The sequence below is a fragment of the Geodermatophilus sp. SYSU D00663 genome, assembly GCF_054050655.1.
In genome coordinates, this window is record NZ_JBJGZT010000019.1 from 1 (window position 1) to 56,502 (window position 56,502).

The following is a 56,502-nucleotide window of genomic DNA, read 5'->3' on the forward strand; positions in this document are numbered from 1 at the left end:
AGCCGGGGAGCGGGCCGTCGTGCGTTCTGTCAGCGGGCGGTGCCGACCGCCTCGTCCTCGGCGAGCGCGGGGCGGGACTCGCGGGCCAGCCGCTCCTCGCCGCTCTCGGTGCGCAGGGCCACCTCGCGGATGAGCAGGATGGCCGCGACGGCGACCACCGCGATGACCGCGGAGACGAGGAAGACCCGGCCGGTCGCGTCGCCGTAGGAGACCCGGATGAGCTCCTGGATGGCCGGCGGCGCGTCCGCGAGGCTCGCCAGGCCGACGCCGCCCGAGCCGCCGCCGGCCGCGGCCGCCTCCGGCGGCAGGCCCGCGGTGATCAGGTCGGTCACCCGGTTGCTGAGCACCGCGCCGAGCACGGAGACGCCGACGGTGCCGCCGAGGCTGCGGAAGAACGCCACCGCCGACGACGCCGCGCCGAGGTCGCTCGCGGCCACGGTGTTCTGCACCGCGAGGACCAGGTTCTGCATGGTCATGCCGATGCCGACGCCGAGGACGAACAGGAAGACGCCGAGCAGGACCATGTCCGTCTCGTGGTCGACGGTCGCCAGCAGGCCGAACCCGGCGACGACGAGCAGCGACCCGGCCACCAGGAACCGCTTCCACCGGCCGTGTCGGGTGATGAGGATGCCCGAGACGGTGGAGGAGACGAGCAGGCCGCCGACCATGGGGATCGTCAGCAGGCCGGCCGCCGTCGGCGAGTAGCCGCGGGAGATCTGCAGGTACTGGCCGAGGAAGACGGTGGACCCGAACATCGCCACACCGATCGCGACGCTGGCCACGATGGCGAGGGTCGTGGTCCGGTCGCGGAACAGCCGCAGCGGGACGATCGGCTCGGCCGCCCGCAGCTCGGTCACGACGAAGGCGACGACGGCGAGCGCGCTGCCGCCCAGGAACAGCGCCGTCTCGACCGAGGCCCACGCGAACCGGTCGCCGGCGAGGGTGACCCAGATGAGCATCGCGGAGACGCCCGCGGTGAGGAACGCGGCGCCGAGGTAGTCGATGCGGACCCGGCGCCTGGTCACCGGCAGGTGCAGCGTGCGCTGCAGCAGCACCAGCGCCACGGCGGCGAAGGGCACGCCGACGTAGAAGCACCAGCGCCAGCCGAGCCAGCTGGTGTCGACCAGCAGGCCGCCGAGCAGCGGGCCGCCGACGGTGGCCACGGCCATGACCGCGCCGAGCAGGCCCGAGTACCGGCCGCGCTCGCGGGGGCTGATCATCGCGGCCATCGCGATCTGCACCAGCGCCTGCAGGCCGCCGAGACCCAGGCCCTGGAGCACGCGCCAGCCGATGAGCGTGCCCACCGACTGGGACAGGCCGGCGAGCATCGAGCCGACGATGAAGACGACGATCGACAGCTGGATCAGCAGCTTCTTGCTGAACAGGTCGGCGAGCTTGCCCCAGATCGGCGTGGACGCCGTCGAGGCGAGCAGGGTGGCGGTGACGACCCAGGTGTACTGGCTCTGGCTGCCCCGCAGGTCGGTGATGATCGTGGGCAGGGCGTTGGAGACGACGGTCGAGGACAGGAACGCCACGAACATCGCCAGCAACATCCCCGAGAGGGCCTCGAGGATCTGCCGGTGCGTCATGCGGCCCTGCTGCTCGGCGGGCGCCTCCGCCGCCGGGGCGGCGACGGCGGGCTCGCGGGTGGTGGTCACGGTGCTCCTGGTCGGTGCGGGATCGGGTGCGGACGGCGGCCCGGACGGTCGGGCGGTGGTCACGAGGCGGCCCCGACGGCGTGCGGGGAGCCGGCGTGCGGCGAGCGGGCGGGCGGCGGCGCGGCGCGGTCGAGGTCGTCGGCCAGCCGCTCGAGCAGCTCGGTGAGCCGGTGGGCGTCGGCCTCGTCCCAGTCGGCCAGGGCCCGGGTGGCCCACTCCGAGCGCAGCGCGCGGGTCTGGGCCAGGGCGGTGACGCCCGCGGCGGAGACCCGGATGAGGCTGGCGCGGCCGTCGTGCGGGTCGGGCCGGCGCTCGACGAGGCCGGCCCTCTCGAGGGCGGCGACCTGGCGGCTGGCGACCGAGACGTCGACGCCGGCCTGCGCGGCCAGCGCGCTGCAGCGCTGCTCGCCGTCGCGCTCGAGCGGGACGAGCAGCGCCCAGCCGAAGGAGGGCAGCTCCCCGTAGACGGAGTCCGCGGCCCGGCCGGACACGTGCCGGCCGGCCCGGACGAGGCGCGCGATGCCGGCGGTGAGCCGCTCGCGCGTCCGGGAGGTGATGGGCATGGCGACCTCGTGGACAAGGTGATTGCAGACCACAACCATACATCCGGTTGGTTGCTGTCTACAACCTCCTACCCGCCCGGCGTGTTCCCCGACACGACGACGGCGCCCGGACCGCGGGGGTCCGGGCGCCGTCGTGGCGTGGTGCGGGAGGGTCGGGGTCAGGACGCGGGGACCGCGGCGTCCCCCGCCTCGCGGGCCTCGCCGAGCCGGTTGAACCGGGCCAGCAGCTCACCGAGCTGGGCGACGTCCTCGGCCGGCCAGCCGGACAGGTCGGCCTCCCAGCGCGCCCGGCGGGCGTCGCGGATGCGGGCGAGCCGGGCCGCGCCCTCGGGGGACGGGGTGAGCACCTGCGCCCGCCCGTCGGCGGGGTCGGGCTCGCGGTCGACCATGCCGAGTGCCACGAGGGAGGCCACCTGGCGGCTGACCGTGCTCTTGTCGAGGCCGAGCCGGGCGACCAGGTCGCTGGCGCGCAGCGGGCCGGCGTCGGCCAGCAGCGCGAGCAGGCCGTAGGCCGCGCCGTCGAGGTCGGGGTGCAGCTCGCGGGCGAGCCGGGCCGAGATGGCCCGCGACCGGCGCAGGAGCAGGCCGATCTCGCGCTCCAGCCGCACGAAGGACTCGTGCTGCTGCTCCCGGCGCGCGCTCGTCACGTCTCCCTGGACGACGACGGCGCCGCCGGGGTTCCCGCTCACCGCTGCGCCTCCCTCGGGCGCCAGACGACCAGCGCGGACGTGTGCTGCCGCCGCACCGGCACGAGGTCGGTGCCGACCAGGTCGCGGCCGTAGCCGCTGCGCATCGCCGTCTCCGCGGCGATCCGCCGGTGCTCGGACTCCTCGAGCTCGGCGACCAGCTCGTGCACGCGCTGCTGCAGCGCCTCGACCTGGGACTCCAGGTCGATGATCCGCTTGATGCCGGCCAGGTTGACGCCGTCCTCCTGGGACAGCCGCTGGACCTCGCGCAGCAGCGCGACGTCGCGCGGGCTGTAGCGCCGCCCGCCGCCCGCCGTGCGGCCCGGGGTGACCAGGCCGAGCCGGTCGTACTGGCGCAGCGTCTGGGCGTGCATGCCGGCCAGCTGCGCGGCCACGGAGATCACGAAGACCGGCGCGTCGTCGGCGACGGCGCGGCTCGCGTCGGCGCGCTCCCGGCCCTCGGTCCCCGCGGCGCTCACCGGGTGCTCCCGCGCTCGGCGTTGCGCTGGGTGGCCGCGGTGATCTGCGGGCGCGGGTCGCCCAGTTCGGCGTCGAGGGTCTTCACCGCCCGCTCGGCCTCGGCCGAGAGCCGCTGCGGGACGGCGACCTCCACGGTCACCAGCAGGTCGCCGTTGCGGCCGCGGCCGGGCACGCCCCGGCCCCGGACCCGCAGCGTGCGGCCGCTCGCCGTGCCGGCGGGCACCTTGAGCGTGACGTTGCCGTCCAGGGTCGGCACGGTCAGCGTCGTGCCGAGGACCGCCTCGGGGAAGGTGACCGGCACGGTGAGGGTGATGTCGTCGCCCTTGCGGCCGAACAGCTCGTGGTCGCTGACGTGCACGACCACGAACAGGTCGCCGGCGGGGCCGCCCCGCCGTCCCGGCGCGCCCTTGCCGGCCAGCCGGATCCGCTGCCCGTCCTTGACGCCGGCCGGGATCCGCACGGTGATCGTGCGGGTCTGGGTGGTGACGCCGTCGCCCTGGCAGGTCGGGCACGGGTCGTCGACCACCTGGCCGGTGCCGCGGCAGTTGCGGCACGGCTCGGAGAAGGCGAACGCGCCCTGGCTGCGGCTGGTGACCCCGGCGCCGCCGCACACCTCGCAGGTGTGCGGCGAGGTGCCCGGGCGGGCGCCGCTGCCGGAGCAGGTCGGGCAGGTGCCCGGGCTCTGCATCCGCAGCGGCACGGTGACACCGAGGACGGCCTCCTCGAAGGAGAGGGTGGCCTCGGTCTCGACGTCCTGCCCGCGGGCCGGCCCGGACGCCGCCTGGGAGCGGGCCCGGGCCGAGCCCGGTGCGGCACCGCCGAAGAGGTTGCCGAACAGGTCGCCGAGCCCGCCGCCCCCGCCGCGCGTCCCGGCGCCCCCGGCTCCGCCGAAGAGGTCGCCCAGGTCGAACGGCTGGCCGCCGCCGGTCCCGCCGGGGAAGCCCCCGGGGAACCCGGCACGCGCCCCGGCGCCGCCGGAGCCGAACAGCCGGCGGGCGTCGTCGTACTCGGCCCGCCGCTTGGGGTCGGACAGCACGTCGTAGGCCTCGGAGACCTCCTTGAAGCGCGCCTCGGCCTGCGTGTTGCCCGGGTTCTTGTCCGGGTGCAGGTCGCGGGCGAGCTGGCGGTAGGCCTTCTTGATCTCCGCGGCGTCAGCGCCCTGGGAGACGCCCAGCGCGGCGTAGTAGTCCTTCTCGATGAAGTCCCGGGTGCTCATCGGACGCCTCCTCTCTGCGTCTGGTGGCGGCCGGTCAGCCGGCGGCCGGGGTCTCCCCCGGCACGCCGCCGCCGGTCGCCTCCTGCTCGGGGGCGTCCGCGGCGCCGCCCGCGGGCTCGGTCACGGACACCATGGCCGTGCGCAGCACGCGGTCGCCCCGGCGGAAACCCTGCCGCAGGACCGTCGTCGCGGTGGGCACCGTGACGTGGTCGGACGTGTCGTGCAGGACGGCCTCGTGCAGCGACGGGTCGAACGGGTCCCCCGCGACGCCGAAGGCCTCCACGCCCAGGCCGTCGAGCAGCCCGAGCACGCGGTCGGCGACCACCTTGAAGGCGCCGGTCAGGTCGCCGTGGTCCCGGGCCCGCTCGATGTCGTCGACGATCGGGAACAGCTGGGCGGCGAAGCGCTCGGCCGCCTGGTCGACGACCAGCTGCCGGTCCCGGTCGACCCGCCGCCGGTAGTTGGCGTACTCGGCGGTGACCCGCTGCAGGTCCTCGGTGCGCTCGGTCAGCTGGCGCGACAGGTCGCCGTCCGCGGCGCTGTCGACGACCGGCGCCGCCGGGGCCTCCGGGGCGGCGGTCTGGTTCTCGGTCATCTGCTCCCCTGGCGATGAGTGGGCCGGTGTCTGTGCCGGAGCCGGGCGGGGCGGGACGCCGGCCGGCTGCTCGCCGGCCGGCGTCCGCACCTCACCGCTGACGGGGTCGATCCGCCGCTTGTCCCGGATCACGACCCGCGGCTGCTCGTCCCCCTGGCTCATCGGCGGTCGGTGTCCTCGTCGACGATCTCGGCGTCGACGACGTCGTCGTCGCCGGACGGGGCCGACGCGCCGAACCCGTCACCCGAGGCGCCCGCGGCACCGGCACCGGCGCCGGCGCCGTCACCCGCCTGGGCCTGCTGGGCGTAGAGCGCGCCGCCGACCTCCTGCGAGACGCGGGCGACCTTCTCCTGCGCCGACTTGATCGCGGCGATGTCCGAGCCGCCGAGGGCGGAGCGCAGCTCGGTCAGGGCCTCGCCGAGCTCCTCCTTCTTGTCGGCCGGGATGCGCTCACCGTTCTCCGCGAGGAACTTCTCGGTCTGGTACTGCAGCGACTCCGCCAGGTTGCGGGTCTCGGCCTCCTCGCGGCGGCGCTTGTCCTCCTCGGCGTGGGCCTCGGCGTCGCGCATCATCCGCTCGATGTCCTCCTTGGGGAGGGCCGAGCCGCCGGTGATGGTCATCGACTGCTCCTTGCCCGTGCCCAGGTCCTTGGCGGACACGTGCACGATGCCGTTGGCGTCGATGTCGAAGGCGACCTCGATCTGCGGGACGCCGCGCGGCGCCGGCGGCAGACCGGTCAGCTCGAACATGCCGAGCTTCTTGTTGTACATCGCCATCTCGCGCTCGCCCTGGAACACCTGGATCTGCACGGACGGCTGGTTGTCGTCGGCCGTCGTGAAGATCTCGGAGCGCTTGGTCGGGATCGTGGTGTTGCGCTCGATGAGCTTGGTCATGATCCCGCCCTTGGTCTCGATGCCGAGGGACAGCGGGGTGACGTCGAGCAGCAGGACGTCCTTGACCTCGCCCTTGAGGACGCCGGCCTGCAGGGCGGCGCCGATGGCGACGACCTCGTCCGGGTTGACGCCCTTGTTGGGCTCCTTGCCGCCGGTCAGCTCGCGGACCAGGTCGGTGACGGCCGGCATGCGGGTCGAGCCACCCACCAGGACGACGTGGTCGATCTCGCCGACGGAGATGCCGGCGTCGCGGATCGCCTGGTTGAACGGCGCGCGGGTGCGGTCGAGCAGGTCCTGGGTGAGCCGCTGGAACTCGGCGCGGGTCATCGTGACGTCGAGGTGCAGCGGGCCCTCGGCGCCGGCGGTGATGTAGGGCAGGTTGACGTTGGTCGACTGCGCGCCGGACAGCTCGATCTTGGCCTTCTCGGCGGCCTCGCGGAGGCGCTGCATGGCCAGCTTGTCCTTGGACAGGTCGATGCCGTTCTGGGCGTTGAACGTCTGCACCAGGTGCTTGACGATCCGCTCGTCCCAGTCGTCACCGCCGAGGTGGTTGTCACCGGCGGTGGCCTTCACCTCGATGACGCCCTCGCCGATCTCGAGCAGCGAGACGTCGAACGTGCCGCCACCGAGGTCGAAGACGAGGATCGTCTGCTCGGTCTCGCCCTTGTCCAGGCCGTAGGCCAGCGCGGCCGCGGTCGGCTCGTTGACGATGCGCAGGACGTTGAGGCCCGCGATCTCACCGGCCTCCTTGGTGGCCTGGCGCTGCGCGTCCTCGAAGTAGGCGGGGACGGTGATGACGGCGTCGGTGACCGTCTCGCCCAGGTAGGTCTCGGCGTCCCGCTTGAGCTTCTGCAGGATGCGGGCGCTGATCTCCTGCGGCGTGTAGCGCTTGCCGTCGATCTCGCCGGTCTGCCAGTTGGTGCCCATGTGGCGCTTCACCGACCGGATGGTCCGGTCGACGTTGGTGACCGCCTGGTTCTTGGCCGACTGGCCCACCAGGACCTCGCCGTTCTTGGCGAACGCGACGACCGAGGGCGTGGTGCGCGAGCCCTCGCTGTTGGCGATGACCGTCGGCTCGCCGCCCTCCAGGACGGTGACGACGGAGTTGGTGGTGCCGAGGTCGATGCCGACCGCTCGTGCCATGGAGCTGGCTCCTCTTCCGTGTGCTCGGGTGGTGCTGGGTGTCGTGGGGGTCGGTCGAGGGACCTCCCGCCTTGCGCGGGGTCCGCTCAACTTTCCTGCCCACCGTAACGGCAGACCGCCCGGCGGTGTTCCCGAGGGGTCGAGCTGCGCACGATCAGGCGGCCTGATCGTGCTGCGTCCTGACTCAGCGTCGGCGGTGAGCCAGGACGCACGACGGCGAGCTAGGTCGACGACGCCGCGATCGGCCCGGTCCCCCTGGTGGGCTCGACGGTGCGGACGACGCGATACCGGCGTGGCCCGACCGCCGGGGCCGCCAGGAGCCCACCCACCCGGGCCTCGAGTTCGCGCCGCCGTCCGGGCACGAGGTCCTCGTGTGCCAGGCGCACGACCCGGATGCCCAGCGCGCGCAGGAGGTCCTCGCGCCGCTTCTCCCGCCAGAGCACCTCCCCGGGATGCCGGCCGTCGAGGGGGTCGAGGTACTTCACCCGCCCGTCGAACTCGATGGCGACTCCGGCGTCGTCGTACCAGGCGTCGACCCGCGCGACGAAGCCTCGCGGACCGTGCACCTCGACCTGCAACTCCGGACGGGGCAGTCCGGCCTCGATCAACGCGAGCCGACCACGGGACTCGAGCGGGGACTCCGCGCGGCCGTCCGCGAGCCCGAGGGCCCGCGCCGCGTCGCCGATGCCGACCCAGTGCACCGCACGGAGGACGGCAGCCTGCAGGTCTTCCCGTCCGGCGAGCCGGTCGTGCAGTGCGGCGTCCATCGCCACCACCGAGTCCACGAGGTCCCACTCCCGGGCGCAGTCGACGAGCGTCCGCGCCGGCGCGGTCACGCCGAATCCGGCGAGTCGCCCGAGGTCACCGTCCGGGAGCGAAGCCCGGGCGACGACGTAACCCCGACCGCGCCGCCACTGGCCCGGGTGGGTCAGCCGCACGGCCCCGTCGACGTCCTCGGGGAGGACGAGGCGGTGGACCCGGGCGGCGGAGGTGTGGCTCAGGACCGGACCGGGAGCCAGGGCGAGCAGGACCGCGACGCAGTCGAGGAGGTGCCGGAGCCGGACGTCCGACTCGGCGGCAGCTAGGTCTCGGGCGCGGACGTAGACGCCTCGCCGCAACCAGCGCCAGTGGCCGGCGCTCAGCTCGGAGCGGATCTCGTCGGGTCGGTAGCCGACGCGCACGGCCTCTCGCGCGGTGAAGACGCCGAGCCGGGCGGCCGCGAGGCGGGCGAGTTCCGGGTGCACGTCGACAGTCTTCGATCTTGCGGCGACCGCGCCGAGGTCCCCACGGAACCTGTGGACGACGTCGCGACACCGTCCTGGCTCACCACGACGCCTCCTGGCTCACCGTCGGCGCTGCACCAGGACGCGGCACGATCAGGCGGCCTGATCATGCGACGGCCGGGACGCGGTGACCGGGGCGCGACCCGGGGGCGTGAGCCCGGTCACTCCCCACCCCGACGGCGCCTGCGCGGAAACACGCCCCCGTCGTGTTCCAGCCGGATCCCCAGGTCGCGAAACCGCACGTCAGGACGCCGGTCGGTGGGCGGGGAGCACCGTCGGACCGCCTCGGATCGGGGCGCCGCGCCTCTGGTTACTGCCGAGTAACCTGAACGCACCCCGGCTATCGTGCTGGGCTGCGTGGGCACCGCAGCCCGCGCGTGATCCGCCCCCGGTCCTCAGGGCCGGAGACGGCGGCGGGACCCTTCTCGTCGTCCGGTGCGGACGGAGTCAACCGACGCCGCAGAGGCGTGGGGAGAGGGAATCATGACGGGCCCCCTGCAGATCGTGCTCGGCACGATCAGCGTGCTGTTCCTCATCGTGTCGGTCGTCCTCGCCTACAAGGCCGTCCGGGCGATGGTCCGGATCATCCGCACCGGCCAGGCCGACAGCAGCCGGTTCGGGCCGTTCGGCCCGCGGATGAAGACCCTGCTGGTCGAGTCGCTCGGCCACACCCGGATGCTCAAGTGGTCGGCCATCGGCGCGGCCCACTGGTTCGTCTTCGTCGGCTTCTACGGCCTGTTCCTCACCCTGGTCGAGGCCTTCGGCGAGGTCTGGAACCCGGCCTTCCACCTGCCGCTGCTCGGCGAGTGGAGCCTGTGGAACCTCTTCGCCGACGTCATCGGCACCGGGACGATCCTCGGCATCCTGTACCTGATCTACCGGCGCCAGAAGGACCACCCGCGCCGCCAGGGCCGCGCGAGCCGCTTCGCCGGGTCCAACGAGGGGCGCGGCTACTTCGTCGAGGCCGTCGTCCTGACCGTCGGCATCTGCATCCTGCTGATCCGCGCGCTCAAGATCTCCTCGGACCTCACCGAGGCGCCGGCCTGGTCGCACCCGGTCTCGGGCCTGCTGGCCACCGTGCTGCCCGACAGCCCGGACCTGCTCAGCGTCGTCGCGTTCGTGAAGATCGTCGTCTCGCTGGTCTGGCTGGTCGTCCTCAGCCGCACGCTCAACATGGGCGTCGCCTGGCACCGGTTCAGCGCCTTCCCGAACATCTACTTCAAGCGCGAGGGCACCAGCGGCGCCCCGGCCCTCGGCCCGCTGCAGCCCATGACCTCGAACGGCAAGCCGATCGACTTCGAGGACCCGGGCGAGGACGACGTCTTCGGTCGCGGCAAGATCGAGGACTTCACCTGGAAGGGGATGCTCGACTTCACCACCTGCACCGAGTGCGGGCGGTGCCAGAGCCAGTGCCCTGCCTGGAACACCGGCAAGCCGCTGTCTCCCAAGATGGTGATCATGGACCTGCGGGACCACCTGTACGCCAAGGCCCCGTACCTCCTGGGTGAGAAGACCGCCGCCGAGACCGCCCCGGACTTCGACGTCCTCAAGCCCAGCGACGAGCAGGTCTGGGCCTCCGGCTACGCGCGCATCGAGGGCACCAACGACGCGCAGGCGCACCGCCCGCTGGTCGGCACCCTCGAGGAGGGCGGGGTCATCGACCCCGACGTCCTGTGGAGCTGCACCAACTGCGGCGCCTGCGTCGAGCAGTGCCCGGTCGACATCGAGCACATCGACCACATCGACGACATGCGCCGCTACCAGGTGCTCATCGAGTCGAACTTCCCGTCCGAGGCCGGCGTGATGCTGCGCAACCTCGAGAACCGCGGCAACCCCTGGGGCGTCAGCCCGAGCACCCGCGAGGACTGGATCAAGGAGGTCGACTTCGAGGTCCGCATGGCCGACGGCCCGCTGCCCTACGACGTCGAGTACCTGTTCTGGGTCGGCTGCGCCGGCGCCATCGACGACCGCGCCAAGAAGGTCACCAAGGCCGTCGCCGAGCTGCTGCACACCGCCGGCGTCGAGTTCGCCGTCCTGGGCTCCGGGGAGACCTGCTCGGGCGACCCCGCCCGCCGCATGGGCAACGAGTTCGTCTTCCAGATGATGGCCCAGGAGAACGTCGAGACCCTGAACGGCGTCTTCGAGGGCCGCGTGCCGGGCACCCGCAAGATCGTCACGACCTGCCCGCACTGCTTCAACTCGCTCGGCCGGGAGTACCCGCAGGTCGGCGGCGAGTACGAGGTCGTCCACCACACGCAGCTGCTCAGCCAGCTGGTGGAGGAGGGCCGGCTCACCCCGGTGACGCCGGTGGACCGCAAGGTCACCTACCACGACCCGTGCTTCCTGGGCCGGCACAACAAGGTCTACACGCCGCCGCGGGAGATCCTCGACAGCGTGCAGGGCCTCTCCACCCAGGAGATGCACCGCTGCAAGGACCGCGGCTTCTGCTGCGGCGCCGGCGGCGCGCGCATGTGGATGGAGGAGAAGATCGGCAAGCGGATCAACGTGGAGCGCACCGAGGAGGCCCTCGGCCTCGACCCGGACGTCATCTCCACGGCCTGCCCGTTCTGCATCACGATGCTGTCGGACGCCCTGACGGCGAAGAAGCAGAACGGCGAGGCCGCCGAGCACGTCGAGGTCCTCGACGTCAGCCAGATCCTGCTGCGCTCGATGGCGCCGGTCGGCACCCCGGGCACCGAGCACGGCGCCGAGGTCGGCACCGCGGACGACGACGTCGCGGGCACCGGCTCCGCCGCCACCGGCCACGGCCAGGCCTGAGCGAGGACCCGCACCATCCTGACGGACGCCGTCGGCAGGGCAGCTCCTCGCCGGCGGCGTCCGCCGTCTCGGGGGCCGGTCCTCCGGTAGAACACCGCGCGTGCTGCTGCAGCTGCGGGTGACCGTCCCGCCCCACCGGACCGACGCCGTCCGCGACCTGTTCACCCGCTGCCCCGGGACCGCCCACCTCGCCGTGCTGCCCGGCGCCTCGGTCGAGCCGCCCGGCGACCTGCTCCTCGCCGACGTCACCCGCGAGTCCGCCGACGCCCTCGTCGGGGCGCTGCGCGAGCTGCACGTCGACCGCGACGGCGGCATCGCGATCGAGGCCGTGGACACGGCCGTCTCCGCCGTCGCCGAGCGGGCGGAGGAGGCCGCGCCGGGCGACGGCTCGGACGCCGTCGTCTGGGAGCAGGTGGTGCGGACGACGGCCGCGGACTCGTCGCTGTCGGTCTCCTACCTGTCGTTCCTGACCATCGCGACGCTGCTGGCCGGCATCGCGATCGTCAACGACTCGGCGGTCCTGGTCATCGGCGCCATGGTGCTCGGCCCGGAGTTCGCCCCGCTGGCGGGGCTCGCCGTCGCGCTCGTGCACCGGCGGCGCGGGGTCGCCCGGGCGGCGGCCCGCGCGCTGCTCGCCGGCTTCGCCCTGGCGATCGCGGTCACCGCGCTGGCCGCGCTCGCCGCCCGCGGGCTGGGCTGGGTCGACCCCGGGGTGCTCGCCACGGACCGCCCGCAGACCGGGTTCATCACCGCGCCGGACCACTGGTCGGTGGTGGTGGCGGTGCTGGCCGGCATCGCCGGCGTGCTGTCGCTGACGTCGGCGAAGAGCGGGGCGCTGGTCGGCGTCTTCATCTCCGTGACGACGGTGCCCGCCGCCGCGGACATGGCCGTGTCGCTGGCCCTGGGCGGCGGCGCCGAGTTCTGGCGCGCGGCCCTGCAGCTGGGGATCAACCTCGCCGGCATCCTGCTGGCCGCCGTGGTCACGCTGCTCCTGCAGCGGGTGCTGTGGCGGCGGGTCCCCCAGGTGCTGCCCCGCTTCGAGGCCACGCCGCGCACGGGGCTGCGCACCTAGACGGTTGGCCCGTGCACCCGCCTCCGGGCGGGCCGGACGTGCGGGGGACCATCGACGGGTGACCCGCACGGCCGACGACGCTCCCCCGATCCCGACGGCCGGCGAGCGACGGCGCGGACTCGCGCTCGTCGCGGTCGCCATCGTGCTGACCGCCGCGAACCTGCGGACGGCGGTGAGCACCGTCGGCCCGGTGCTCGAGGAGCTCGAGCGCGGGCTGGGCGTCTCCAGCGCCGCGGCCGGCGTGGTGACGACGCTGCCGGTGCTGTGCTTCGCCGCCATCGGCTTCGCCGGGCCGCCGCTGGCCGCCCGGTTCCGGGACGCGCACGTGCTGGCCGGCGCGCTGCTCACCATGGCCGCCGGGCTGGTGCTGCGGGCGGTCGTCGACTCGTTCCCGCTGTTCGTCGCCGGCACGGTGCTGGCGATGGTCGGCGGCGCGCTGGGCAACGTGCTGCTGCCCGGCCTGGTGAAGCGCTGGTTCCCCGCGCGCACCGGCCTGCTGGTGGGCGCCTACAGCGCGTCCATGGCCATCGGCGGGGCCGTCGCGGCGATCTCCACCGCGCCGATCGCCGCCGCCGTCGGCCCGGGCGGCTGGCGGTGGGCCATCGGCGTGTGGGCGCTGCTCGCGCTGGTCGCCGCGGTGCCGTGGTTCCTCGCCCCGCGCTCCCCCGGTGCGAGCCGGGGCACCCACCGCGCGGTGCGGATGGCGCCGCTGGCGCGCAGCCCGCTGGCGCTCACCCTGGCGGCGTTCTTCGGCCTGCAGGCGACGCAGGCCTACGTCGTCATGGGCTGGTCGGCGCAGTACCTGCGCGACTCCGGCCTGAGCGCGGCCACCGCCGGGCTGCTGCTCGGGATCAACTCGGTCGTCGTCATCCCGGTCAACGCGGTCACCCCGTCGCTCACCGTCCGCCAGCGGTGGCAGCGGCCGCTGCTGCTGGGCTTCATGGCCTGCTACGTCGTCGGCTGGAGCGGCCTGTGGCTGGCCCCGCGCACGCTGCCGTGGCTGTGGATGAGCGTGCTCGCCGTCGGCATGGGCACCTTCAGCATGGTGCTGGCGCTGATCGGGCTGCGCGCCCGGACGCCGGAGACGACGGCCGCGCTGTCCACGGTCACGCAGGGCTGGGGGTACGTCCTCGCCGGCGCCGGGCCGCTGCTGGTCGGCGTGCTGCGCGGCGCGACCGGCGGCTACACCGGCATGTTCGTGCTCGTCGCCGTCGCCACCGTCGGGCTCACGGTCACCGGGTGGCTGGTCACCCGGGACCGGTTCGTCGACGACGAGGTGCCCGGCTGGTCGCCGGCGGCGGTCAGCCCTGCGCCCGCCGGGTCTCCGCGCGGGTGAAGTTCCGGAACGAGCGAGACGGCGTCGGCCCGCGCTGGTCCTGGTAGCGGGAGCCGTACACCGCCGAGCCGTACGGGTGCTCGGCCGGGCCGGTGAGCCGGAACAGGCACAGCTGGCCGATCTTCATGCCCGGCCACAGCGTGATCGGCAGGTTGGCCACGTTCGACAGCTCCAGCGTGATGTGGCCGGAGAAGCCGGGGTCGACGAAGCCCGCCGTCGAGTGGGTGAGCAGCCCCAGGCGCCCGAGCGAGCTCTTGCCCTCCAGCCGGGCGGCGAGGTCGTCGGGGATGGTGACGACCTCGAGGGTGGAGCCGAGGACGAACTCGCCGGGGTGCAGGACGAACGGCTCGTCGCCGTCGGGCTCGACCAGGGTGGTCAGGTCGTCCTGCTGCTGGGCGGGGTCGATGTGGGTGTAGCGGGCGTTGTTGAACACCCGGAAGTAGCGGTCGAGCCGGACGTCGATGCTCGAGGGCTGCACCAGCCCCGCGTCGTGCGGCTCGATGCCGAGACGCCCCTCGGCGATCGCGGCGCGGATGTCGCGGTCGGACAGCAGCATGGCGCGGAGTCTAGGGAGGCCGCCGGGCGCCCCCTCCGCTTCCCGCGGGACGGAGGTCCCGGACCCCCCGGTTCGGGTCGTGTCCGGACCGTTCCTGCCGATACCTGCCGGGACGACCCGCCGGACGCAGGAGGACACCGCGTGCTGGACACCCGCCCCCGGACCGCACCGCGCGCCGGCCGCCTCGCCGTGCGGCCGACGGGTGAGGAGCGGACGTTCGCGGCCGAGGAGCTCATCGTCTCCAAGACCGACCTGCGCGGGGTGATCACGTACGCGAACGACGTGTTCCTGCGGGTGGGCGCCTACACCCTCGACGAGGTCATCGGGCAGCCGCACAACCTCATCCGGCACCCCGACATGCCGCGCGCGGTGTTCACGCTGCTGTGGGACACCCTCGCCGCCCGGCAGGAGCTGTTCGCCTACATCGACAACCTGGCCGCCGACGGCGCGCACTACTGGGTGCTGGCGCACGTGACGCCGTCCTACGGCGCCGACGGGTCGGTCGTGGGCTACCACTCCAACCGCCGCCGGCCCTCCCGCCGGGCGGTCGACCGCGTCCGCCCGATCTACGAGCGCCTCCTGGCCGAGGAGCGGCGGCACCCGAACGCCCGCGCGGCCGTCGCGGCGTCGTCCGAGCTGTTCGACCGGCTGATCGGCGAGCACGCGGCGTCCTACGCGGACTTCGTGTGGTCGGTCATCGCCGAGGAGGAGGACTGAGATGGCACGCTCCCGCACCCGCTCCGACGCCGCGGAGCTCGAGGTCCACCGCGCGTTCGTGCGCCGGCTGACCGAGACCTGCGAGGCGGCCGCGCGCGGGGACCTGGAGGCGCGGGCCGTGCCGGTCGACGGCTCGGACGCCGTGCCGGAACTGGCCGCGCTGCGGCACGGCGTCAACCGCGCGCTCGACGTCAGCGACGCCTTCGTGCGCGAGTCCCGGGCGGCGCTGGCCGCCGCCGCCGAGGGCCGCTTCCACCGCAGCGTCCTGCGCACCGGGCTGCACGGCGCCTACCGGCACGCGGCCACCGACATCAACACCGCCCGCGACGCCATGCGGGCGACCGCCGGGCGGGTCACCGAGGCGCAGACCTCGCGGCTGCGGCTGGCCGACGCGTTCGAGTCGGTGGTGCTGGCGATGAGCGAGCAGGTCGCGACGGCGGCCACGGAGATGAGCGCGTCCGCCGCCGGGCTGACCAGCGCGGCGGCGGCGGCGTCGGCCGAGGTGGGCAACGCGACCGGCACGCTCGGCTCCCTGACCCGCACCTCGGCCGAGATCCGCGAGGTCATCGCCCTCATCGAGTCCGTGGCCGCGCAGACCCGCCTGCTGGCGCTCAACGCCACGATCGAGGCCGCCCGCGCCGGGGAGGCCGGCAAGGGTTTCGCCGTCGTCGCCTCCGAGGTCAAGGACCTCGCCGACCAGACCGCGCAGGCCACCGAGCGGGTGACCGCGCAGGTCGAGGCGATCCGCGCGGCCTGCGACGACGTCACCGCCGTCATCGGCTCGGTCGGCACCACGGTCACCGACATGAACGGCCTGGTCGACGGGATCGCCGCGGCCGTCGACGGCACGGCGTCGCTGGGTACCGCGGACACCGACGTCACCGGCCTGTCCCAGATGGCCGAGCGGCTGCGCTCGGAGGCCACCGGGTTCCTGGCCGAGATGCGGCGCTGACCCCGGCACGGCCGGTGGGGTCCCGGGTCACGGATGTACCGTTCGAGCAGCGGGGAGCAGCTCGGCTCCCGAGGTCCTGACGCGCCGGCGGCGGTCCCGCCCGCGTCCGCACGGCTGTGCCGGGAGGTGTGCGTGGCGCCGGATCCCGTCGCGTCCGGCGGGGTCCGCGGCGTCGCGCCGGGCCCCGGGACCGAGGACGTCTTCGCCGGCGGCAGCGAGAACGGCCGGCTGATGGCCGCCTTCGACTGGGCGACGACGCCGGTCGGGCCGGTGGAGAGCTGGCCGGCGAGCCTGCGCTACGCCGTCCGCACCGTGCTGGCCTCGCGGTTCCCCATGATCCTGACCTGGGGCCCGGAGTACACGCAGTTCTACAACGACGCCTACGCCACGCTGATCGGCGCGAAGCACCCCGGCGCCATCGGCGACGACCTGCGGATCACCCTCGCCGAGGGCTGGGCCGCGCTGCAGGAGCCGGTCGAGCGGGCGATGGCCACCCGCGAGGCCTCGTGGATCCCGCAGCTCCTGCTGCTGCTCGAGCGCGCCGGCTACCGCGAGGAGACCTACTTCACCGTCTCGCACGCCCCCGCCTTCGGGGACGACGGCGAGGTGGCCGGGATGCACGCGGTGTGCACCGAGGTGACCCGCCAGGTGGTGGCCGAGCGGCGGCAGCGGCTGCTGCACGAGGTGGCCACCGCGGCCGGCCGGCGCGAGGACGAGCGCGACCTGGCCGTCCGGGTGTGCGGGGCGCTGGGGGCCGACCCGCTCGACGTCCCGTTCGCCGCGGTCTACCTGGGCGACGGCGAGGGCCGGCTGCACCGGGTGGCCACCGCGGGCGTCGGCGCCGCGGCGCTGCCGGCGGCGGTGGGCGCGGCGGCCGAGCTCGGCGCGGTCGACGTCGCTGGCCTGCACGTGCCCGGCGGGCCGTTCGGTGACGAGGTGGAGCGGGCGGTCGCGCTGCCGCTGTCGGGCGGGGCGGGGCGCGAGACGGTGGGCGCCCTGCTGGTCGGCGTCAGCCCCAACCGGGCGCTGGACGAGGAGTACCGCACCTTCCACCAGCTGCTGGCCGCGCAGGTCGCCGGCGCGGTCACCGACGCGCGCGCCTACGCCGCCGAGCGCGCCCGGGCGGAGGCGCTGGCCGAGCTGGACCGGGCCAAGACGACGTTCTTCTCCGACGTCAGCCACGAGCTGCGCACGCCGCTGACCCTGCTGCTGGCCCCGATCGCCGACGCGCTCGCCGACTCGGGCGGGGAGCTGCCGGAGCCGGTGCGCGAGCGGCTCACCCTCGCCCTGCGCAACGGCCAGCGGCTCAAGCGCCTGGTCGACGACCTGCTGGAGTTCGTGAGCATCGAGGCCGGGCGCACGGCCGCGGTGCGGGTGGCCACGGACCTCGCCGCCTGCACCGGCGAGCTGGCCGGCGTGCTGCGCGCCGCGGCCGAGCGGGCCGGCCTGACCCTCGACGTCGACTGCCCGCCGCTGCCCCGCCCCGCCGCGGTGGACCCGCGGATGTGGGAGAAGGTCGTCCTCAACCTGGTCGCCAACGCGGTCAAGTACACCTTCGTCGGCGGCATCACCGTCTCCCTGCGCGCCCAGGGCGACGAGGTGGTCCTGCAGGTGGCCGACACCGGCGTGGGCATCCCCGCCGCCGAGCTGCCGGCGCTGTTCGAGCGGTTCCACCGGGTGACCGGCTCCCCCGCGCGCAGCCGGGAGGGCACCGGCCTGGGCCTGGCGATGGTCCGGGAGCTGGTCGCGCTGCACGGCGGCACCGTGGAGGTGGAGAGCGAGCCCGGCGCCGGGAGCACCTTCACCGTGCGGCTGCCCTTCGGCGAGCCGGACACCGACACCCCGCCGCCCGCGTCGGCAGCCGCGGTCCGCGCGGCCGCGCTCACCCCGTGGGACGACGACCTGTGCCGGCCCGCCCCGTCGCCCGACCCGCTGGGCACCGTGCTCGTCGTCGACGACAACGCCGACATGCGCGCCTACCTCGCCCGGCTGCTGTCGCCGTCGTGGACGGTGCGGACGGCGGCCGACGGCGAGGCGGCCCTGCGCGACGTCGCGCGGGTGCGTCCCGACGTCGTCCTGAGCGACGTGATGATGCCGGGCCTGGACGGGTTCGGGCTGCTGCGCGCGCTGCGGGCCGACCCCGCGACGCGCGCCGTCCCGGTGGTCATGCTCACCGCGCGGGCCGGGCAGGAGGCCGCGGTCGAGGGCTTCGACGCCGGCGTCGACGACTACCTGCCCAAGCCGTTCGAGTCCGCGGAGCTGCTCGGCCGGCTGCGCGCGGTCCTCGAGCGCTCCCGGGGCCGGCGGGAGCCGGCGCCCCCGGCTGCCCCGTCGCCGTCCGCCCCGGCCGTCCCCGCTCCCGCGCCGCCGCGTCCCCGCGCCGCCGACGCCGTCCCGGCCGCCCCCGCGGCGCCGGCCCCGGCGCACCTCCCGGGTGCGACGACGACGACCTGGCGGTTCCCCTCGAGCGCGGCGGCGATCCCGCCGCTGCGCCGCCGGCTGCGGGCGCTGCTCACCGACGCCGGCCTGGACGAGGACCGCGTCCACGACCTCGTGCTGGCCGCCTGCGAGGCAGCCACCAACGCGGTGGAGCACGCGCAGGACCCGCGCGAGCCGTACGTGGACGTCCGGGTGGCCGTCGACGGCGGCGCGGTGGAGATCGCGGTGCGCGACCACGGGCAGTGGAAGGAGCGGACGTCGAGCATGGACCGCGGCCGCGGCTCGATGCTCATGAGCGCGTTCGCCGACGTCACCGCGGTTCCGGGGCCGGAGGGGACCACGGTGACCATCCGCAGCCCCCGGCCCGCCGGCTGACCCCGGCCTGCCGACCGATGCCGCCGCCCTTGCTACGCTGGCGTCCGGCCGTCAGGCCGTCGCGGGTGTAGTTCAATGGCAGAACATCAGCTTCCCAAGCTGACAGTGCGGGTTCGATTCCCGTCACCCGCTCTCCTCCGCTCCACCCGGCAACCCGGTGGCCTCCCCGCCCCCCGCGTGGGACCGTCCGCCCGTGCCGCTCCCGCCCGTCCTCCGCGCGGTGGTGCTCGTCGAGGGGGTCAGCGACCGCGAGGCCGTGCTGGCGGCCGCGCGGGGCCTGGGCCGGGACCTGGCCGCCGAGGGCGTGGACGTGGTCGCGATGGGCGGTGCACACGCCGTCCGCCGCCACCTGGCCGCGATCGGTCCCGGCGTCCGCGTGGCCGGCCTCTACGACCTCGCCGAGCGGGACGTCGTCCGCCGGGCGCTCGGGGTGCCCGACCCGGCGACGGCCGGGTTCTCCGCCTGCGTCGCCGACCTCGAGGACGAGCTCGTCCGGGCGGTGGGGACGGCCGGGGTCGAGGCGGCCGTCGCCGAGCACCGCGAGGCCCACGCCCTGACCACCTTCCGGCGGCAGCCGGCGCAGCGCGGGCGCCCGGCCGACGCGCAGCTGCGCCGCTTCCTCGGCACCACCAGCGGGCGCAAGGCCCGCTACGCGCGCGCCCTCGTCGAGCGGCTGGAGCCCGCGGCGTACCCGCCGCCGCTGAGGTCGCTGCTCGCCCGCGTCTGACCTCCCGGGGTCAGGCCCCCAGCAGGACCGGCGTCCGCGCCTCACCGGGCAGGTACTCGCCCCGCTCGTCGACGCGGTAGCGGGCGCTCTCCTCCGGCGTCGCCGCGACGGTGCGCAGCGCCGCCCCGAGCGCCGCGACGTCGTCCAGGGTCGTCCCGCGGTTGGCGCTGGCGCGCACGGCGCCGGGCAGCCGGACCTCGCCGGCCCGGGCCGCGTCGTGGAAGGCGCGGACCTGCTCCTCGCTCAGTTCCAGCAGGCGGGCCATGTACGGGTGGGCGCAGAAGCAGCCGCTGCGCACGCCGATCCCGAACTCCGCGGACAGCCGGGCGGCCACCAGACCGTGCGGGAGGTCGTCGAGGAGGAAGGCCGCCACGGGCAGCCGGTCCCCCGTCACCGGGCCGAGGCGGCGCAGCCCCGGGACCGTCGCGAGCTCGGCGTCCAGCGCCGCGGTGAGGGCGCGCTCGTGGGCGAGCAGGCCGGGCCAGTCCTCGGCCAGCTCCTCGGCCGCGGCGGCCAGCGCGACCGCGCCGACGACGTTCGGCGAACCGGCCTCGTCCCGGTCGGGGGCACCGGCCCACACGACGTCGTCGAAGGAGACCGCCCGGACCGCGCCGCCGCCGACCAGCAGGGGCTCGCCGCGGCCGAGCAGGCTCCGCGGGGCGACGAGCGCGCCGGCGCCGAAGGGCGCGTACGCCTTGTGCCCCGACAGGGCGAGGGCGTCGACGCCGAGGGCGGTCACGTCGATCGGCCGGTGCGGCGCCAGCTGGGCGGCGTCCACCACCACGAACACGCCGCGCTCCCGGGCGGCGGCGGTGATGGCGGCCAGGTCGGGCAGCCAGCCGGTGACGTTGGAGGCGCCGGTGAGGGCCAGGACTCGCGGGGTCGGGCGCTGGTCGAGCGCGGCGACGACGTCCTCGGCCGTGAAGGTCCCCCCGGCGCCGACCTCGACCACCCGCAGCCGCGCGGCGCGGCGCCACGGCAGCAGGTTGGCGTGGTGCTCGACCGCGGTGGTGAGCACCACGTCGTCCGGCTCGAGCCCGAGCCGGAACGCCAGCGCGTTCAGCGCCTCGGTGGTGTTGCGGACGAAGACGGTCTCGTGCGTGGCGGGGTCCGCCCCGACGAAGGCGAGCACGGTCTCGCGGGCGGCCTCGTAGCGGGCGCTGGTGTACCGGGACTTCGCGCCGGCACCGCGGTGCACGCTCGAGTAGCGGGGCAGGAACTCCTGCACCGCCCGGGCCACCCGGACCGACGACGAGCTGGTAGCCGCGGCGTCGAGGTCGACGTAGCGGGTGAGCCCCCCGCCGGCCGTCGGGACGCGGACGTCCTCGCCGACGAGCCGGCCCGGGGAGGTGTCGGGAACCAGTCGCATGGGATCCCCATCGGCACGTCCCGGCCGAAATCGAGCCCGGCGCCGCGCCTCCCGCCCGGGTCCACCCCCTGAGGGTGATCTCCGGTCACCGGCCTCAAAGCGCCCGGGCACGGTGACGACGTCCCTGGGCATGAGTGCCTTGCAGCTCCGGGTCGACGGCGACCGGCGACGGCCCCGGGGTTTCCGTCTCACCTCGCGGGTGTTCTGGGACCTCGCGGTGTGGATGGTCGGCCTCGGCATCGCGGTCGGGCTGGTCTTCCCGCCGTTCGCCACGGGCCTCGGGGTCCCCGCCCAGTACGCCGACCGCCCGGTGTTCCGGGCGGCCTGTCTCGTCGCCGGCTTCCTGGTCGGCGGGCTGAGCTACACGCTGTGCCGGTGCCTGGTCGGTGGGCGGCTGGCCGTCCTCAGCACCCACCTGCACTCGGTGGCGCAGACCATCTCGCACGCCAGCCGGACCGGGGACTGGTCGCAGTCGACGTCGCAGCGGATCACCGTGGACTCCGACGACCAGCTCGGCGAGACCGCCCGCGCCTTCAACAGCCTGCTCGACGCCCTGGAGGCGGGGGAGCACTTCCGGTCGCTGGTCCGCAACGCCTCGGACGTCATCACCGTCGTCGACACCGCGGGCACCGTGACGTACCAGACCCCGTCGGTGGGCTGGGTCCTCGGCTACCCGCCGGGGACGCTGATCGGCACCGACGTCCACGACCTGGTCCACCCCGAGGACGTGCGGGGCTTCCGCGAGCACCTCGGCCGCGTGGCCGCCGGGGAGCCGCCGGCGACCTGGCCGGCCGCCCGCATGCGGCACCGCAACGGCTCCTGGCGCTGGACCGACACCGCCGCCCGCAACCTGCTCGACGACCCGGCCGTCAGCGGCATCGTGCTCACCACGCGCGACACCAGCGACCGCAAGGAGCTCGAGGACCAGCTGCGCGTGCAGGCCTTCCACGACCCCCTGACCGGCCTGCCCAACCGGGCGCTGTTCATGGAGCGCCTGCGCGCGGCGGAGGAACGCGAGCGGGTCACCGGCACCCCGTCGGCGGTGCTGTTCCTGGACCTGGACAACCTCAAGACCGTCAACGACAACCTCGGCCACGACGGCGGCGACGCCCTGCTGCGGGTGGTCGCCCAGCGGGTCGGCGGCTGCCTGCGCCCCGAGGACACCCTCGCCCGCCTGGCCGGCGACGAGTTCGCCGTGCTGATGAGCGGCGCGCGCAGCGGAGAGCTGGCGCCCCTGGTCGCCGAGCGCGTGCTGGCCGCCCTCGCCCAGCCGGTCCACGTCGCCGACCGCGCCGTCCGCGCCAGCGTGAGCATGGGCATCGCCACCTCGGCGACGTGCGCCGCCAGCGGCCTGGGCCTGCTGCGCGCGGCGGACATCGCCATGTACGTGGCCAAGTCCAGCGGCAAGGGGCGCTACGAGACCTTCCAGCCCAGCCACCACGCCGCGCACCTCGAGCGCGAGCGCCTGCTCGCCGACCTCTACCAGGCGCTGGACCGGCAGGAGCTCGTCCTCCACTACCAGCCGATCGTCGACCTGGCGTCGGCCACGACCAGCGGCTACGAGGCCCTGGTGCGCTGGCAGCACCCCACGCACGGGCTGGTGCCGCCGGCGCGGTTCATCGCGCTGGCCGAGGACAGCGGCCTGATCGTCCCGATCGGCCGCTGGGTGCTCCGGGAGGCCACCCGCCAGGCCGCCGCGTGGCAGCGACCGGACGGCAGCGGCCCGCGGATGAGCGTCAACGTGTCGGTGCGCCAGTTCCAGCACCCCAGCCTCGTCGGCGACGTCGCCGAGGCGCTGGACCGCTCCGGCCTGGACCCGCGGCGGCTGACCCTCGAGATCACCGAGTCGCTGCTCGTGCAGGACGCCGCCGCCACCACCGGCAAGCTGGAGGAGGTCAAGGACCTCGGCGTCCGGTTGGCCCTCGACGACTTCGGCACCGGCTACTCGTCACTGGGCTACCTGCGCCGGTTCCCCATCGACGTCCTCAAGATCGACAAGTCCTTCGTCGACGGCGTGGCCACGAGCCCGGAGGACCACGCGGTCATCGGCGCGATCGTGCAGCTGGGCCAGACGCTCGGCCTGGACCTCGTGGCCGAGGGCATCGAGACCGCCGACGAGCTGGCCGCGCTCCGCGGGCTCGGCGTCGGGTACGGGCAGGGCTACCACCTCGGTCGTCCCCTGCCCGCCGCGGCGCACGAGGAGGCGGTGCACCAGAAGGCGGTGCACGAGGAGGCGGTGGCCACCGGGGCCGAGCGCCGCCGGCCGCACTCCCCCGGCGCCGCCCTGCGGGCCGCCCCGGTGCCCCGCACCACCGGGCAGGACGTCCCGGCCGCGTCCCCGCACTGACGCCCGGCCGGGCCGCGGACCGGCGGCCGTGCCAGGGTCTGTCCGTGGACCCGTCCCGCGGAGGCCGGGGATGAGCCCGGGGCTCTCCGCCGCGGCCACCGACGCCCTCGTCGCGCGGCTGCGCGCCGCCGGCTGCGTCTTCGCCGAGGACGAGGCCCGCCTGCTGACCGCCGCCGCGGCCACACCGGAGGAGCTCGACGCCCTCGCCGGACGGCGGGTGGCCGGCGAGCCGCTGGAGCACGTCCTCGGCGAGGTGGAGTTCTGCGGCCTGCGGGTCTCCGTCGGCCCCGGGGTCTTCGTGCCGCGGCGGCGCACCGCGGCCCTGGTCGCGCGGGCGGTGGAGGTGGCGCGGGCGGCGCGGGACCGGCACGGGCGCCCGCCGGTCGCGGTCGACCTGTGCTGCGGCTGCGGCGCGGTCGGCCTCGCGCTGGCCACCGCCGTCGAGCTGGCCGAGCTGCACGCCGCCGACGTCGCCCCCGCCGCGCTGCACCACGCCCGGCGCAACCTCGCGCCGGTGGGCGGGCAGGTGCACGGCGGCGACCTGTTCGACGCGCTGCCGCGGCGGCTGCACGGGCGGGTCGACGTCCTGGTGGTCAACGCGCCGTACGTGCCCACCGCGGCGCTGCCCCTGCTGCCGCCCGAGGCGCGCCTGCACGAGCCCCGGACGGCGCTCGACGGGGGCGCGGACGGCCTCGACGTGCACCGGCGCGTGGCCGCGGGCGCCCCGGCCTGGCTCGCCCCGGGCGGGGTCCTGCTGGCCGAGGCGGGGGAGGACCAGGCGCCCGTGCTCGCCGCGGTGCTCGCCGCCGCCGGGCTGCGGCCGGACGTCCACGGCCCCGGGGAGGACGGGACCGCGGTCGTCACGGGGGCCCGCGGGGGCTGACCGGGCCCTTGGTCCCTGTCCCGACGCGCCGCGTGTCGCGAGGATCACTGCATGGCAGATCCGACCGCTCCCGTTCCGCCCGAGGACCGGTCCCTTCAGCCCGTCGAGCCCGTCCGGCTCGTCCCGCAGTTCTCCCGTCGTCCCGCGCCCTCGCTCGTCGTCCACGTCGACGGCTCGCCCTCCGGCTACGGCGCCCTGGTCTGGGCGCTGCGCGAGGCGGCCCGCCGCGAGGGGACCGTGCTCGCCGTCGACGTCGTCGACGGCGGCGAGAGGACGCTGACCGGACAGCGCGCGGCCGCGGAGCAGACCCGCGCCGTGGTCCTCGAGCGGATCGAGGCCCAGGTCGTCCGCGCCATCGCCGAGACGGGCGTGACCGGCCGCGTCCGCACCGCCACCCTGGAGCGGCCGCTGCTCGAGGCCCTCGTCGGCGCCGGCCGCGGCGGTGACCTGGTGCTGGTGAACGGATCGGGACGCGCCCTCCTGCGGCAGGTCGTGCCGCGCCACCCGAGCCGCCGCCTCGCGCACGGTGCGTGAGCCCTCCGGCGGGACCACCCCGGCGGACGGCCGCCCCGACGCGCAGCAGGACCCCTCCGGACGGGCCGTGACCCCGCCCGGCCCGGAGGGCACGCCGCCGGCGCTCGCCGCCGGCGTGCGGGCGGCCGCGGCCGGCGAGCACCTCGAGGCGACGCTGCACGCCATCGTCGAGGCGGCGGTCGCGCACGCCGACGCCACCTACGGCGCGCTCGGCGTCCTCACCCGCGACGGGCGGCGGCTGGACCGCTTCGTCATCGTCGGCATGGACGAGGAGACGCGCGCCGGCATCGACCGCCTCCCGGCCGGCGCCGGCATCCTCGGCCTGCTGGTCGACCACCCCCGGCCGCTGCGGCTCGACGACCTCGGGTCCCACCCCGACTCCGTCGGCTTCCCGGCCGGCCACCCGCCGATGCAGTCCTTCCTCGGGGTGCCGGTGTGCGTCCGCGACGCCGTCTTCGGCCACCTCTACCTGACCGAGAAGCGCACCGGCGGCCCGTTCACCGAGGCCGACGAGGAGGCGGTGCTGGCGCTGGCCGCGGCCGCGGGCCTGGCCATCGAGAACGCGCGGCTGGCGGAGGCCGCCGAGCGCCGCCGGGCGTGGGTGCAGGCCGGCACCGAGGTGGCCACCGAGCTGCTGTCGGGTGAGGACCCGGCCGAGGTGCTGCTGACGGTGGCCGAACGGGCCGTCGCGCTGAGCGACGCCGAGGCCGGGGCACTGCTCATCGCACAGGAGGGCGACCCCGAGGCGCTGACCATCGTGGCCTCGGCCGGTTACATGGCCGGCGAGCTCGACGGGGTGCGGGTCCCGCTCGAGGACACCCACGTCGGCCGGGTGCACCGCACCGGGCTGGGGGAGCTGGTCGAGGACGTCGCGGCGGACCCCGTGCTGGGCCGGCACGCCGAGGTCGCCGTCGAGCTCGTCCGCGGCGCCCGCTCCGCGGTCATCGTCCCGCTCGGCCCGGCCCTGGGGACCCTGGTCTGCCTGCGCCGCGCCGACCGGGAGCCGTTCGACGCGGAGGTCCTCGAGGCGCTGTCCGCGTTCGCCGGTCAGGCGGGGCTGGCCCTGGAGCTGGCGCGCAGCCAGCGGCGCGAGCGCCGGCTGCAGGTGCAGGCCGACCGCGACCGGATCGCCCGTGACCTGCACGACCACGTCGTCCAGCGGATCTACGCGACGGCGCTCTCGCTGGACCGGATCAGCCGGGCGCTGGAGGAGGTCGACCCCTACGCCGCCCGCCGCATCGGGCGCAGCGTCGACGAGCTGGACGGGACGCTGCGGCAGATCCGTTCGGCGATCTTCGGCCTCCACGACGACGTCGTCCCCGAGGGCCTGGCCGCGGGGGTGGCCGACGCCGTGCGGCAGGCCACGGAGGGCTCGGCGGTGCAACCGGGGCTGCGGCTGCGCGGCGACCTCGACGGCCTGCCCGCGGGCCTGGCCACCGACCTGCTGGCGGTGGTGCGGGAGCTCGTGACCAACGTCGTCCGGCACGCGGACGCGAGCCGGGTCGAGGTGTCGGTCGAGGTCGGGCAGGACGGGCCGGGCGCGCCGGTGTCCGTCCGGGTCACCGACGACGGCCGCGGGCTGCCCGCGGTCACGGTCCGCAGCGGGCTGGCCAACCTGGCCGAGCGGGCCGAGCGCCGCGGCGGCCGGCTGACCGCGACCGGGGGACCGGCGGGCACCGAGGTGACCTGGACGGTGCCGGGGTGGGCGCAGCGGTCCTGAGTGCCCGGCCCGCCGGTCAGGAGGACCGGCGGCCGCGCAGCTCGGTGGCCAGGATCGCGGCCTGGGTGCGCCGCTCCAGCCCCAGCTTGGCCAGCAGGTGGCTGGTGTAGTTCTTGACCGTCTTCTCGGCCAGGCCCATCCGCTCGCCGATCTGCCGGTTGGTCAACCCCTCCCCGATCAGCATGAGCACGGTGCGCTCCTGCTCGGTGAGCGCGGCCAGGCGCCGGTCGCCGTCGGGCCCGGACCCCGGCCGCCGCCCGGGCCAGCCCGCCAGCGTGCCGCCGCCCGCGACCGTGTGCACCGCCGAGACCAGGTCCGCGCCGCGCACCTGCTTCACGACGTAGCCGGCCGCCCCCGCCGACGCGGCCGCGGCGACGGCCGCCTCGTCGGCGTAGCTGGACAGCACCAGGCAGCGGACCCCGGGCAGCCGCTCCCCCAGCTCGCGGATCAGCTCGGCGCCGTCGCCGTCGGGCAGCCGCATGTCCACGAGGACGACGTCGGGCCGGACCGCCGGGCAGCGGGCCAGGGCCTCGGTGACGCTGCCCGCCTCGCCGACGACCGCCAGCCCCGGGTCGTCCTCGAGGACCTCCGCCACGCCCCGACGCACCACCTCGTGGTCGTCGACCAGGAACACGCGGACGGACGCACCGGTGACCATGACCGCCCCCCCTCCACGATCGTGATCAGGATCACAGAGGGTAGTGCGGATACGGAGGGTCCTGCGAGGTCAGATCGGCAGGAGCAACGCTGCGTACAGGGTCAACCCCGGTCCGAAGGCCATCGCGACCACCGGACCGTCGACGTCGCCGAGCTCCTGGAGGACGAGCAGCACGGTGGCCGAGGAGCAGTTGCCGTGCTCGGCCAGCACCCGGCGGGATGCCGCGACCTGCGCCTCGGCGAGGCCGAGCTCGTCGCGGGCGACGTCGATGATCCGCGGGCCCCCGGGGTGCACCGCCCACCCGGCGACGTCCTCGACCCGCAGGCCCGCGCCGTCGAGCAGCTCCGCGACGACGTCGCCCACGTGCCGGGACAGCACGTCGGGCACCCGCGGGGACAGGCCCATGCGGAAGCCGAGGTCGGTGACGTCCCAGGTCATGTGGTCGGCCGTCGAGGGGTCGGTGCGCGCCACCACGCCGGCCAGCCGCCGCCCGCGTGCGGCGCCGGGCTCGACGACGACGGCGGCCGCGGCGTCGGAGAACAGCGCGTGCGCGACCACCTGGTCCAGGTCCCGCTGCGCCGGCTGCACGTGCAGGCTGGTCAGCTCGCAGCACAGCAGCACCGCCGGGCGCGAGCGCGCGGCCACGAAGTCGCCGACGGCGGCCAGCCCGGGCAGCGCGGCATAGCAGCCCATGTGCCCGACCAGCAACCGCTGCAGACCGGCGGGCATGCCCAGGTCGCTGGCCAGCCGGATGTCCAGCCCGGGGGTCGCGTACCCGGTGCAGGTGGCGACGGCGAACAGGCCGACGTCGCCCGGCGCGAGGCCGGCGTCGTCGAGCGCCCCGGCGACCGCCTGCTTCCCCAGCGGCAGCGCCTCCTCCACGTAGCGGGCCATGCGCGCGCCGGTGCTCCACCGGCTGAGGTCCTCGTCGACCGGGTTGGCGACCGCGTGCCGGGTGCGCACGCCGGCGCTCGCCCAGATCCGCCGGGCGGCGCGGACGCCTTCGTAGTGGCGGGCGAAGAAGCCCTCCCACGCCGCGTCCTGGTCGAGGGTCGCCGGGAGGGCGGCTCCGGCGCCGGTCAGCACGGCGGCGCTCACCCGCGGGGCTCCCGGGGGAACGCGCTGCTCAGCGAGGCGATCACGCCCCGACCGTACGGGCGGGGGCGGTGCGGCGCTCCTCGGGTGGCGTGCCGTCACCCGGCGGACGCGCAGCGTCGCGCCGGCGGCCGTGGCCGGCGAACAGCACCGCCGTCGTGGGCAGCTCGCGCATGCGGACGACGTCGCGCCGGCCGAGCCGCCAGGCGACCAGGTCGCGCACCGACGGCCGCAGCCCCACGAGCCGCAGGTCCAGGCCGAGGCCGTCGGCGGCGGCGAGCAGCCGGCGCCGGTCGACGAACAGGGCGGGGTCGTGGATGCCCGGCGGCGGCCCGCCGGGGACGCGCTCCATGAGCCGGACGGCGATCAGCTCCGCCAGCCGGGTCGCGGCGATGGCGTCGATGACCAGCGTGCCGCCGGGGCGCAGCAGCCGCGCGGCCTCGGTGAGCACCGCGACGTCGTCGGCGACGTGCTCGAGGATCTCCCCGGCCACGACGACGTCGGCGCACCCGTCCCGCAGCGGCACCGCGAACACCGAGCCGCGGACGGCGCACACCCCGTGCCGGGCGGCCACCGCCAGCCCGGCGGCACCCAGGTCGACGCCGACGTGCCGGTAGCCCAGGCGGGCGGCGTGCGGGGCCATGAGCCCGCCGCCGCAGGCGAGGTCGACCAGCAGGGCGCCGGGGCCCGGCGCCGGGGGGATGTACCGGGCCCGGTGGGCGGCCAGCCAGTGCAGCATGGCGAAGCCGCCCGAGACCTCCCACCACTGGTCGGCCAGGTCGTCGTACTGGGCCGGGTCGTTGCGGCGGGGGTCGTCGATGCGCACGGGCGGGGTCAGCCCTTCTTCAGCGGGTCGTGGCCCCAGTTCATCAGCGAGTACCGCCACCTGGAGTCCTCGACGTCCTCCTTCGCCGGCTCCTGGGCCAGGTGCCGCTGGACGTAGCCGTGGACCTTCCGCATGTGCGCGTAGTCGTCGTCGGTGAGGTCGCCCTGCTCCTTGCGCAGGAGCTCGACGATCCGCCGTCCGGACTCGTGCCCGGTGGACTCCCCCGACCCGCCGCTCTTCTGCCCCACCGACTGCGACTCGTCGGTGGCCAGCCACCGCTCCAGCTCCGAGGCGCTCATGTTGACCGCCCCGTCGAAGTCCTTCTTGATCGCGTCCCGGTCGTCGTCGGCCACGGCCCCTCCTCGGTCGGTCTCCCCCGGGCGGTACCGCGGCGCCGACCTCGGGAAACGGCGCGCGGGCACGGGCCGGGTAGGCGGGCGCCGTCCCGGGTACCCGGGGGCCGTGGTGCCGGGTGGGGACGGCGACGGGAGGACGACGACGCGCGGGCGCGCCGGCGGCGTCGACGTCGCCACCGCGACCCAGAACGCCGAGGCCCGCGGGGAGAGCCTCGACCAGGTCCTCGACCGGAACCTCGCCGAGCTGCTGCAGGAGCTGCGGGTCGCGATCACCGGCGTGCAGGTGCTGTTCGCCTTCCTGCTCGGCCTGGCCTTCACCCAGCGGTTCACCGAGCTCGACGGCTTCCAGCTCACCGTCTACACCGTCACGCTGCTGGCCTCGGCGCTGGCGACGGTCGCCCTCATCGCCCCGGTCGCCTTCCACCGGCTGGTGTTCCGCCGGCGGCGCAAGGCGGTGCTCGTCGTCGTCGGCGACCGGCTGCTCCTGGTGGGCCTGGCCCTGCTGGTGCTGGCGATCAGCTCCGGCGTGCTGCTCGTCCTCGACGTCGCCCTGGGCCGCGGACCGGGCGTCGTCGCCGGGGTGGGCGTCCTGCTCGTCGGGACGGCGACCTGGTACGGGCTGCCGCTGTGGGCGCGGCGCGCGGACACCGCCCACCGGCCCGGCCCGCCGGACGACGGGGTGCGGCCCGCAGACTGAGCGCCGTCGTCACCGCGCTCCCGGAGGTCGCCCGTGTCCGTCACCGTCGTCGGCAGCCTCAACGAGGACGTGCTGGTCGCGGTCGGGCGGCTGCCCGGCCGCGGCGAGACCGTCGTCGGGCGGGCGGCGGTGCTCGCCCCCGGCGGCAAGGGCGCCAACCAGGCGGCGGCCGCCGGGCGGCTGGCCGGGTCCGGGGTGGCGATGGTCGGCCGGGTGGGCGACGACCCGGCGGGGGAGCGGCAGCGGGCGGCGCTGGCCGACGCCGGGGTGGACACCGCGCTGGTCCTCCCGACGCCGGGGCACCCGACCGGCTCGGCGACGATCCCGGTCGAGGACGGCAGCGGGGAGAACCTCATCGTCGTCGTCCCCGGGGCCAACGGGGAGCTGACGCCGGAGGACGTCGACGTGCCGGCCGTGCGGCGGGCCGCGGTGGTGCTCCTGCAGCTCGAGGTGCCCCTGCCGACCGTGCGGGCGGCCGCGGACGCGGCGTCGGGCACCGTCGTGCTCACCCCCGCGCCGCCGCAGCCGCTGCCGCCGGAGCTGCTGCGGCGGGTGGCGGTGCTGGTGCCCAACGAGCACGAGCTGGTGCAGCTGGCCGGCGCGGACCCGGGGCCGCGGGCGCCCGCGGAGCTGGCCGCCCTCGCCCGCACCCTCGGCGCCGCGGCCACCGTGGTGACCCTGGGCGCCCGGGGCGCGCTCGTGGTGCCGGCGGACGGTCCGGTGCTGCTGCAGGCGCCGCCGCCGGTCGAGCCGGTGGACACCACCGGCGCCGGCGACTGCCTGTGCGGCGCGCTCGGCGCCGCCCTCGCGCGGGGCGCGGACCTGGCGGGCGCGGTGCGGGAGGCGGTCGCGGCCGCGGCGCTGTCGACGACCGGGCCGGGCGCGCGGGGCGCCCTGCCCGACGCGGCCGCGGTCCGGGCGGTGCTGCCGCGGGTGCCCGCGGCGGTGCGCGTGGACTGACCCGGGGGTTGGCGGGCGCGCAGGTGGGCAAGGCCTCCCCGACCGCACCGCCGCATCCCGAGGAGGACGCCGTGACCGAGCCCGAACGGCCGCCGCGCACGCCCGAGCGCGCGGAGGGCGACCCGCCCGGCGACGAGGGCGACGCCGGGCGCACCCCGCGCTCCGAGGAGCCCGCCGAGGGGCAGCCGCTGGGCGACGGCCCGGCCGAGAGCCCCGACGTCTGACCGGGACGGACCCGTCCCGGCCGGGGCCCGGCACGGCCCGGCCGTGCCGCGCCCCGGGGTGGCGGACGTCCCACCCCCGGGCGGGTGCGGTCCCCGCCGGGGGCCGTTCCCCCGGGCCGGGCGGGGCAGGCCGGCCCGCATGGCCGAGGTGCGGCCCGAGGACCGGATCCGCGACGACGCCACCGGCACCCCGCCGGCCCCGGGGTCCGGTGCCGCCGAGCGCGTCGTCCGGCTGCCGGCCAACCCGCGCCGCACCCGCCGCGCCTGACGCGCCCGCCGCGTCGTCACAGCGGTCCCACGCTTCACCACCGCCCCGACCTGCGCGTTCGCCCCTCCGCACCCACGAGCGCGCAGCCGTGCCGGACACCCGGCGTGCCGCGAACTGATCCGTCACGGCAGGCGGCACGATCCACCGCGTGACCGCCGCCGCCCTCTCCTTCGCCGACGCCGACGCCGACAGCCCCGCCCCGGTCCGCCGCAGCCGCGCGGAGCGGGAGGCGATCGTCCTCGACACCGCGGAGCGGCTGTTCTCCGCCCGCAGCTCGCGCAGCGTCGGCATGGACGAGCTCGTCCGCGAGACGGGCCTGGGCAAGATGACCGTCTACCGGCTGTTCAAGAGCAAGGACGAGCTGGTCGGCGCCTACCTGGCCCGCAAGGCGGCCACGGTGCTCGGGCACGTCGACGAGCTCCTGCTGCTGCACGAGCACGACCCGCGCGCCGCGCTGCTCGCCGTCGTCGAGTACGTCGACGCCGACGTCACCCGCGCCGGCTTCCGCGGCTGCCCGTTCACCAACGTCAGCAGCGAGTACGACGACCCGGCGCACCCGGCCCGCAGCGCGGCCGCCGACTACAAGTTCGAGCTGCACGCCCGCCTCGAGCGGCTGGCCGAGCAGGTCGCGCCCGGCTTCGGCGAGGACCTCGCCGCCCAGGTCCACCTGATCATCGACGGCATGTACCTCTCCGGCGGCCTGCTCGGCCCCGACGGCCCGGCCGCCCACGGGCGCGCGCTGGCCGAGCAGCTCACGGACCTCGCGGTCGCCGCCTCCGCCGCGGTTCCCGCCGGGCCGGTCGCCGTCCCCGCCTGACCCGGCGCCCGGCGGGGAGCCGCACCACTCGCCGGGCGGGCCCGGCCCCGGGCCCGCAGGATGGGCCGGTGACCGTGGACCGCAGCCGCCCCGACCTGGACGACACGACCGTCGAGGGCCTCGGCAGGCTCTCCGAGGCGCTGGAGACGATCGAGCAGGCCCGGGGCCAGCTCTACGGCTTCCACCAGCACTCCGGCAAGGCGGACCTGCTCCTGCAGGAGGCGGTGGAGCTGTTCCGGAAGGCCGGGCACACCGAGCTCGCCGACGACCTCGACCGCGACCTCGTGGGCCGCAACGTCATCGCCGACCGGTGGACCTTCCAGATCGTCGAGGACTACGACGCGAACTACTGGTCGGTGTTCCGCGCCTTCGACGAGCGGGCCCGCGAGGAGCTGGCCGACGGCGACCGGCACGTGTTCGAGGCGCGCATGAAGCAGCGCGAGCGCACCGCCGGGCACCCCGCGCACGAGGCCGGCCCCGCGCTCGACGACTGACGCCGTCCGGTCGCCGCCCGCCCGCCGGGGCCGCAGACTCGGGCGGGTGAGCACCCGCGAGCAGAAGATGCCCGAGCCGGACGAGCCCCGCTCCGTCGGCCCGCTGGGCAGCAGCACGTCCGGCCCGCCGGCGCCCGACTCCGACGGCCCCGAGGCGACCGGCCCGGCCGACGGCGCCGCCGGCCCGTCCTGGCCGCCGGCGGAGACCGAGCCGGCCGCGCACCGGGACTGAGGCCCCGCTCCCCGAGCGGAACCCCGGGGTCCGCGGTTTGAGGGAGCCGTCCCGCGGACAGTCCGTGATCATGACTGCTCCCGGTTCGCCCGCCGACCCCCGGTACCCCACGTCCGGCACGTCCGCGCCCGGCAGCGACCCGCTCGCCGGCGGCTACGGCACCCCGTCGACGTCCGCCGGCGGCTACGGCACCCCGTCGACGTCCGCCGGCGGCTCCCCCGCCGGCACCTCCCCCGCGACGCCCCGCCCCTCCGGGCCGTCGCGCGCCGGGGCGGCCGGCCGCACCGTCGGCCGCGGCCTCGCCCTCGGCCTGCTGCTGTTCGTCACCGTCCTGCTGGTGCTGTTCGTCGTGTTCAACGGCCAGACGGTGCAGATCAGCCTCGTCTTCGGTGACGTGCAGGCGCCGCTGGTGGTGGCGCTGCTCATCGCCGCGGCGCTCGGGGCGCTCGTCGCGTCGCTGGCCGGCCTCGTGCTGCGCGCCCGCCGCCGCAACCGCTGACCCCTGCCCGGGACGCGCCTGACCCCTGCGGGCGTGTCCCGGGCCGCGGCCTTGCTCCTGGTTACCCGCCGGTAATAACGTTCGTTACCGGCGAGTAGGCACCCCTGCCCGCCGTCCCCCCGGTACGGAGCAACGGAGCCAGACCGCATGAGCCACTACACCGCGAACCTGCGGGACCTCGAGTTCAACCTGTTCGAGTTCCTCGACACCAAGGACCGGTTCGGCACCGGCCCGTTCGCGCAGATGGACGCCGAGACCGCGCGCGGCGTGCTCGCCGAGATCCGGCGGCTGGCCGAGGGTCCGATCGCCGAGAGCTTCGCCGACGCCGACCGCAACCCGCCGGTGTTCGACCCGGCCACGCACTCGGTGACGCTGCCGGAGAGCTTCAAGCGCTCGGTGCGGGCCATCGAGGACGGCGAGTGGTACCGCCTGGACCTGCCCGAGGAGCTCGGCGGCTTCGGCGCCCCGCACGCGCTGACCTGGGGCGCGTTCGAGATGGTGCTCGGCGCCAACCCCGCCGTGTTCATGTACGGCGCGTGGGCCGCCTTCGCCGCCGTCCTGCACGAGCTCGGCAACGCCGAGCAGAAGCGGCTCGCCGAGCTGATGATCGAGCACCGGTGGGGCGCCACCATGGTGCTCACCGAGCCGGACGCCGGCTCCGACGTGGGCGCCGGCCGGACGAAGGCCGTGCAGCAGCCCGACGGCTCGTGGCACGTCACCGGCGTGAAGCGGTTCATCACCTCCGCCGAGCACGACCTGTCCGACAACATCGTCCACCTGGTGCTCGCCCGCCCCGAGGGCGCGAAGCCCGGCACCAAGGGCCTGTCGCTGTTCGTCGTCCCGAAGTTCCACGTCGACCTCGGGACCGGCGCGCTCGGTGAGCGGAACGGCGTGTACGTGACCAACGTCGAGAAGAAGATGGGCCTCAAGGTCTCCACGACCTGCGAGCTCACCTTCGGCGACGGGCCGGTCCCGGCCAGGGGCTGGCTGGTCGGTGACGTGCACGACGGCATCGCGCAGATGTTCAAGGTCATCGAGCACGCCCGCATGTTCGTGGGCACCAAGGCGATCGCCACCCTGTCGGCGGGCTACCAGCAGGCGCTGGCCTTCGCCAAGGAGCGGGTGCAGGGCGCCGACCTCACCGCGACGTCGAAGGACGCCCCCCGGGTGACCATCACCCACCACCCCGACGTGCGCCGCTCGCTGATGCTGCAGAAGGCCTACGCCGAGGGCATGCGGGCGCTGTACCTGTACACGGCGAGCTTCCGCGACCGGGTCACCGAGGCCGAGGCCGCCGGCACCGCCGACGGCGAGGAGGCGAGGCTCGCCGCCCGCGTCAACGACCTGCTGCTGCCGGTGGTCAAGGGCTTCGGCTCCGAGCGGGCCACCCAGCTGCTCACACAGGAGTCGCTGCAGACCCTGGGCGGCTCGGGCTACCTGCAGGACTACCCGATCGAGCAGTACATCCGGGACTCCAAGATCGACACCCTCTACGAGGGCACGACGGCGATCCAGGGCCAGGACTTCTTCTTCCGGAAGGTCGTCAAGGACGGCGGCGTCGCGCTGACCTGGCTGGCCTCGCAGATCCAGGCCACCATCGACGCCGAAGCCGGCAACGGCCGGCTCAAGGAGGAGCGGGCGCACCTCGCGACCGCCCTCGGCGAGGTCCAGGCGATGCTCGCCGCCATGTTCGGGCAGCTCACCGGCGCCCAGGAGGACGTGACCAGGCTCTACGAGGTCGGCCAGAACACCAGCCGGCTGCTGCTGGCCGTCGGCGACCTGGTCACCGCGTGGCTGCTGGTCCGCCAGTCCGAGGTGGCGCTGGCCGCCCTGGCCGGCGAGGTGAGCGGGAAGGACCGCCTGTTCTACGAGGGCAAGCTCGCCGCCACCCGCTTCTTCACCACCCAGGTGCTGCCGCGCCTGGCCGGCGAGCGCGCCATCGTCGAGGCCACCGACAACGCGCTCATGGAGGTCCCCGAGGGCGCGTTCTAGGAGGACCCCCTCCCCCCACGCCCCGCACGCCCGGCGCCGGGCCCGGCGGGGTGGCCGTTCCAGGACCTCACCGCGGCCCGCGGCCGTCGTCCGTTTCGCGGGGGCGACGGCGGGCATGGCCTCCCGCGACAGCGCCGTCGGACAGGAGGCACCATGACCGACCCGCAGGGCAGCGACCGCATCCAGCAGGGCGTCCCGACCGCGTCGGGCTCGGGCGACAACAGCAGCACCGGGACCGGCTTCGACGACGTCCCCCTCACCCGCGACGAGGCCCTCGAGCGGGACGCCGCCTCCGGCGACGACCTGCCGGCACGCGCCGACAGCGACGTCGCCCGGGCCCGGACGGACGGCCCGTCCGGCGAGGTCCCGGGACCCACGTCCCGTTCCGGAGGGAGATCGGACTGATGAGCGAGACCGAGCACACCGGCTACCGCGAGTCCCCGGACACCACCGACGGCCCGACCGCGAGCAACATGGTCGACGGCGTCCCCGGCGAGGACCGGTCCGACGGCGGCGAGCAGGACACGACCCTCACCACCGACGACGACGCCCAGCGGGATGACTCCGTGGTGCGCGGCGGCAACGAGGCCAGCTGATCCCGGCCGCGGCGGCGGGCTAGATCCAGCCGTGGCGGCGGGCGACCTCCACGGCGGCGTGCCGGTTGGCCGCGCCGAGCTTGCCCGCGGCCGACGACAGGTGGTTGCGCACCGTCCCGGGTGACAGGTGGGCGCGGGCGGCGATCTCCTCGACGGGAGCGCCGCCCGCGGCCAGCTCCAGGACGTCGGCCTCGCGCGGCGTGAGCGGGCTGTCGCCGGCGCTGATGGCCTCCGCGGCCAGCTCCGGGTCGACGTAGCGGCCGCCGCGCGCCACCGTCCGGACGACGTCGGTGAGCACCGGCGCCGCCACGGTCTTGGGCAGGAAGCCGCGCACGCCCGCCGCCAGCGCCCGCTTGAGGTGCCCCGCGCGCCCGTGCCCGGTGACGATGACCGACGCGCAGCCGGGCACCAGCGACCCCAGCCGGGCGGCGACGGTGATGCCGTCGAGGTCGGGCATCTGCAGGTCCAGGACGGCGACGTCGGGGGCGTGCGCCCGCGCCATGGCCAGCGCCTCGTCGCCGGAGGCGGCCTGCGCGACCACCTCCAGGTCGTCCTCCAGCGCCAGCAGCGCCGCCAGCGCCGAGCGGATGAGGTTCTCGTCGTCGGCGAGCAGCACCCGGATCACCGCACCTCCTCCACCGCCCGGGCGGGCACCCGGGCCTCGACGACGAACCGGTCCCCGTGCCGCCCCGCGGACAGCCGGCCGGAGGCGGCCGCCAGCCGCTCGGACAGCCCGCGCAGTCCGTTGCCCCAGCCGGCGCCGGCCCGGCCGGCGCCGTCGTTCTCCACCCTCAGCCGCACCGGGTCCCCGGCCGTCAGCGTGACCGTGCACTCGGCCGCGGAGCTGTGTCGCAGGACGTTGGTGACCGCCTCGCGCACCACCCAGCCCAGCGCCGCCTGCACCGGCTCGGGCAGGGCGGCGCCGTGCTCCTCGCCGTGCACCGTGCAGGCGATGCCGGCCGCCCGCAGCACGGAGCGGGCGCCGGCCAGCTCGCCGGCCAGGTCGGTGCTGCGGTAGCCGCGGACGACGTCGCGGACCTCGCGCAGCGACCGCTCGGCGATCCGGCTGATGTCCGCGACCTCGTCGGCCGCCTCGGGCCGCTGCCGCCGCACCAGCTCCCCGGCCAGCTGGCTCTTCACCGCGATCGCCGAGAGGTCGCGGCCCATGACGTCGTGCAGGTCGCGGGCGAAGCGCAGCCGCTCCTCGGCGACGGCGAGCTGCAGCTGCACGCCGCGGCTGCGCTCCATCGCGACGACGACGTCGAGCACCCACACGGAGAAGCGGAAGGCGAGCACGAGGCCCGTGACGGCAACCGCGAACGTCACCGCGAGCACCAGCGCGGCCGGCCAGACCTCCCCCGACGCCAGCGCCAGCGCGCCGACGCCCAGCCCGACGACGGCCGCGGCGCGGGCCAGCGCCCGCGACGTCCACACCGGGGAGACCGCGGTGAGCAGCATCGCCGGGGGCAGCACCACCAGCCACCGGCCCTCGGGGTCGGCGCCCGCGCCGACGGTCGCGGCCACGCCGAGGGCGGTGGCGAGCGCCGCGGCCGCCGCGGCGGCGACCAGCGGGCGGCCGGGCAGCGGGCGCTGCGTCGCGCGGGCGGCCAGCCCGGCCCGCGCGAGCAGCACCGTGGTGACGGCGACGAGCACCGAGCCGGCCAGGTACAGCCGCGCGGTCCCGGTGTCGCCGAGACCCGCACCGGCGACGACCAGCAGCGCCCACGCCGGCGTCAGGCCGAGCCAGGCGTAGAACGACCAGCGGGTGTAGAGGTCCAGGCGCTGGGGGTCCGAGCGGTCCCGCCACCAGCGCGCGACGGTCGGCACGGCGCCCATGCTGCCGTACCGACCGCCGGGGGCCGCGTCGCTCACCTGCGGGGCGCCCACCGGAAGACCCGGGGCGCCACGGCGGCGGCGACGGCGATCCAGGCCGCGAGGACCAGCAGCGGCTGGGGCGCGGCGGCCCAGGCGCCGGCCCAGTCGACCGACCGGCCGTCCCACGTCTGCCCGGCCAGGCCCAGCCGGGCGAGCTCGACGACCGGCTCGATCGGGGTCAGCCGCACCACCTGCGCGACCTGCTCGGGGAAGGCGGTCAGCGGCACGACGATGCCGGAGGTGATCGAGGCGAGCACCACCAGCGGCAGCGTGGTGATCTGCGCACTCTCGGCGGTGCGGGTGAACGAGGTGCTCGCCGCGGCCAGCAGCGTCATCAGGAGCATCCCGCCGAGCAGGGCCACCAGGGGCAGGACGACGTCGGTCGGAGCCGACCACTCCCCGATCACGGCGGTGCCGGCCAGCACGAGGACCACCTGCGCGAGGGTCACCAGCAGGGTGGGGACGGCGGTGCCCAGCAGCACCTCGCCGGGGGTGAGCTCGCCGCTGCGCATCCGCTGCAGCACCAGCTCCTCGCGGCGGGCGACGTAGGTGGTCACCAGGTTGTAGTAGGTGAGGAAGACCAGGGTCACGGCGAACGCGGTGACGACCAGGCGCGGGCCCAGCGGCCCGTCGCCGCCGAGCCCGGCCACGGGCACGAACGCGACGAGGAACAGCGGCAGCAGCAGCGAGTTGACGACGGCGGTGCGGTTGCGCAGCAGCAGCCGGGTCTCGGCGCCGGCGAGCGCGGCGACCCGCTGCAGGCGGGACGGGGCGGGCGCGGTGGTGGCGGTCATCGGGGGCTCCTCCCGGATCGCGCGGTCAGGACGGGTCGGCGCCGTCGGCGACGGCGAGGAAGGCCTGCTCGAGCGAGGCGGCGCGGGCCTGCAGGTCGCCGAGGACCAGCCCGTGCTCGTCGGCCCAGGCCAGCAGGCGGGTGAGGACGGGCTGCAGCGCGCGGGTGTGCAGCACGACCCGCGGCGTCGTCGCCACGACCTCGGCGCCGGCGACGGCCGGCAGCCCGGGGGCCGCCGCCGGCAGGGTGAAGCGGACCGTGGCGGGCCGGGTGGCGGCGATCTCGGCCGCGGTGCCGGAGAGGACGATCCGGCCGGCCCGCATGACCGCGATCCGGTCGGCGAGCTCCTCGGCCTCCTCGAGGTGGTGCGTGGTGAGCACGACCGCGGCGCCCCCGGCCACGCGACGGCGGACCAGCTCCCACACCGTGCGGCGGCTCTCGGGGTCCAGCCCCGTGGTGGGCTCGTCGAGGACGACGACGCGCGGCGAACCGAGCAGCGCCAGCGTGAGGTCGAGCCGGCGCCGCTCGCCGCCGGAGAGGCTGCGCACGCGGACGTCGGCGCGGCCGGTCAGGCCGACCTGCTCCAGGGCCTCGGCCACCGGCCGGGGTCCGGTGAGCGTGGCCGCCCAGGTCGCCACCGTCTCGCGGACGGTGAGGTCGGCGGGCAGGCCGCTGGACTGCAGCAGCACGCCGAGGTGCGGGCGGACGGCGGCGCGGTCGGCCACCGGGTCGGCGCCGAGCACCCGGACGGTGCCGCCCGAGGCCGGGGCCAGGCCCTCGAGCACCTCCAGCGCGGAGGTCTTGCCGGCGCCGTTGACGCCGAGCAGGGCGAACACCTCGCCGGGGTGGACCTCGAAGCTGATGCCGCGGACGGCCTCGACGGCGCCGTAGCGGCGGCGCAGGTCGGTGACCTCGACGGCGGGAGCGCCGGCGTCCCCGCGGGTGCGGACGTCGGCGCGCGGGTGGGTGAGCTGCACGGGGCCTCCTCCTCGCGCCCCGCCGGCTCCTGGTCGGCCGGTCCTCCGGGGCACGTCCCCACGCTGCCGCCGGATCGGGCCCGGCACAGGTGCCGTCCCTCACGACCTGGGCCCGCAGACGCACGGGGCACCCCTGACACGTGTCAGGGGTGCCCCGTGGCGGGAGCGGCCGCGGCTACACCCGGGCGCCCGCCCGGTCCGCCGTCGTCCCGACGGCGTCGTCCGCGGCCAGGTCGCGGACGCGGGTCTCGCCGTAGGCGAGGACCGCCACGAGCGTGACGACGGCGCAGGCGGCCAGGTAGACGGCCACGCGGGTCGGGCTCGGGTCGTCGAAGCTGCCGAGCAGGGCGACCGCGATCAGCGGCGCGGGCGCGCCGGCGACCAGGGACGCCAGCTGGGCGCCGATGGAGACGCCGGTGTAGCGGGCCTTGGTGCCGAACAGCTCGGCGAAGAAGGCCGCCTGCGGGCCGTACATGGCGCCGTGGAACAGCAGCCCGACGATCAGCGCCAGCACGACGAGCGCGAAGCTCCCGGTGTCGAACAGGCCGAACAGGACGAAGCCCCAGATGCCGGTGCCGGCGGCGCCGAGGAGGTACACCGGCCGCCGGCCGACGCGGTCGGACAGCGCGCCCCACATCGGGATCGTCACCAGGTGCACCGCGGACGCGACGAGCAGCGCGTTCAGGGCGAACGAGGCGTCCAGGCCGAGCGCCTTGGTGAGGTAGGCCGTGGTGAACGCCGTGAGGATGTAGAAGGCGACGTTCTCGGCGATGCGGGCGCCCATGGCGACGAGCACCTCGCGCTTGTAGCGCTTGAGGACGACGGTGATCGGCGCCTGCTCGGCCGCGCCGGTCTCCCGGGCCTTCTCCTCGGCGGCGCGCTGGGCCTCGAGGAACACCGGTGACTCGCTGACCGCCAGCCGCACCCACAGGCCGACCAGGATGAGCACGGCCGAGAGCAGGAACGGGATGCGCCAGCCCCAGGACTCGAAGGCCGCGTCGGACTGGACGGCAGCCAGCACCGCGAGCACGGCGGTGGAGAGGAGCTGGCCGGCGGGCGCCCCGGCCTGCGGCCAGGAGGCCCAGAAGCCGCGGTTCTCGGGCCGGCCGTGCTCGGAGACGATGAGGACCGCACCCCCCCACTCGCCGCCGAGGGCGAAGCCCTGCACCAGGCGGAGGAACACCAGCAGCAGCGGGGCGAGCGCGCCGACCGTGGCGTAGGTCGGCAGCAGGCCGATGGCGAAGGTCGCGCCGCCCATCATGAGCAGCGAGACGACCAGCAGCTTCTTGCGCCCGACGCGGTCGCCGAAGTGGCCGAAGACCAGCGCGCCGATCGGGCGGGCCGCGAAGCCGATGGCGTAGGTGCCGAAGGCCAGCAGCACGCCGGCGAAGTCGGATGAGTCGGGGAAGAACAGCGGGCCGAAGACGAGCGCGGCGGCCGAGCCGTAGAGGAAGAAGTCGTACCACTCGACGGTGGTGCCGATGATGCTCGCACCGACGACGCGGCCGAAGCTCCGTCTCCGGTGGGTCTGGGCGGGTGCGGACACGCGGTTCTCCTCGGTGGACGGATCCGGACCCGACCGACGCTAGGAAGCGCGCGGGGGCCTGCCCATGTGCCGGAGGCCAGTTCTGTGAACCAGGTCATGTGGTCCGCGGACATGTCCCGCGGCGGGACCGTGCCCCGACCGGCCGGGACACCCGGTGTGGGCGGCACCCACCACCGGCGCCGCAGGTGTGTGTGCCGCCGCCGTGGGAGGGGCCGCACCCGCGGCCTAGCGTCGCCGCCATGAGCGCGAAGGACCTCGAGGGACGGCGGGCGATGGTGACCGGCGGGGGGTCGGGCATCGGCCGGGCGGTCGCCGCCCGGCTGGCCGAGGCCGGTGCCGCGGTGGTCGTCGTCGACCGGGACGGCGCGGCGGCCGAGGAGGTGGCCCGCACCGTGGGCGGCACCGCCGTCGCCGTCGACCTCTCCGACCTGGCCGCCGTCGACGCGCTCGACCTCGACGTCGACGTGCTGGTCAACAACGCCGGGTTCCAGCACGTCGCGCCGCTGCACGAGTTCCCCGTCGAGGTCTTCTCCACCATCCAGCGGCTGATGGTCGAGGCGCCGTTCCGGCTGGTGCGCGGCGCGCTGCCGCACATGTACCGGCGGGGCTGGGGCCGGGTGGTCAACGTCAGCTCGGTGCACGGGCACCGGGCGTCGCCGTTCAAGTCCGCCTACGTCACCGCCAAGCACGCGCTCGAGGGCCTGTCGAAGGTGGTGGCGCTTGAGGGTGCACCGCACGGGGTCACCTCCAACTGCGTCGCCCCGGCCTACGTGCGGACGCCGCTGGTCGAGGGGCAGATCGCCGACCAGGCCCGCAGCCACGGGATCTCCGAGGACGAGGTCGTCGAGCGGGTCATGCTCGCGCCGGCGGCGCTCAAGCGGCTGATCGAGCCGGCCGAGGTCGCCGACGCCGTCGCCTGGCTCTGCTCCCCCGCCGCGGCCTCGGTCACCGGCACCTCGCTGCTCATGGACGGCGGGTGGACCGCCCACTGATCGCCCGGCCGGTGACAATGCCGGTCGTGGCCCGGACCGCAGCACCGCCCGCCGACGGCCCCGGCCGCACGTCCCGGGTCCCCTCGGCGGCCGCCGAGTACCTGCAGATGGTCCTCGACGACGCCGCGGCCATCGAGTACGAGGGCCCGCTGGTGCGCGCCCGGACCGCGGGCGCCGATCCCGCCACGCTGGCCGAGCTGGAGCGGGTCCGGCTCCTGGCGCTGCAGGTGCGCGCCGCCTTCGCCGCCCGCCGCCGCCGCGAGTCGGAGCTGTCGGCGCTGTTCGACACCGCGAGCGACCTCGCCACGCTGCGCGGCGTCGACTCGGTGCTCACCGCGATCGTCCGCCGCGCCCGGCAGCTGCTGGGCACCGACGTCTCGTACCTGACGCTCAACGACGACGCCCACGGCGACACCTACATGCGGGTCACCGACGGCTCGGTGTCCGCGCGCTTCCAGGCGCTGCGGCTGCCGATGGGCGAGGGGCTGGGCGGGCTCGTGGCCCAGAGGGCCGCGCCCTACGCGACGGCGAGCTACTTCGACGACGCCCGGTTCCACCACACCGACGACATCAACGGCGGCGTCCGCGAGGAGGGCCTGGTCGCCATCCTCGGCGTGCCGCTGATCCGCGGGTCGCAGGTGATCGGGGTGCTCTACGCCGCCGACCGCGCCGAGCGGACCTTCGACCGGTCCGAGGTGGCGCTGCTCGGCTCGCTGGCCGCGCACGCGGCGATCGCGCTGGACAACGCGCGGCTGCTGGAGGAGACCCGGGCCGCCCTGGAGGAGCTGTCGGCGGCCACCCGGGAGCTGCGGGAGCACACCGAGTCGGTGGAGCGGGCCGCGGGCGCGCACGACCGGTTCATCGACGTCGTGCTCCGCGGGGGCGGCGTCGAGGGCGTGGCCGCGGCCGTGACCGACGCGCTGGGCGGCCGGATCACCGTGCTCGACGAGGAGGGCCGCCCGTCGCCCGCCGCCGACGGCGGCGCCCTCCCGCCCGACCCCGCCGGCGCGCTGGCGCTGGCCCGCTCCACCGGCCGCACGGTGCGCGACGGCGACTGGTGGACGGCGGCGGTGACCGTGGACAGCGACCTGCTCGGCGGGCTGGTGCTGCAGCGCGAGGGCGACCTGTCCGACGCCGACCAGCGCATCCTCGAGCGCGCCGCGCTGGTCACCGCGCTGCTGCTGCTCATCCGGCGGACCGCCGGCGAGGCCGAGGGCCGGGTGCGCGGCGAGCTGCTCGACGAGCTGCTGACCGTGCCGCTGCGCGACCCCGACGGCCTGCGCGAGCGCGCCCGCCGGCTGGGCACCGACCTGGACCGGCCGGCGTCGGTCGTCGTCGTCCGGGTGGAGGAGCGCTGCCGCGGCCGGGCGCTGGCCGCCGCCGCGCACCTCGCCGCCACCCGCGGCGGGCTCGCCGGGGCCCGCGACGGCCGCGTCGTCCTGTGCCTGCCCGACCTCGCGCCGGGGACGGCGGCGGCGCTGGTGCGCCGGGAGGTCGCCGCGGCGGTCGGGCGGCCGGTCACCGCCGGGGGCGCCGGGCCCGCACCCGGTCCGGCCGCCGTGGCCGGCGCCTGGGCCGAGGCCGGGCGGTGCGCCTCGACGCTGGAGGCGCTGGGCCGCACCGGGGAGTCGGCGAGCGCGGACGAGCTGGGCTTCGTCGGCCTGCTGGTGGGCGAGGGCCGTGACGTGCCCGGCTTCGTGCAGGCGACGCTGGCACCGGTGCTCGACTACGACGCCCGTCGCGGCACCGACCTGGTGGCCACGCTGCGCGCGTGGTTCGACACCGGCGGCTCCCCCGCGCGGGCGGCCGAGGTGCTCAACGTGCACGTCAACACGGTCACCCAGCGGCTGGACCGGGTGGGCCGGCTGCTGGGCCGCGACTGGTCGGCGCCGGAGCGGGCGCTGGAGGTGCAGCTGGCGCTGCGGCTGCACCGGCTGACCGCCGCCGAGGGCGCAGCGGTCAGCCCATGACGCCCGGCGGGACGATGCTGTCGATCCCGACGTCCCGGCGCCGGCCGCAGCGCCGGCAGACCTCGTGGCCGGGGCCGCGCAGCCGCTCGTCGTCGGGGTGCCGCTGCACGTAGGCGTGCAGTCCCAGGCGGCAGAGCAGGGGCTTCGGGGTGGTCCGCGCGTCGCCGGCCATGGCGATCGCCTCCCTCGTCGCGAACCCCCAGGCTGGCACCGTCGCGTCCCCGGCCGGCGGGTCCGAGGTCCCTCCTACCCTGGTCCGGTGACCGCCGTCCTCCCCTGCCTGCCGGCGGCCGAGTGGACGGCGCGGGCGGCCGCGCACGCCGCGCGCGTGGAGCGGTGGACGGCGCCGCACCGCGAGCGCCGCCGTCGGGGCGAGGAGCACCCGGTGCTGGACTTCCTGTTCACCTACTACTCGGAGACGCCGTCGCGGCTGCGCCGGTGGCACCCGGGCCCGGGCGTCGCGCTGGCGCCGTCGGCGGAGGGACCGGCGCCGCACGCCGCCTGGCGCTGGTACGCGACCGGCGACGACGGCGCGGTGCGGCTCGACGTCGCCGCCTGGCTGGCCGACCGGGCGCCGACCGTCCGCTTCGTGCGGGACCTGCTCGCCGCCACCGCGTCCCGGCCGGCGCAGACCGGCTGCTTCGGGCTGCACGAGTGGGCGATGGTGCACCGCGCCGACGAGCGGCGGCACGCGGTCCCGCTGCGGCTGGGGCAGGCGGGCACCGACGCCGTGGTGGAGGCGCACGCGATCCGGTGCAGCCACTTCGACGCGTTCCGGTTCTTCACGCCGTCCGCCGTCGGGCTCAACCGGCTGCAGCCGACACGGGAGACGCAGGTCGCGATGGAGCAGCCGGGCTGCCTGCACGCGACGATGGACCTCTACAAGTGGGCCTACAAGCTCTCCCCCGCGGTGCCCGGCGAGCTGGTGGCCGACTGCTTCGAGCTCGCCGTCGAGGTGCGGGAGCTGGACATGCGGGCCTCGCCCTACGACCTGGCCGACCGCGGCTACGCGCCGGTGCGGATCGAGACGGCCGAGGGCAAGGCGGAGTACGTGGCCGCGCAGCGGGGGTTCGCCGGGCGCGCGGCCCCGCTGCGGCGGCGGCTGGTCGAGGTCTGCGACGCGCTGCTGGCGTCCTAGCTCACCGCAGCGCGTCCTGGCTCACGGTCGACGGTGAGCCAGGACGCGGCATGATCAGGTCAGCTGATCGTGCTGCGGATCCCGCGTCAGACGCCGTCGCGGGGGCCGGCCGCGCCGACGCCCACCCCGCGGGACGCCGTCTCGCGCAGCTGCTCGACCACCCGGCCCGGCGGCGGGGTCCCCCCACCGGTGGGCGCCGAGGGACGGCGGCCCGAGCGGCGCTCGCGCAGCCGGGCGACCAGGCCCGCGATGCCGCCCGGCACGAAGAACACGACCACCACGAACAGCGCCCCGAGCAGGAACAGCGGCTCCGACAGCGGCACCCGCAGCCAGGCCGGCAGGTCCTGCACGGCGGGCGAGGAGGCGAGGTCGGTGAGCCGGCTGTCGAGGTAGGTGTAGAGGACGCCGCCGAGCACCGCGCCCCACCGACTGCCCGCCCCGCCGAGCACCACCATGACCAGCAGGCCGAGGGTGAAGTCGGCGGTCGTCGTCCGGGGCGTGGAGCCGCCGAGCAGCAGCAGGTGCACCACCCCGCCGAGCGCGGCCAGCAGGCCGGCGAGGACGAAGACGACCAGCTTGAACGAGTAGGGCCGCAGGCCCAGCACCTCGACCCGGCGCTCGTTCTCCCGGATCGCCTGCCACACCCGCCCGGCTCGCGAGCCGGTCACCCACGCGACGACGACGTAGACGACGGCGAGGTAGGCCAGCGCCAGCCAGTACAGGTTGACGGTGTTGAGGACGCCGACGAACGCGTCGGGCACGTTCGAGCGGTCCAGCGCCAGGCCCTCCTCGCCGCCGGTCAGGCCGCCGGGGTCGCGCAGGACGACGATCGACCCGACCTGCGCCATGGCCAGCGTGACCATGGAGAAGGCGATGCCCGACACCCGCAGCGCCACCCCGCCGACCAGCAGGGGCAGCGCGATGCCGACCACGGTGGTCAGCGCGAGCGCCGCGCCCAGGCCCCAGCCGAGCTCGGTCAGCGCCAGGTTGGCCACGTACGTGCCGGCCGCGAAGTAGAGCGCGTGCCCGAACGACAGCAGCCCGGTGAACCCGAACAGCAGGTCGTAGGACAGCGCCACCCCGCCGAAGACCAGGCACAGCGCCAGCAGCTGGAGGGTGCCGGGGCTGTTGAGGACGCCGTCGAAGAGGCCCGGGACCTGCAGCGTGGAGTACGGCAGGACCGCCAGGACGACGAGGACGACCAGCGGCGCCAGCCGCGTCAGGTTCCGGCTCATGCCACCCTCGCAGTCAGCCCGCCGGGGCGGGTCAGCAGGACGACGGCGAGCAGCAGGACGACCGACAGGTCCCCCACCCCGCTGGCCGCGTAGTAGTTGGCGAACTGCTGCACCAGCCCGACGAGGACCGCCGCCACCGCGGCGCCGGTGATCGAGCTCATCCCGCCGATGACGACGACGATGAAGGCGAAGATCAGCAGCGAGGTGCCCTGGCCCGGCGAGATCGAGCCGAGGTAGACGCCGCCGAGGGCGCCGGCCAGCGCGGCGAACGCGCCGCCGATGGCGAAGACCAGGGTGAACGCCCGCCGCACGTCGATGCCGAGCGCGGTCACCATCGACCGGTTCTCCACGCCGGCGCGGATGACCAGGCCGAAGCGGGTGTAGCGGAGGAAGGCCAGCACGGCGAGCAGCACGACGACGGCGCTGCCGATGAGCAGGAAGCGGTCGTTGGGCACGCTGGCGCCGAGCACCGACGTCGTGTCCTTGGCCCAGGCCGGCGCGGGGAAGGGCCGCGGGTCGGCGCCCCAGATCGCCCGCACCAGCGCGACCAGGGCCAGGCTCAGCCCCACGGTGACCAGCACCTGCTCGATGTGCCGCTCGTAGAGCGGGCGGATCAGCAGCAGCTCGATCAGCGCCGCGACGACCGTGCCGACGGCGACCCCGAAGCCGACCGCGAGCGCGAAGCCCCACCCGCCGGACCCGGCGCCGGGCAGGTTCTCCGAGGCCCACCAGGTGCCGTAGGCGCCGATGGTGAGGAAGGCGCCGTGGGCGAAGTTGAGCACGCCCATCAGCCCGAAGATCAGCGAGAGCCCGGAGGCGACGAGGAAGTACAGCGCCGCGAGCCCGAGGCCCGTGACGGTCAGCAGCACGATGGTGCTCACGCGCCGGCCTCGCCGGCGCTCGTCCGGTGCACGCGCACCCGTGGCTCTGTCCCCGGTGGGCTCGCGAGCTCGCCCACTGCGTGCGCACCCCCGCTCGAGGCGACGCCGAGCAGCTCGCGGGTGCGGTCGGCGTCGGCCAGCAGCTCCGGCGCCGACCCGCTCCACACCGCGCGCCCCTGGTCGACGACGACGGCGTCGGTGGCCATGCGGCGCACCACGGACAGGTTCTGCTCGACGAGCAGCACCGTCACCTCCTCGGCGGCGCGGGCGAGCACGTCGGCGACCTCGGCGACCAGCAGCGGCGCCAGGCCCTTGGTCGGCTCGTCGACGAGCAGCAGCTGGTTGTCGTTGAGCAGCAGCCGGGCGATGGCCACCATCTGCTGCTGGCCGCCCGAGAGGGTCCCGGCCAGCTGGCGGCTGCGCTTCGCGAGCTCCGGGAACAGCTCGTACACGCGGTCGTGGTGGTGCGCGGAGTCGCGCCGCTCGGCCAGCGTGAGGTTCTCGGCCACGGTCAGCCCGCCGAAGACCTCGCGGTCCTCGGGCGCGTAGCCGACGCCGAGCCGGACGACGTCGTGGGTGCGCCGGCCCGACAGCCGGTGCACGCGGCCGGCGGCGTCGGTGAGCTCGATGCGGCCGGTCGAGGGCACCAGGCCGAGCACCGACTTCACCGTCGTCGTCTTGCCCGCGCCGTTGCGGCCGAGCAGGGCCGTCACCCCGCCGCGGCGGACGGTGAGGTCGACCCCCTGCAGGATGTGCGATCCGGACAGCCGGACGTGCACGTCGGAGAGCCGGAGCAGCACCGGCCGGTCGGCGGTCACAGCTGGTCCCCCAGGTAGGCCTCCTGGACGACGGGGTCGGCGGTGACCCGTGCCGGGGTGTCCAGGGCGAGCAGCGCGCCGTGGTGCATGACGGCGACCCGGTCGGCGAGGCCGAGCAGGACGTCCATGTGGTGCTCGACCATGAGCACCGTCCGACCCTCCTCGCGGTGCACGTCGGCGATGACCTGGGTGAGGCCGGCGACCTCCCCGGTGCTGACGCCGGCCATCGGCTCGTCGAGCAGCACGACGGCGGGGTCGGTGGCCAGCAGGATCGCCAGTTCCAGCTTGCGCTTGTCGCCGTGGGAGAGGGACCCGGCGAGCGCGTCGCCGCGGGCGGCGAGGCCCACCCGGCCCAGCGCCCGCTCGGCCACCTCGAACGCCCGGTCCGAGGGGCGCACCCGCTGCCAGGGCCGCAGGCTGCCGCCGAGCCGGGCCTGCGCCGCCAGGCGCACGTTCTCCCGGACGCCGAGGCCCGCGAACACCGACGAGGACTGGAAGGTCCGGCCCAGTCCCAGGCGGGCCCGCGCGGCCGGGCGGGCGCGGGTGATGTCGGTGCCGTCCAGGGTGATCGTGCCGGCGGTGACCGGCAGCAGCCCGGAGAGCAGGTTGAACAGGGAGGTCTTGCCCGCCCCGTTGGGCCCGATGACGGCGACGAACTCGCCAGGGGCGACGTCGAGGGAGACGTCGGAGACGATGACCGCGCCGCCGATCGCGCAGGTCAGGCCGGCCACCCGGAGCACCGGCTCGCCCGCGGGGCGGGCGGCCGGTGCCGGGGCGGGGAGGGAGGTGGTCACTGCCCGGTCCTCGGGAGGAGCGCCCGGGTCAGGAGGTGGCGACCGGCGGCGCGGTGGCCTCCGGGTCGAGGGTCTCGACGAGCACCGGGACCAGCTCGTCGCCCTGCTGCTCCAGGCGGGCCTGGAACATCGGCTGCAGGAGCGCGTGGTCCTCCTCGCGGATGGTCAGCTCGCCCTTGACGCCGTCGAACTGCCAGCCCTCGAGTGCCTCGACCATGGCGCCGACGTCGTCGCCGCCCTCCTGGAGCGCGTGCACGACCATCTGCGCGGCGGTGAAGCCGTCCGGGGTGAACAGGTCGACCGTGCCGCCGGCCTCCTCGACCCGCTCGGTCATCGCCTGGCTGACCTCGTTGTCGACGGCCTCGGCGAAGAAGTGCGACAGGTAGTCGATCTGCGTGGCCTGCGCGCCGTAGGTGGCGTAGCTGGCGCGGATGTCCAGGCCGGTGACGACGGTGGTGGAGTCGAGCACGCCCTGCTGGCCCATCGCCTGCCACATGGCCGGCGCGGTCTCCCCGGCCCAGGCGACGAAGACCAGGTCGGCGCCGGCGTCGCGGGCCTGGGAGGCGAACGGCGTGAAGTCGGTGGCGCTGGCCGGCACCAGCAGCGGGGTGACCGTGGCCCCGGCCTCGCCGAGGACGGCGGTGACGGCGCCGACGTTGGCCTGGCCGAAGGCGCTGTCCTGGGCGAAGACCAGCACGGTCTTGCCCTGCGCGTCGCCGATGAACGACTGCGCGGTGAGGATGTCCTGGTAGGTCTGCCGGCCCGACCGGAAGGTGTTGTCGTTGACGCCGGTCACCGCGTCGGTGGCGGCCGGCCCGGAGATGAACAGGACGTCGTTCTGCTCGGCCAGCGGCGCGACCTGGGTGGCCACGCCCGAGGCGGTGGACCCGGCGAGCACCTGCACGCCCTGGCCGATGAGGTCGGTGGCCTCGGCGACGGCCTTGGCGGGGTCGCCGGCGTCGTCGCGCTCGACGATCTCGATCGGCCGGCCGTCGACCTCGCCGGTGCCGTCAGTGGCGTAGTCCAGGCCGGCCTCGAAGCCCTGCAGGTACTGCTCGCCGTAGGTGGCCAGCGGCCCGGTGGAGGAGAAGACGAGCCCGACCCGGATCGGCTCGCCCTCGCCGCCGCCGTCCCCGCCGCTCCCGCCCGACGAGGCGGCGGTGGGGCTGCCGCAGGCGGCGACCGACAGGGCCAGCGCGGCGCCCGTGGCGAGGACGGCGGTCCGGGACCGGTGGCGGGGACGCGACATGGCGAGCTCCTCGGTGTGTGCGGCGGTGCACGGTTGCTGCTCCGGACGGTCCCGTCCGGCGTGGTCTGGACCACACCGTAGGGAGCCCGTCACGGACTGCCCAGGTCGGTGACCTCCACAGCCACACCCGTCCCTGTGGTGAGCGAGCACACCTCTCCGGGCGGCACGGGACGTTCACCACGGGCCCGTACCGTCGGACGGGTGACCTCGACCTCCGATGACGTGCGCACCGACCGCTGGCTGCGGCTCGACGGGACGACGAACACGCGCGACCTGGGCGGCCTGCCCACCACCGACGGCGGCGTGACGGCGTTCGGCCGCGTGCTGCGCAGCGACAACCTGCAGACCCTCAGCGACGAGGACGTGCGGCGGCTGCTCGAGGACCTGCGCCTGAGCGACGTGATCGACCTGCGCACCACCGCCGAGGTGCTGCTCGAGGGCCGCGGCCCGCTGCGCGCGGTCGCCGAGGTCACGCACCGGCACCTCAGCCTGCTGCCCGAGCGGGGCCACCACACCGACGTGTTCGCCGTCGAGGAGGACGAGGTCCCCGACCTGCCGGCCGACTGGGCCGAGACGGTGCTGCCGCGGCAGACCACCGAGGCCGACGAGGTCGAGCCGCCGGCGGTGCGCTCCTACCTCGGCTACCTGCACCACCGCCCGGAGAACGTGCTGGCGGCGCTGCGGGCGATCGTGGCCAGCGACGGCGCGGCGGTCGTGCACTGCGCCGCGGGCAAGGACCGCACCGGCGTCGTCGCCATGTTCTGCCTGGCCGTGGCCGGGGTGTCCGACGAGGAGATCGTCGCCGACTACGCGCTGACCGCCGAGGTCATCGAGGCACTGGTGGCGAAGCTGCGCCGGTCGCCGACGTACGCCGACGACATGACCCGCCGCGACGTCGCCAGCCACACGCCGCGGGCGGCGACCATGCGCCGGCTGCTGGAGATCCTGGGCGAGCGGCACGGCGGGCCGCTGGGCTGGCTCGACGAGCACGGCTTCGGCGCCGCCGAGCAGGCCGCGCTGCGCGCGAAGCTCCGCGACTGAGGGAGGCCCCGCCGCCCCGCGGAGGGGCCGAGGTGCTCGCCGGACGAGGCCGCCTAGTCCGCCGACCGCGGGGCCGGGGCCGCCGGGCGGTCGCGGTGCTTGTGCCGGTACATGGCCGCGTCGGCCTCCTGCAGCAGCCGCTCGGCGTCGCCGCCGGGGCCGGTGTGCACGGCGACGCCGGTGCTCGTGCCGACCGCCGCGGGGACGCCGTCGAGACGGAACGGCTCGGTGAAGGCCGCCGCCACCCGGCGCACGACGGCGTCGGCGTCGGCCGGTGCGGCCAGCCGGGGCAGCAGGACGGCGAACTCGTCGCCGCTGAGCCGGCCGACGGTGTCGCCGGGGCGCACCGCGGCCCGCAGCCGGGCCGACACCTGGCGCAGCAGCTCGTCACCGGCGGCGTGGCCGAGGGTGTCGTTGACCGCCTTGAACCGGTCGAGGTCGCAGAACAGCACGCCGACGGAGCCGGTGGGGGCGACGGCGGCCAGCGCCGCGGCCAGCCGGTCGCGGAAGAGGACCCGGTTGGGCAGCCCGGTGAGCGCGTCGTGGGTGGCCTGGTGCCGGACGGTCTCCAGCAGCCGGGCCTTCTGCAGCGCGGTGGACGCCTGGTCGCCGACACCGCGCAGCCGGGCGAGGACGTCGGCGTCGAGGGCCTGGCTGACCTCGCCGTCGGCCCAGCTGGCGGTGACCACGCCGAGGAAGGTGGTGCCGGCGAGCAGCGGGACGGCGACGACGTCGGTGAGGTGCATCGCGGCGAGCAGGTCGCGCATCGGGGCGCTGGCGCCGGTCGCGCCGATCACGCGGGGCTCCCGGTCGGTGAGGATGCCGAAGACCTCGGGCACGTCCCCGGCCCGCAGGGCCGCCGACCGCAGGACCTCCTCCTGCTCCGGGGACAGCCCGGCGCAGGACTCCGCCCGCAGCACGCCGCCGGCCGGGTCCCAGAGCAGGACGCCGGAGCTGCCGCAGCCGACGATGCCGGGCAGGGCCTCGGCGACGACGGCGCACACCTCCGTCGCCTCACCGGCCTGGGCCAGGCCGTGCGCCAGCTCCAGGAGGGCGCCGGCCCGGCGGGCCTCCAGCCGGCTGTCCTCGAGGGCCAGCACGAGGTCGAGGGCGGCCGCGGCGTGGCCGGCGTAGGCGGCGAGCATGGCCCGCTCGTCGCCGAGGCCGCCGTCGCCGGGGCGGTGGAGGGCGGCCAGCCGGCCGTGGGTCCGGCGGGCGGAGGCGACATCGACGGTCACCGCGCCGGGGCCCAGGTCCGCGCCGGCGAGCAGCCGCGCGACCAGCGGCGGCACCTCGGCGGGCGCCAGGCCCGAGCTGTGCACGAGCGGGGCGCCGCCGCGCGGGGAGGAGACGGCGAGCAGGTAGGCGGGGGCGAGGACGGCGGCCGCCGCGCGCTCCACGATCCGCCGCAGGACGGTCTCGAGGTCCCCGCCCTCGACCAGGTCGGTGGCCGCCGACTGCAGGCTGCGGACCTGCTGGCGCAGCGCGACGAGCTCGGGGTCGGCCGCGTCCGCGCCGCGGCGCCGGCGCGGCCACCGGCCGCGGCGCTCCCAGGTCAGGTGGTAGACGCAGGCCTCGCCGCCGGAGGACTCGCACTCCTCGTGGACGACGGCGGCCGGGGCCAGGCCGAAGATGGTCGGCACCATGCTGATCAGCCCGCGCGCGTAGTCGCAGTCCAGCCGCGAGTGGGCGTAGCCCTCGTGCAGCCGGTAGCGCAGCGTCGCGGACGTGGCGTCGGAGCGCACCACCTCCATCGTCGAGGTGGTGGTGAAGTTGGCGACCGCGCGCGGCAGCCGGGCGAACACCTGCCGCGGTGAGCCCATGGCCCGCACGAGGACGACGACGCTCGGGTTCATGCCGGTCCGCAGGGACTCCGCCCCGATGCGGAACATCACGCCGGGGTCGCCCAGCACCTCGGTGGCCGCGGTGAACAGGCGGATGCGGGTGTCGTAGCTGGTCCAGGTGGAGGGCCGGGACAGCTCGTCGGCCGTGAACGGCACGCCCGCGCGGCGCAGGACCTCCTCGGCCGCGTCGTCGCCGGCGTGCTGGCGGACGAAGGCGAGGACCAGCCCGGTGGTCGCACCCGACGTCTCACGGGCCTCCACCGGGGGAACGGGCCCGTCCGCGGGTCCTGCTGCGCTCACGCCGGGACGATCGGCACCCGGGGCCGCCGGGTTGAGTGGGACGGCGCGGTCCCGGACGCCGCTCCCCCGTCCGGGGGTGCCCCGGACAGCAGTCGGCCCCGGGCTGCGGAGGCAGACCGGGGCCGTGCGGGTACGCCGCGGGGGAGCGGCCGGGCGCTCAGAGGCCGCGCGTGTGGAACGAGTTGCTGTTGGCCATGGTGAGCAGCTCGTCGCGCATCGCCGGGCTGCTGCTGCGGGCGAGGGCCCGGTCGATGGCCCGCCGCGTGCGAGCCGCCTGCCGACGCTGCCGCCAGGTGGTCCCGATGGACATGTCCGTGTCTCCTCTTCGGTGCTCTCGTCGTCGTGCACCTGTAGTAAAGCAGGTGACGTCCTGAGTATTCCGAAGGATCGCAGGGCGTGTCAGGAGATGTCCGACGATCGTTCACCCAAGGGGGTGGGATCGGTCACCCGGTGACGGCGGCGCGGACACCCGCGCGGCGGTGTCGTCAGGCGCGGGCGAGCACCGCCCGGGCGGCGGCGCGGCCGGCCCGCGGGTCGTCGGCGGCCAGCGCCGCGGCCGCGGCCTCCCGGCAGGCGGCGAGGTCGACCGTGGCCAGCCGCGCCCCGACCCCGGCGACGGCGGAGCCGGCGCAGGACAGCGAGGTGACGCCGAGGCCGACGAGGACGCAGGCGAGCAGCGGGTCGGCCGCCGCCTCACCGCAGACGCCGACCGGCTTGCCCGCCCGCCGGCCCGCGGCCGCGGTCAGCTCGACCAGGGCCAGCAGCGCCGGCTGCCACGGGTCGGTGAGGTCGGCCAGGTCCGCGGAGAGCCGGTCGGCGGCCAGCGCGTACTGCGACAGGTCGTTGGTGCCGATGGACAGGAAGTCGACGTGCCGGAGCACGCGGTCGGCCAGCAGCGCCGCCGAGGGCACCTCGACCATGACGCCGGGCACCAGCCCGCGCTCGCGCACCCGGGCGGCGAAGTCCGCGGCCTCGCCCTCGGTGGCGACCATCGGCGCCATCACCCAGGGCGTGGCGCCGGTGCGGCGGGCGGCCTCGGCGACGGCGTCGAGCTGGCGGTCGAGCAGGCCGGGGTCACGGCGGGCCACCCGCAGGCCGCGGACGCCGAGCGCGGGGTTGGCCTCCTCCGGCGGGGTCGCGAACTCCAGCGGCTTGTCCGAGCCGGCGTCGAGGGTGCGCAGGACGACCCGGCGGCCGGCCGCGGCCTCGAGGACGTCGGCGTAGCCGCTCGCCTGCTCCTCGACGGTCGGCTCGGCGGCCCGGCCGAGGAAGGCGAGCTCGGTGCGGAACAGGCCGACGCCCTCGGCGTGCGCGGCCAGCGCCGCCCGGGTGCCGTCACCGTCCTGCACGTTGGCCAGCACGGGGACCGGGACGCCGTCGCGCGTGGCGGCCGGCCCCTGGTAGCCGGCCAGGGCCTCGGCCGCGCGACGGGCGGCCTCGAGCTGGCCGGCGGCCACCGCCGGATCGGGGTCGACGGTGACGGTGCCCTCCTCGGCGTCGAGCAGCACGGTCGCGCCGGCGGGGACGGCGTCCAGTCCCTCCACCGCGACGACGAGGGGCAGGCCCAGCTGCCGCGCGATGATCGCGGTGTGGCTGGTGGTCCCGCCCAGGCGGGTGGCCAGCCCGACGATGCGGGCGGGGTCGAGGCCGGCGGTGTCGGCGGGCGCGAGGTCGTCGGCGAGCAGGACCGACGGCCGCTCGGGCGCGGGGACGCCGGGCTCGCCCTGGCCGGTCAGCTCGGCGACGACGCGGTCGCGGACGTCGCGCACGTCGGTCACCCGCTCGGCCATGACGCCGCCCAGCGAGGTGAAGACGTCGACGAACTGCTGCGCGGCCTGCACCGTCGCCACCGCGGCGGGGACGCCGGCGCCGATCCGCTGCTCCACCGCGCCGAGCAGCCCGCGGTCGCGGGCCATGCCGGCGGTCGCCGACAGGACCTCCGCGGTCATCCCCGTGGCCGCCGCGGCGCGGTCGGCCAGGCGGCCCGCGACGGCCTCGGCCGCCGCGGTGAAGCGCGCCCGCTCCTCCTCCCGGGCGGACTCCGGCAGCTCGTCGAACGCCTCGGCGGGCAGCCGGACGGCACCGGAGGGCCGGACGACGGGACCGAGGACCACGCCGGGGACGACCGGGGTCCCGGTGAGCACGGTGCTGGCGGCGGCGGTGGTGGACATGCGGACCTCGCGTCGGTCAGAGGGATGTCGGTCGGGGACCTCGTCGTCCGTCGGTGACCACAATCACGAAAGCGTGTTGACTTGTCAACGTAACCAACGTACAACCACAGAGACACAAGCCCGTTCCCACATGTTCGGGCACCGCCACCGGCCTCCCGAGGACGCCGGGGACGACGACCGAGGGGGTCGACGGGGTGTACGCCGAGGAACGCCAGCAGGCGATCGCCACGCTGGTCGCCGAGCAGGGGCGGATCGCGGTCACCGCGGTGGCCGAGCAGTTCGGGGTCACCACCGAGACGGTGCGCCGGGACCTCGCCGTCCTCGAGCGGGCCGGTGTCCTGCGGCGCGTGCACGGCGGCGCGGTCCCCGCCGGGTCGCTGACGCTCATGGAGACGGCGCTGGCCGAGCGCAACGCCACCCGCGCCGAGGCCAAGCGGAAGATCGCCTCGGCGGCGCTGGACCTGCTGCCCGGCCGCGGCGGCAGCCTGCTGCTCGACGGCGGCAGCACCACCGCCGCGCTGGCCGAGGTGCTGCCGGTCGACCGGTCGCTGTTCGTGGCCACCAACGCGGTGCCGATCGCCGCCCGGCTGGCCAACGCGCCGGGCGTGACGCTGCACCTGCTCGGCGGCCGCGTCCGCGGGCTCACCCAGTGCGCGGTCGGCGAGACGCCGGTGCGGGCGCTGGCCGAGCTGCGGGTCGACGTCGCCTTCCTCGGCACCAACGGCATCACCCCCGGCCACGGCCTGACCACCCCGGACGAGGCCGAGGCCTCGGTGAAGCGGGCGATGGTGCGGGCCGGGCAGCGGGTGGTCGTGCTGGCCGACAGCAGCAAGCTCGGCCGC

55 protein-coding genes and 1 tRNA gene (1 of these 56 only partly in view) are annotated in these 56,502 nt (G+C 76.0%); 28 read left to right on the forward strand and 28 right to left on the reverse strand.

What is annotated here, in order from left to right; all coding sequences use genetic code 11:
* Positions 1-29: 29 nt before the first annotated feature.
* The 8 genes from ACI79Z_RS15270 to ACI79Z_RS15305 all read right to left on the reverse strand — a co-directional run bounded on the left by ACI79Z_RS15270 (position 30) and on the right by ACI79Z_RS15305 (position 8,478).
* Positions 30-1,658: an MFS transporter gene (locus ACI79Z_RS15270; RefSeq protein ID WP_456903113.1), complete on the reverse strand. Its 1,629-nt coding sequence runs from the start codon at positions 1,656-1,658 to the stop codon at positions 30-32.
* Positions 1,659-1,717: 59 nt separating this feature from the next.
* A complete protein-coding gene (locus tag ACI79Z_RS15275; protein WP_456903114.1) occupies positions 1,718-2,221 on the reverse strand; it encodes a MarR family winged helix-turn-helix transcriptional regulator in 504 nt (167 codons plus the stop codon).
* A gap of 158 nt (positions 2,222-2,379) precedes the next feature.
* A complete protein-coding gene (locus ACI79Z_RS15280) occupies positions 2,380-2,910 on the reverse strand; it encodes a MarR family winged helix-turn-helix transcriptional regulator (RefSeq protein ID WP_387992062.1) in 531 nt (176 codons plus the stop codon).
* Positions 2,907-3,386, reverse strand: coding sequence for a heat shock protein transcriptional repressor HspR (locus ACI79Z_RS15285; protein ID WP_387992059.1), 480 nt, complete (start codon positions 3,384-3,386; stop codon positions 2,907-2,909). The genes ACI79Z_RS15280 and ACI79Z_RS15285 overlap by 4 nt, the downstream gene beginning before the upstream one ends.
* Entirely contained in the window at positions 3,383-4,603 is a 1,221-nt protein-coding gene (dnaJ, locus tag ACI79Z_RS15290) for a molecular chaperone DnaJ (protein WP_387992056.1), read from the reverse strand. Before dnaJ ends, ACI79Z_RS15285 begins: the two co-directional genes overlap by 4 nt.
* A 34-nt stretch (positions 4,604-4,637) precedes the next feature.
* Entirely contained in the window at positions 4,638-5,360 is a 723-nt protein-coding gene (grpE, locus tag ACI79Z_RS15295; protein WP_456903115.1) for a nucleotide exchange factor GrpE, read from the reverse strand.
* On the reverse strand, positions 5,357-7,234 hold the full coding sequence (gene dnaK / locus ACI79Z_RS15300; protein WP_387992050.1) for a molecular chaperone DnaK: 1,878 nt from the start codon (positions 7,232-7,234) through the stop codon (positions 5,357-5,359). The genes grpE and dnaK overlap by 4 nt, the downstream gene beginning before the upstream one ends.
* Before the next feature lie 221 nt (positions 7,235-7,455).
* Positions 7,456-8,478, reverse strand: a complete 1,023-nt coding sequence (locus tag ACI79Z_RS15305) for a hypothetical protein (RefSeq protein WP_387992047.1) — start codon at positions 8,476-8,478, stop codon at positions 7,456-7,458.
* Between the two features lie 522 nt (positions 8,479-9,000).
* On the opposite strand from ACI79Z_RS15305, the gene ACI79Z_RS15310 reads away from it, so the two are divergent.
* The 3 genes from ACI79Z_RS15310 to ACI79Z_RS15320 all read left to right on the forward strand — a co-directional run bounded on the left by ACI79Z_RS15310 (position 9,001) and on the right by ACI79Z_RS15320 (position 13,703).
* Entirely contained in the window at positions 9,001-11,295 is a 2,295-nt protein-coding gene (locus ACI79Z_RS15310) for a heterodisulfide reductase-related iron-sulfur binding cluster (RefSeq protein WP_387992044.1), read from the forward strand.
* Between the two features lie 100 nt (positions 11,296-11,395).
* Positions 11,396-12,367, forward strand: a complete 972-nt coding sequence (locus ACI79Z_RS15315; protein WP_456903116.1) for a DUF389 domain-containing protein — start codon at positions 11,396-11,398, stop codon at positions 12,365-12,367.
* A gap of 58 nt (positions 12,368-12,425) precedes the next feature.
* Positions 12,426-13,703 (forward strand): CynX/NimT family MFS transporter, encoded by a 1,278-nt coding sequence (locus ACI79Z_RS15320; protein WP_456903117.1) that lies wholly within the window; start codon positions 12,426-12,428, stop codon positions 13,701-13,703.
* On the opposite strand, the gene dcd is transcribed toward ACI79Z_RS15320, so the two are convergent.
* Positions 13,669-14,259 (reverse strand): dCTP deaminase, encoded by a 591-nt coding sequence (gene dcd / locus ACI79Z_RS15325; protein ID WP_387992035.1) that lies wholly within the window; start codon positions 14,257-14,259, stop codon positions 13,669-13,671. The genes ACI79Z_RS15320 and dcd overlap by 35 nt on opposite strands.
* A 141-nt stretch (positions 14,260-14,400) precedes the next feature.
* Here dcd and ACI79Z_RS15330 point away from each other — a divergent pair, with 141 nt between their 5' ends.
* The 5 genes from ACI79Z_RS15330 to ACI79Z_RS15350 all read left to right on the forward strand — a co-directional run bounded on the left by ACI79Z_RS15330 (position 14,401) and on the right by ACI79Z_RS15350 (position 19,469).
* Positions 14,401-14,976, forward strand: coding sequence for a PAS domain-containing protein (locus tag ACI79Z_RS15330; RefSeq protein ID WP_456903118.1), 576 nt, complete (start codon positions 14,401-14,403; stop codon positions 14,974-14,976).
* 1 nt (position 14,977) lies between these two features.
* Complete coding sequence (locus ACI79Z_RS15335) at positions 14,978-15,928, forward strand: methyl-accepting chemotaxis protein (RefSeq protein WP_456903119.1); 951 nt, start codon at positions 14,978-14,980, stop codon at positions 15,926-15,928.
* A 132-nt stretch (positions 15,929-16,060) separates the two neighbouring features.
* Positions 16,061-18,742: an ATP-binding protein gene (locus ACI79Z_RS15340; protein WP_456903120.1), complete on the forward strand. Its 2,682-nt coding sequence runs from the start codon at positions 16,061-16,063 to the stop codon at positions 18,740-18,742.
* 61 nt (positions 18,743-18,803) lie between these two features.
* A tRNA-Gly gene (locus ACI79Z_RS15345) sits at positions 18,804-18,874 on the forward strand.
* 61 nt (positions 18,875-18,935) lie between these two features.
* Positions 18,936-19,469, forward strand: a complete 534-nt coding sequence (locus ACI79Z_RS15350) for a TOPRIM nucleotidyl transferase/hydrolase domain-containing protein (protein WP_387992023.1) — start codon at positions 18,936-18,938, stop codon at positions 19,467-19,469.
* A 10-nt stretch (positions 19,470-19,479) separates the two neighbouring features.
* On the opposite strand, the gene ACI79Z_RS15355 is transcribed toward ACI79Z_RS15350, so the two are convergent.
* Positions 19,480-20,838, reverse strand: a complete 1,359-nt coding sequence (locus tag ACI79Z_RS15355) for an aminotransferase class V-fold PLP-dependent enzyme (protein WP_456903121.1) — start codon at positions 20,836-20,838, stop codon at positions 19,480-19,482.
* A 130-nt stretch (positions 20,839-20,968) separates the two neighbouring features.
* Between ACI79Z_RS15355 and ACI79Z_RS15360 the strand changes: the two genes are divergently transcribed.
* The 4 genes from ACI79Z_RS15360 (at position 20,969) to ACI79Z_RS15375 (ending at position 26,322) form a co-directional block, all read left to right on the forward strand.
* Complete coding sequence (locus ACI79Z_RS15360) at positions 20,969-23,185, forward strand: putative bifunctional diguanylate cyclase/phosphodiesterase (protein ID WP_456903122.1); 2,217 nt, start codon at positions 20,969-20,971, stop codon at positions 23,183-23,185.
* Between the two features lie 70 nt (positions 23,186-23,255).
* Positions 23,256-24,068 (forward strand): putative protein N(5)-glutamine methyltransferase, encoded by an 813-nt coding sequence (locus ACI79Z_RS15365; RefSeq protein WP_456903123.1) that lies wholly within the window; start codon positions 23,256-23,258, stop codon positions 24,066-24,068.
* 51 nt (positions 24,069-24,119) lie between these two features.
* On the forward strand, positions 24,120-24,602 hold the full coding sequence (locus ACI79Z_RS15370) for a universal stress protein (RefSeq protein ID WP_387992011.1): 483 nt from the start codon (positions 24,120-24,122) through the stop codon (positions 24,600-24,602).
* 67 nt (positions 24,603-24,669) lie between these two features.
* Positions 24,670-26,322, forward strand: a complete 1,653-nt coding sequence (locus ACI79Z_RS15375) for a GAF domain-containing protein (protein ID WP_456903124.1) — start codon at positions 24,670-24,672, stop codon at positions 26,320-26,322.
* A gap of 16 nt (positions 26,323-26,338) precedes the next feature.
* On the opposite strand, the gene ACI79Z_RS15380 is transcribed toward ACI79Z_RS15375, so the two are convergent.
* From ACI79Z_RS15380 to ACI79Z_RS15395, 4 genes are all read right to left on the reverse strand, one after another.
* Complete coding sequence (locus ACI79Z_RS15380) at positions 26,339-26,980, reverse strand: response regulator transcription factor (RefSeq protein ID WP_456903125.1); 642 nt, start codon at positions 26,978-26,980, stop codon at positions 26,339-26,341.
* Between the two features lie 69 nt (positions 26,981-27,049).
* The gene (locus ACI79Z_RS15385) at positions 27,050-28,078 is read right to left on the reverse strand and encodes a type III polyketide synthase (RefSeq protein WP_387992002.1); all 1,029 of its coding nucleotides are present in this window, start codon (positions 28,076-28,078) and stop codon (positions 27,050-27,052) included.
* 40 nt (positions 28,079-28,118) lie between these two features.
* Positions 28,119-28,901, reverse strand: coding sequence for a methyltransferase domain-containing protein (locus ACI79Z_RS15390; protein ID WP_456903126.1), 783 nt, complete (start codon positions 28,899-28,901; stop codon positions 28,119-28,121).
* A gap of 8 nt (positions 28,902-28,909) precedes the next feature.
* Positions 28,910-29,254: a DUF3140 domain-containing protein gene (locus ACI79Z_RS15395; RefSeq protein ID WP_456903127.1), complete on the reverse strand. Its 345-nt coding sequence runs from the start codon at positions 29,252-29,254 to the stop codon at positions 28,910-28,912.
* 109 nt (positions 29,255-29,363) lie between these two features.
* Here ACI79Z_RS15395 and ACI79Z_RS15400 point away from each other — a divergent pair, with 109 nt between their 5' ends.
* From ACI79Z_RS15400 to ACI79Z_RS15450, 11 genes are all read left to right on the forward strand, one after another.
* Complete coding sequence (locus tag ACI79Z_RS15400; RefSeq protein WP_387991993.1) at positions 29,364-29,954, forward strand: DUF6328 family protein; 591 nt, start codon at positions 29,364-29,366, stop codon at positions 29,952-29,954.
* A gap of 33 nt (positions 29,955-29,987) precedes the next feature.
* Complete coding sequence (locus ACI79Z_RS15405; protein WP_456903128.1) at positions 29,988-30,914, forward strand: ribokinase; 927 nt, start codon at positions 29,988-29,990, stop codon at positions 30,912-30,914.
* 71 nt (positions 30,915-30,985) lie between these two features.
* Positions 30,986-31,138 (forward strand): hypothetical protein, encoded by a 153-nt coding sequence (locus ACI79Z_RS15410; protein ID WP_456903129.1) that lies wholly within the window; start codon positions 30,986-30,988, stop codon positions 31,136-31,138.
* A 139-nt stretch (positions 31,139-31,277) separates the two neighbouring features.
* Positions 31,278-31,406: a hypothetical protein gene (locus tag ACI79Z_RS15415; protein ID WP_456903130.1), complete on the forward strand. Its 129-nt coding sequence runs from the start codon at positions 31,278-31,280 to the stop codon at positions 31,404-31,406.
* Positions 31,407-31,554: 148 nt separating this feature from the next.
* A complete protein-coding gene (locus tag ACI79Z_RS15420) occupies positions 31,555-32,223 on the forward strand; it encodes a TetR/AcrR family transcriptional regulator (protein WP_387991984.1) in 669 nt (222 codons plus the stop codon).
* Positions 32,224-32,291: 68 nt separating this feature from the next.
* Entirely contained in the window at positions 32,292-32,717 is a 426-nt protein-coding gene (locus ACI79Z_RS15425) for a hypothetical protein (RefSeq protein WP_456903131.1), read from the forward strand.
* A gap of 46 nt (positions 32,718-32,763) precedes the next feature.
* The gene (locus ACI79Z_RS15430; RefSeq protein ID WP_387991978.1) at positions 32,764-32,949 is read left to right on the forward strand and encodes a hypothetical protein; all 186 of its coding nucleotides are present in this window, start codon (positions 32,764-32,766) and stop codon (positions 32,947-32,949) included.
* Positions 32,950-33,019: 70 nt separating this feature from the next.
* Positions 33,020-33,448, forward strand: coding sequence for a lipopolysaccharide assembly protein LapA domain-containing protein (locus tag ACI79Z_RS15435; RefSeq protein ID WP_387991975.1), 429 nt, complete (start codon positions 33,020-33,022; stop codon positions 33,446-33,448).
* 147 nt (positions 33,449-33,595) lie between these two features.
* The gene (locus tag ACI79Z_RS15440) at positions 33,596-35,440 is read left to right on the forward strand and encodes an acyl-CoA dehydrogenase (protein WP_456903132.1); all 1,845 of its coding nucleotides are present in this window, start codon (positions 33,596-33,598) and stop codon (positions 35,438-35,440) included.
* Positions 35,441-35,593: 153 nt separating this feature from the next.
* Positions 35,594-35,845: a hypothetical protein gene (locus ACI79Z_RS15445; protein WP_456903133.1), complete on the forward strand. Its 252-nt coding sequence runs from the start codon at positions 35,594-35,596 to the stop codon at positions 35,843-35,845.
* A complete protein-coding gene (locus ACI79Z_RS15450) occupies positions 35,845-36,036 on the forward strand; it encodes a hypothetical protein (protein WP_387991967.1) in 192 nt (63 codons plus the stop codon). Before ACI79Z_RS15445 ends, ACI79Z_RS15450 begins: the two co-directional genes overlap by 1 nt.
* 19 nt (positions 36,037-36,055) lie before the next feature.
* On the opposite strand, the gene ACI79Z_RS15455 is transcribed toward ACI79Z_RS15450, so the two are convergent.
* The 5 genes from ACI79Z_RS15455 to ACI79Z_RS15475 form a co-directional block, all read right to left on the reverse strand.
* A complete protein-coding gene (locus tag ACI79Z_RS15455) occupies positions 36,056-36,661 on the reverse strand; it encodes a response regulator (RefSeq protein WP_387991964.1) in 606 nt (201 codons plus the stop codon).
* Positions 36,658-37,863 carry a sensor histidine kinase gene (locus ACI79Z_RS15460; protein ID WP_456903134.1) on the reverse strand — a complete coding sequence of 402 codons (1,206 nt, stop codon included), beginning with the start codon at positions 37,861-37,863 and terminating at the stop codon, positions 36,658-36,660. Before ACI79Z_RS15460 ends, ACI79Z_RS15455 begins: the two co-directional genes overlap by 4 nt.
* A 41-nt stretch (positions 37,864-37,904) precedes the next feature.
* Entirely contained in the window at positions 37,905-38,705 is an 801-nt protein-coding gene (locus ACI79Z_RS15465) for an ABC transporter permease (RefSeq protein WP_456903135.1), read from the reverse strand.
* 25 nt (positions 38,706-38,730) lie between these two features.
* Positions 38,731-39,681: an ABC transporter ATP-binding protein gene (locus tag ACI79Z_RS15470; RefSeq protein ID WP_456903136.1), complete on the reverse strand. Its 951-nt coding sequence runs from the start codon at positions 39,679-39,681 to the stop codon at positions 38,731-38,733.
* Positions 39,682-39,856: 175 nt separating this feature from the next.
* Entirely contained in the window at positions 39,857-41,227 is a 1,371-nt protein-coding gene (locus tag ACI79Z_RS15475; protein WP_456903137.1) for an MFS transporter, read from the reverse strand.
* Positions 41,228-41,466: 239 nt separating this feature from the next.
* Between ACI79Z_RS15475 and ACI79Z_RS15480 the strand changes: the two genes are divergently transcribed.
* The gene (locus tag ACI79Z_RS15480; protein WP_456903138.1) at positions 41,467-42,219 is read left to right on the forward strand and encodes a 3-hydroxybutyrate dehydrogenase; all 753 of its coding nucleotides are present in this window, start codon (positions 41,467-41,469) and stop codon (positions 42,217-42,219) included.
* A 17-nt stretch (positions 42,220-42,236) separates the two neighbouring features.
* Entirely contained in the window at positions 42,237-44,189 is a 1,953-nt protein-coding gene (locus ACI79Z_RS15485) for a helix-turn-helix domain-containing protein (RefSeq protein ID WP_456903164.1), read from the forward strand.
* Here the strand turns inward: ACI79Z_RS15485 and ACI79Z_RS15490 are convergent.
* Positions 44,179-44,400 carry a hypothetical protein gene (locus tag ACI79Z_RS15490; RefSeq protein ID WP_456903139.1) on the reverse strand — a complete coding sequence of 74 codons (222 nt, stop codon included), beginning with the start codon at positions 44,398-44,400 and terminating at the stop codon, positions 44,179-44,181. The genes ACI79Z_RS15485 and ACI79Z_RS15490 overlap by 11 nt on opposite strands.
* 48 nt (positions 44,401-44,448) lie before the next feature.
* On the opposite strand from ACI79Z_RS15490, the gene ACI79Z_RS15495 reads away from it, so the two are divergent.
* Positions 44,449-45,327, forward strand: coding sequence for a 3-methyladenine DNA glycosylase (locus ACI79Z_RS15495; RefSeq protein WP_456903140.1), 879 nt, complete (start codon positions 44,449-44,451; stop codon positions 45,325-45,327).
* A gap of 86 nt (positions 45,328-45,413) precedes the next feature.
* Here ACI79Z_RS15495 and ACI79Z_RS15500 read toward each other — a convergent pair whose 3' ends face one another.
* From ACI79Z_RS15500 to ACI79Z_RS15520, 5 genes are read right to left on the reverse strand one after another with little or no spacing between them, the layout of a single operon-like run.
* Entirely contained in the window at positions 45,414-46,562 is a 1,149-nt protein-coding gene (locus ACI79Z_RS15500) for a branched-chain amino acid ABC transporter permease (RefSeq protein ID WP_456903141.1), read from the reverse strand.
* Positions 46,559-47,443, reverse strand: coding sequence for a branched-chain amino acid ABC transporter permease (locus ACI79Z_RS15505; protein ID WP_456903142.1), 885 nt, complete (start codon positions 47,441-47,443; stop codon positions 46,559-46,561). Before ACI79Z_RS15505 ends, ACI79Z_RS15500 begins: the two co-directional genes overlap by 4 nt.
* Entirely contained in the window at positions 47,440-48,261 is an 822-nt protein-coding gene (locus ACI79Z_RS15510; RefSeq protein WP_387991934.1) for an ABC transporter ATP-binding protein, read from the reverse strand. Before ACI79Z_RS15510 ends, ACI79Z_RS15505 begins: the two co-directional genes overlap by 4 nt.
* Entirely contained in the window at positions 48,258-49,055 is a 798-nt protein-coding gene (locus ACI79Z_RS15515; protein WP_456903143.1) for an ABC transporter ATP-binding protein, read from the reverse strand. Before ACI79Z_RS15515 ends, ACI79Z_RS15510 begins: the two co-directional genes overlap by 4 nt.
* Before the next feature lie 28 nt (positions 49,056-49,083).
* A complete protein-coding gene (locus ACI79Z_RS15520; protein WP_387991928.1) occupies positions 49,084-50,304 on the reverse strand; it encodes a substrate-binding domain-containing protein in 1,221 nt (406 codons plus the stop codon).
* A 201-nt stretch (positions 50,305-50,505) separates the two neighbouring features.
* Between ACI79Z_RS15520 and ACI79Z_RS15525 the strand changes: the two genes are divergently transcribed.
* Entirely contained in the window at positions 50,506-51,345 is an 840-nt protein-coding gene (locus ACI79Z_RS15525; protein ID WP_387991925.1) for a tyrosine-protein phosphatase, read from the forward strand.
* Positions 51,346-51,398: 53 nt separating this feature from the next.
* Here ACI79Z_RS15525 and ACI79Z_RS15530 read toward each other — a convergent pair whose 3' ends face one another.
* The 3 genes from ACI79Z_RS15530 to ACI79Z_RS15540 form a co-directional block, all read right to left on the reverse strand.
* Positions 51,399-53,489, reverse strand: coding sequence for a diguanylate cyclase domain-containing protein (locus tag ACI79Z_RS15530; RefSeq protein WP_456903144.1), 2,091 nt, complete (start codon positions 53,487-53,489; stop codon positions 51,399-51,401).
* A gap of 157 nt (positions 53,490-53,646) precedes the next feature.
* The gene (locus tag ACI79Z_RS15535; RefSeq protein WP_387991919.1) at positions 53,647-53,799 is read right to left on the reverse strand and encodes a hypothetical protein; all 153 of its coding nucleotides are present in this window, start codon (positions 53,797-53,799) and stop codon (positions 53,647-53,649) included.
* Positions 53,800-53,974: 175 nt separating this feature from the next.
* Positions 53,975-55,660: a PEP-utilizing enzyme gene (locus ACI79Z_RS15540; RefSeq protein WP_456903145.1), complete on the reverse strand. Its 1,686-nt coding sequence runs from the start codon at positions 55,658-55,660 to the stop codon at positions 53,975-53,977.
* A gap of 194 nt (positions 55,661-55,854) precedes the next feature.
* Between ACI79Z_RS15540 and ACI79Z_RS15545 the strand changes: the two genes are divergently transcribed.
* Positions 55,855-56,502: the 5' portion of a DeoR/GlpR family DNA-binding transcription regulator gene (locus ACI79Z_RS15545; protein WP_387991913.1), read on the forward strand. Its footprint extends 120 nt past the window's final position; 648 of the gene's 768 nt are visible here — the first part of the coding sequence; the start codon lies at positions 55,855-55,857; its stop codon lies off the right edge, out of view.

Excerpts from the sequence above, each read along its gene's own strand:
- ACI79Z_RS15275 (WP_456903114.1), bottom strand. The coding sequence starts at position 2,221 with ATGCCCATCACCTCCCGGACGCGCGAGCGGCTCACCGCCGGCATCGCG.
- dnaJ (WP_387992056.1), bottom strand. The coding sequence starts at position 4,603 with ATGAGCACCCGGGACTTCATCGAGAAGGACTACTACGCCGCGCTGGGC.
- grpE (WP_456903115.1), bottom strand. The coding sequence starts at position 5,360 with ATGAGCCAGGGGGACGAGCAGCCGCGGGTCGTGATCCGGGACAAGCGG.
- dnaK (WP_387992050.1), bottom strand. The coding sequence starts at position 7,234 with ATGGCACGAGCGGTCGGCATCGACCTCGGCACCACCAACTCCGTCGTC.
- ACI79Z_RS15310 (WP_387992044.1), top strand. The coding sequence starts at position 9,001 with ATGACGGGCCCCCTGCAGATCGTGCTCGGCACGATCAGCGTGCTGTTC.
- dcd (WP_387992035.1), bottom strand. The coding sequence starts at position 14,259 with ATGCTGCTGTCCGACCGCGACATCCGCGCCGCGATCGCCGAGGGGCGT.
- ACI79Z_RS15335 (WP_456903119.1), top strand. The coding sequence starts at position 14,978 with ATGGCACGCTCCCGCACCCGCTCCGACGCCGCGGAGCTCGAGGTCCAC.
- ACI79Z_RS15355 (WP_456903121.1), bottom strand. The coding sequence starts at position 20,838 with ATGCGACTGGTTCCCGACACCTCCCCGGGCCGGCTCGTCGGCGAGGAC.
- ACI79Z_RS15360 (WP_456903122.1), top strand. The coding sequence starts at position 20,969 with ATGAGTGCCTTGCAGCTCCGGGTCGACGGCGACCGGCGACGGCCCCGG.
- ACI79Z_RS15365 (WP_456903123.1), top strand. The coding sequence starts at position 23,256 with ATGAGCCCGGGGCTCTCCGCCGCGGCCACCGACGCCCTCGTCGCGCGG.
- ACI79Z_RS15370 (WP_387992011.1), top strand. The coding sequence starts at position 24,120 with ATGGCAGATCCGACCGCTCCCGTTCCGCCCGAGGACCGGTCCCTTCAG.
- ACI79Z_RS15380 (WP_456903125.1), bottom strand. The coding sequence starts at position 26,980 with ATGGTCACCGGTGCGTCCGTCCGCGTGTTCCTGGTCGACGACCACGAG.
- ACI79Z_RS15415 (WP_456903130.1), top strand. The coding sequence starts at position 31,278 with ATGGCCGAGGTGCGGCCCGAGGACCGGATCCGCGACGACGCCACCGGC.
- ACI79Z_RS15435 (WP_387991975.1), top strand. The coding sequence starts at position 33,020 with ATGACTGCTCCCGGTTCGCCCGCCGACCCCCGGTACCCCACGTCCGGC.
- ACI79Z_RS15440 (WP_456903132.1), top strand. The coding sequence starts at position 33,596 with ATGAGCCACTACACCGCGAACCTGCGGGACCTCGAGTTCAACCTGTTC.
- ACI79Z_RS15445 (WP_456903133.1), top strand. The coding sequence starts at position 35,594 with ATGACCGACCCGCAGGGCAGCGACCGCATCCAGCAGGGCGTCCCGACC.
- ACI79Z_RS15450 (WP_387991967.1), top strand. The coding sequence starts at position 35,845 with ATGAGCGAGACCGAGCACACCGGCTACCGCGAGTCCCCGGACACCACC.
- ACI79Z_RS15465 (WP_456903135.1), bottom strand. The coding sequence starts at position 38,705 with ATGACCGCCACCACCGCGCCCGCCCCGTCCCGCCTGCAGCGGGTCGCC.
- ACI79Z_RS15480 (WP_456903138.1), top strand. The coding sequence starts at position 41,467 with ATGAGCGCGAAGGACCTCGAGGGACGGCGGGCGATGGTGACCGGCGGG.
- ACI79Z_RS15485 (WP_456903164.1), top strand. The coding sequence starts at position 42,237 with ATGCCGGTCGTGGCCCGGACCGCAGCACCGCCCGCCGACGGCCCCGGC.
- ACI79Z_RS15500 (WP_456903141.1), bottom strand. The coding sequence starts at position 46,562 with ATGAGCCGGAACCTGACGCGGCTGGCGCCGCTGGTCGTCCTCGTCGTC.
- ACI79Z_RS15520 (WP_387991928.1), bottom strand. The coding sequence starts at position 50,304 with ATGTCGCGTCCCCGCCACCGGTCCCGGACCGCCGTCCTCGCCACGGGC.
- ACI79Z_RS15535 (WP_387991919.1), bottom strand. The coding sequence starts at position 53,799 with ATGTCCATCGGGACCACCTGGCGGCAGCGTCGGCAGGCGGCTCGCACG.
- ACI79Z_RS15540 (WP_456903145.1), bottom strand. The coding sequence starts at position 55,660 with ATGTCCACCACCGCCGCCGCCAGCACCGTGCTCACCGGGACCCCGGTC.